The sequence below is a fragment of the Pseudarthrobacter sp. PvP004 genome, assembly GCF_017876035.1.
Taxonomy (GTDB): Bacteria; Actinomycetota; Actinomycetes; order Actinomycetales; family Micrococcaceae; genus Arthrobacter; species Arthrobacter aurescens_A.
This window is the reverse complement of record NZ_JAGINL010000001.1, coordinates 860285-916836: the sequence shown is the minus strand read 5'-3', so window position 1 is coordinate 916836 and position 56552 is coordinate 860285. Positions and strand designations below refer to the sequence as shown.

At 62.7% G+C, this 56552-nt stretch carries 51 protein-coding genes and 3 tRNA genes (1 of these 54 cut by a window edge); 26 read left to right on the top strand and 28 right to left on the bottom strand.

What is annotated here, in order from left to right; genetic code table 11:
• Nucleotides 1–99: 99 nt before the first annotated feature.
• Nucleotides 100–1821 carry a dihydroxy-acid dehydratase gene (gene ilvD / locus J3A64_RS04170; protein WP_011775176.1) on the bottom strand — a complete coding sequence of 574 codons (1722 nt, stop codon included), beginning with the start codon at nt 1819–1821 and terminating at the stop codon, nt 100–102.
• Nucleotides 1822–1944: 123 nt separating this feature from the next.
• The gene (locus J3A64_RS04165; protein WP_014922113.1) at nt 1945–2877 is read right to left on the bottom strand and encodes a LysR family transcriptional regulator; all 933 of its coding nucleotides are present in this window, start codon (nt 2875–2877) and stop codon (nt 1945–1947) included.
• A gap of 181 nt (nt 2878–3058) precedes the next feature.
• Here J3A64_RS04165 and J3A64_RS04160 point away from each other — a divergent pair, with 181 nt between their 5' ends.
• The 4 genes from J3A64_RS04160 (at nt 3059) to J3A64_RS04145 (ending at nt 5736) form a co-directional block, all read left to right on the top strand.
• Nucleotides 3059–4072 (top strand): hypothetical protein, encoded by a 1014-nt coding sequence (locus J3A64_RS04160; RefSeq protein ID WP_286176159.1) that lies wholly within the window; start codon nt 3059–3061, stop codon nt 4070–4072.
• An 18-nt stretch (nt 4073–4090) separates the two neighbouring features.
• Nucleotides 4091–5272: a sorbosone dehydrogenase family protein gene (locus J3A64_RS04155; RefSeq protein WP_210063681.1), complete on the top strand. Its 1182-nt coding sequence runs from the start codon at nt 4091–4093 to the stop codon at nt 5270–5272.
• 117 nt (nt 5273–5389) lie between these two features.
• A tRNA-Lys gene (locus tag J3A64_RS04150) sits at nt 5390–5465 on the top strand.
• A 195-nt stretch (nt 5466–5660) separates the two neighbouring features.
• Nucleotides 5661–5736, top strand: a tRNA-Lys gene (locus J3A64_RS04145).
• Nucleotides 5737–5829: 93 nt separating this feature from the next.
• On the opposite strand, the gene J3A64_RS04140 is transcribed toward J3A64_RS04145, so the two are convergent.
• Nucleotides 5830–6297 carry a MarR family winged helix-turn-helix transcriptional regulator gene (locus tag J3A64_RS04140; protein ID WP_011775180.1) on the bottom strand — a complete coding sequence of 156 codons (468 nt, stop codon included), beginning with the start codon at nt 6295–6297 and terminating at the stop codon, nt 5830–5832.
• Between the two features lie 84 nt (nt 6298–6381).
• Between J3A64_RS04140 and bcp the strand changes: the two genes are divergently transcribed.
• The 7 genes from bcp to J3A64_RS04105 all read left to right on the top strand — a co-directional run bounded on the left by bcp (nt 6382) and on the right by J3A64_RS04105 (nt 15446).
• Nucleotides 6382–6855: a thioredoxin-dependent thiol peroxidase gene (gene bcp / locus J3A64_RS04135; RefSeq protein WP_014922117.1), complete on the top strand. Its 474-nt coding sequence runs from the start codon at nt 6382–6384 to the stop codon at nt 6853–6855.
• 61 nt (nt 6856–6916) lie between these two features.
• Nucleotides 6917–6998, top strand: a tRNA-Leu gene (locus tag J3A64_RS04130).
• Nucleotides 6999–7166: 168 nt separating this feature from the next.
• A complete protein-coding gene (locus J3A64_RS04125) occupies nt 7167–8834 on the top strand; it encodes an ABC transporter substrate-binding protein (protein ID WP_014922118.1) in 1668 nt (555 codons plus the stop codon).
• Nucleotides 8835–8913: 79 nt separating this feature from the next.
• Nucleotides 8914–10419 carry a malate:quinone oxidoreductase gene (locus J3A64_RS04120; protein WP_081589143.1) on the top strand — a complete coding sequence of 502 codons (1506 nt, stop codon included), beginning with the start codon at nt 8914–8916 and terminating at the stop codon, nt 10417–10419.
• Between the two features lie 67 nt (nt 10420–10486).
• Complete coding sequence (locus J3A64_RS04115; RefSeq protein WP_014922119.1) at nt 10487–13711, top strand: efflux RND transporter permease subunit; 3225 nt, start codon at nt 10487–10489, stop codon at nt 13709–13711.
• A gap of 149 nt (nt 13712–13860) precedes the next feature.
• A complete protein-coding gene (locus J3A64_RS04110; protein WP_014922120.1) occupies nt 13861–14985 on the top strand; it encodes an LLM class flavin-dependent oxidoreductase in 1125 nt (374 codons plus the stop codon).
• On the top strand, nt 14985–15446 hold the full coding sequence (locus J3A64_RS04105; RefSeq protein WP_011775186.1) for a MarR family winged helix-turn-helix transcriptional regulator: 462 nt from the start codon (nt 14985–14987) through the stop codon (nt 15444–15446). Before J3A64_RS04110 ends, J3A64_RS04105 begins: the two co-directional genes overlap by 1 nt.
• A gap of 15 nt (nt 15447–15461) precedes the next feature.
• On the opposite strand, the gene J3A64_RS04100 is transcribed toward J3A64_RS04105, so the two are convergent.
• Together J3A64_RS04100 and J3A64_RS04095 are read right to left on the bottom strand one after the other, a co-directional pair.
• Nucleotides 15462–16268, bottom strand: a complete 807-nt coding sequence (locus tag J3A64_RS04100; RefSeq protein ID WP_014922121.1) for a transglutaminase family protein — start codon at nt 16266–16268, stop codon at nt 15462–15464.
• Nucleotides 16269–16338: 70 nt separating this feature from the next.
• On the bottom strand, nt 16339–17241 hold the full coding sequence (locus tag J3A64_RS04095; RefSeq protein ID WP_210063680.1) for a hypothetical protein: 903 nt from the start codon (nt 17239–17241) through the stop codon (nt 16339–16341).
• Nucleotides 17242–17295: 54 nt separating this feature from the next.
• Between J3A64_RS04095 and J3A64_RS04090 the strand changes: the two genes are divergently transcribed.
• On the top strand, nt 17296–17964 hold the full coding sequence (locus J3A64_RS04090) for a DUF1684 domain-containing protein (RefSeq protein WP_011775189.1): 669 nt from the start codon (nt 17296–17298) through the stop codon (nt 17962–17964).
• On the opposite strand, the gene J3A64_RS04085 is transcribed toward J3A64_RS04090, so the two are convergent.
• On the bottom strand, nt 17961–19157 hold the full coding sequence (locus J3A64_RS04085) for an SLC13 family permease (RefSeq protein WP_210063679.1): 1197 nt from the start codon (nt 19155–19157) through the stop codon (nt 17961–17963). The two genes, J3A64_RS04090 and J3A64_RS04085, sit on opposite strands and share 4 nt — an antisense overlap.
• A 116-nt stretch (nt 19158–19273) precedes the next feature.
• On the opposite strand from J3A64_RS04085, the gene J3A64_RS04080 reads away from it, so the two are divergent.
• The 3 genes from J3A64_RS04080 (at nt 19274) to J3A64_RS04070 (ending at nt 21408) form a co-directional block, all read left to right on the top strand.
• The gene (locus tag J3A64_RS04080) at nt 19274–19909 is read left to right on the top strand and encodes a DM13 domain-containing protein (protein ID WP_011775191.1); all 636 of its coding nucleotides are present in this window, start codon (nt 19274–19276) and stop codon (nt 19907–19909) included.
• A gap of 101 nt (nt 19910–20010) precedes the next feature.
• Nucleotides 20011–20904: a fumarylacetoacetate hydrolase family protein gene (locus tag J3A64_RS04075; protein WP_210063678.1), complete on the top strand. Its 894-nt coding sequence runs from the start codon at nt 20011–20013 to the stop codon at nt 20902–20904.
• Nucleotides 20905–20922: 18 nt separating this feature from the next.
• Nucleotides 20923–21408: a GtrA family protein gene (locus tag J3A64_RS04070; protein ID WP_011775193.1), complete on the top strand. Its 486-nt coding sequence runs from the start codon at nt 20923–20925 to the stop codon at nt 21406–21408.
• On the opposite strand, the gene J3A64_RS04065 is transcribed toward J3A64_RS04070, so the two are convergent.
• The 6 genes from J3A64_RS04065 to J3A64_RS04040 form a co-directional block, all read right to left on the bottom strand.
• Nucleotides 21409–22575 (bottom strand): cysteine desulfurase family protein, encoded by a 1167-nt coding sequence (locus J3A64_RS04065; RefSeq protein WP_011775194.1) that lies wholly within the window; start codon nt 22573–22575, stop codon nt 21409–21411. It lies immediately after the preceding gene.
• Between the two features lie 13 nt (nt 22576–22588).
• Nucleotides 22589–23467 (bottom strand): carboxylating nicotinate-nucleotide diphosphorylase, encoded by an 879-nt coding sequence (nadC, locus tag J3A64_RS04060; protein ID WP_014922127.1) that lies wholly within the window; start codon nt 23465–23467, stop codon nt 22589–22591.
• On the bottom strand, nt 23460–25316 hold the full coding sequence (locus J3A64_RS04055; RefSeq protein WP_210063677.1) for an L-aspartate oxidase: 1857 nt from the start codon (nt 25314–25316) through the stop codon (nt 23460–23462). Before J3A64_RS04055 ends, nadC begins: the two co-directional genes overlap by 8 nt.
• A gap of 43 nt (nt 25317–25359) precedes the next feature.
• On the bottom strand, nt 25360–26667 hold the full coding sequence (gene nadA / locus J3A64_RS04050; protein WP_014922129.1) for a quinolinate synthase NadA: 1308 nt from the start codon (nt 26665–26667) through the stop codon (nt 25360–25362).
• On the bottom strand, nt 26664–27383 hold the full coding sequence (locus J3A64_RS04045) for an NUDIX domain-containing protein (RefSeq protein WP_011775198.1): 720 nt from the start codon (nt 27381–27383) through the stop codon (nt 26664–26666). The genes nadA and J3A64_RS04045 overlap by 4 nt, the downstream gene beginning before the upstream one ends.
• 101 nt (nt 27384–27484) lie before the next feature.
• A complete protein-coding gene (locus J3A64_RS04040) occupies nt 27485–27958 on the bottom strand; it encodes an Lrp/AsnC family transcriptional regulator (RefSeq protein ID WP_014922130.1) in 474 nt (157 codons plus the stop codon).
• A 174-nt stretch (nt 27959–28132) separates the two neighbouring features.
• Here J3A64_RS04040 and J3A64_RS04035 point away from each other — a divergent pair, with 174 nt between their 5' ends.
• The 5 genes from J3A64_RS04035 (at nt 28133) to J3A64_RS04015 (ending at nt 32941) form a co-directional block, all read left to right on the top strand.
• A complete protein-coding gene (locus J3A64_RS04035) occupies nt 28133–29518 on the top strand; it encodes an amino acid permease (protein ID WP_011775200.1) in 1386 nt (461 codons plus the stop codon).
• A gap of 138 nt (nt 29519–29656) precedes the next feature.
• The gene (locus tag J3A64_RS04030; RefSeq protein WP_043806163.1) at nt 29657–30709 is read left to right on the top strand and encodes a thiamine pyrophosphate-dependent enzyme; all 1053 of its coding nucleotides are present in this window, start codon (nt 29657–29659) and stop codon (nt 30707–30709) included.
• A complete protein-coding gene (locus J3A64_RS04025) occupies nt 30702–31787 on the top strand; it encodes an alpha-ketoacid dehydrogenase subunit beta (protein ID WP_210063676.1) in 1086 nt (361 codons plus the stop codon). Before J3A64_RS04030 ends, J3A64_RS04025 begins: the two co-directional genes overlap by 8 nt.
• On the top strand, nt 31780–32109 hold the full coding sequence (locus J3A64_RS04020; protein WP_014922133.1) for a biotin/lipoyl-containing protein: 330 nt from the start codon (nt 31780–31782) through the stop codon (nt 32107–32109). Before J3A64_RS04025 ends, J3A64_RS04020 begins: the two co-directional genes overlap by 8 nt.
• Nucleotide 32110: 1 nt before the next feature.
• A complete protein-coding gene (locus J3A64_RS04015) occupies nt 32111–32941 on the top strand; it encodes an alpha/beta fold hydrolase (RefSeq protein ID WP_083773641.1) in 831 nt (276 codons plus the stop codon).
• 57 nt (nt 32942–32998) lie between these two features.
• Here J3A64_RS04015 and J3A64_RS04010 read toward each other — a convergent pair whose 3' ends face one another.
• Nucleotides 32999–33412: a MarR family transcriptional regulator gene (locus J3A64_RS04010; RefSeq protein ID WP_011775205.1), complete on the bottom strand. Its 414-nt coding sequence runs from the start codon at nt 33410–33412 to the stop codon at nt 32999–33001.
• 86 nt (nt 33413–33498) lie between these two features.
• On the opposite strand from J3A64_RS04010, the gene J3A64_RS04005 reads away from it, so the two are divergent.
• The gene (locus J3A64_RS04005) at nt 33499–34167 is read left to right on the top strand and encodes a phosphoribosyltransferase (RefSeq protein WP_238324649.1); all 669 of its coding nucleotides are present in this window, start codon (nt 33499–33501) and stop codon (nt 34165–34167) included.
• 76 nt (nt 34168–34243) lie between these two features.
• Here J3A64_RS04005 and J3A64_RS04000 read toward each other — a convergent pair whose 3' ends face one another.
• Nucleotides 34244–35578: an MFS transporter gene (locus J3A64_RS04000; RefSeq protein WP_011775207.1), complete on the bottom strand. Its 1335-nt coding sequence runs from the start codon at nt 35576–35578 to the stop codon at nt 34244–34246.
• Nucleotides 35579–35707: 129 nt separating this feature from the next.
• Here J3A64_RS04000 and J3A64_RS03995 point away from each other — a divergent pair, with 129 nt between their 5' ends.
• Together J3A64_RS03995 and J3A64_RS03990 are read left to right on the top strand one after the other, a co-directional pair.
• Nucleotides 35708–36454 (top strand): IclR family transcriptional regulator, encoded by a 747-nt coding sequence (locus J3A64_RS03995; protein WP_014922136.1) that lies wholly within the window; start codon nt 35708–35710, stop codon nt 36452–36454.
• 121 nt (nt 36455–36575) lie between these two features.
• A complete protein-coding gene (locus J3A64_RS03990; RefSeq protein ID WP_286176158.1) occupies nt 36576–37376 on the top strand; it encodes a MoaF C-terminal domain-containing protein in 801 nt (266 codons plus the stop codon).
• 74 nt (nt 37377–37450) lie between these two features.
• Here J3A64_RS03990 and J3A64_RS03985 read toward each other — a convergent pair whose 3' ends face one another.
• Nucleotides 37451–38926, bottom strand: coding sequence for an APC family permease (locus J3A64_RS03985; protein WP_210063674.1), 1476 nt, complete (start codon nt 38924–38926; stop codon nt 37451–37453).
• Between the two features lie 234 nt (nt 38927–39160).
• On the opposite strand from J3A64_RS03985, the gene J3A64_RS03980 reads away from it, so the two are divergent.
• Complete coding sequence (locus tag J3A64_RS03980; protein ID WP_014922139.1) at nt 39161–40135, top strand: helix-turn-helix domain-containing protein; 975 nt, start codon at nt 39161–39163, stop codon at nt 40133–40135.
• Between the two features lie 46 nt (nt 40136–40181).
• On the opposite strand, the gene J3A64_RS03975 is transcribed toward J3A64_RS03980, so the two are convergent.
• Genes J3A64_RS03975 through J3A64_RS03950 form a run of 6 tightly spaced genes read right to left on the bottom strand, consistent with a single transcriptional unit; the run spans nt 40182 to nt 46968 of the window.
• Nucleotides 40182–41792, bottom strand: a complete 1611-nt coding sequence (locus J3A64_RS03975) for a sulfatase-like hydrolase/transferase (RefSeq protein WP_210063673.1) — start codon at nt 41790–41792, stop codon at nt 40182–40184.
• Entirely contained in the window at nt 41789–42643 is an 855-nt protein-coding gene (locus J3A64_RS03970) for an ABC transporter ATP-binding protein (RefSeq protein ID WP_210063672.1), read from the bottom strand. Before J3A64_RS03970 ends, J3A64_RS03975 begins: the two co-directional genes overlap by 4 nt.
• On the bottom strand, nt 42640–43419 hold the full coding sequence (locus tag J3A64_RS03965) for an ABC transporter permease (RefSeq protein ID WP_011775214.1): 780 nt from the start codon (nt 43417–43419) through the stop codon (nt 42640–42642). The genes J3A64_RS03970 and J3A64_RS03965 overlap by 4 nt, the downstream gene beginning before the upstream one ends.
• Nucleotides 43419–44192: an ABC transporter permease gene (locus tag J3A64_RS03960; RefSeq protein ID WP_011775215.1), complete on the bottom strand. Its 774-nt coding sequence runs from the start codon at nt 44190–44192 to the stop codon at nt 43419–43421. The genes J3A64_RS03965 and J3A64_RS03960 overlap by 1 nt, the downstream gene beginning before the upstream one ends.
• Before the next feature lie 26 nt (nt 44193–44218).
• A complete protein-coding gene (locus J3A64_RS03955; protein WP_210063671.1) occupies nt 44219–45211 on the bottom strand; it encodes an ABC transporter substrate-binding protein in 993 nt (330 codons plus the stop codon).
• Nucleotides 45212–45270: 59 nt separating this feature from the next.
• Nucleotides 45271–46968 carry an amidohydrolase gene (locus J3A64_RS03950; RefSeq protein ID WP_210063670.1) on the bottom strand — a complete coding sequence of 566 codons (1698 nt, stop codon included), beginning with the start codon at nt 46966–46968 and terminating at the stop codon, nt 45271–45273.
• 206 nt (nt 46969–47174) lie between these two features.
• Here J3A64_RS03950 and J3A64_RS03945 point away from each other — a divergent pair, with 206 nt between their 5' ends.
• Nucleotides 47175–47786 carry a TetR/AcrR family transcriptional regulator gene (locus J3A64_RS03945; protein ID WP_011775218.1) on the top strand — a complete coding sequence of 204 codons (612 nt, stop codon included), beginning with the start codon at nt 47175–47177 and terminating at the stop codon, nt 47784–47786.
• Here J3A64_RS03945 and J3A64_RS03940 read toward each other — a convergent pair.
• The 6 genes from J3A64_RS03940 to J3A64_RS03915 form a co-directional block, all read right to left on the bottom strand.
• The gene (locus J3A64_RS03940; protein WP_210063669.1) at nt 47777–49156 is read right to left on the bottom strand and encodes an MFS transporter; all 1380 of its coding nucleotides are present in this window, start codon (nt 49154–49156) and stop codon (nt 47777–47779) included. The genes J3A64_RS03945 and J3A64_RS03940 overlap by 10 nt on opposite strands.
• Nucleotides 49157–49242: 86 nt before the next feature.
• Nucleotides 49243–52257: an AAA family ATPase gene (locus J3A64_RS03935; protein WP_210063668.1), complete on the bottom strand. Its 3015-nt coding sequence runs from the start codon at nt 52255–52257 to the stop codon at nt 49243–49245.
• A complete protein-coding gene (locus J3A64_RS03930; protein WP_210063667.1) occupies nt 52254–53444 on the bottom strand; it encodes an exonuclease SbcCD subunit D in 1191 nt (396 codons plus the stop codon). Before J3A64_RS03930 ends, J3A64_RS03935 begins: the two co-directional genes overlap by 4 nt.
• Nucleotides 53445–53513: 69 nt before the next feature.
• On the bottom strand, nt 53514–54449 hold the full coding sequence (locus J3A64_RS03925) for an aquaporin (protein ID WP_011775222.1): 936 nt from the start codon (nt 54447–54449) through the stop codon (nt 53514–53516).
• Between the two features lie 161 nt (nt 54450–54610).
• Nucleotides 54611–54955 carry a DUF202 domain-containing protein gene (locus J3A64_RS03920; RefSeq protein ID WP_210063666.1) on the bottom strand — a complete coding sequence of 115 codons (345 nt, stop codon included), beginning with the start codon at nt 54953–54955 and terminating at the stop codon, nt 54611–54613.
• 2 nt (nt 54956–54957) lie between these two features.
• Nucleotides 54958–55314, bottom strand: a complete 357-nt coding sequence (locus J3A64_RS03915; protein ID WP_175538584.1) for a YidH family protein — start codon at nt 55312–55314, stop codon at nt 54958–54960.
• A gap of 81 nt (nt 55315–55395) precedes the next feature.
• Between J3A64_RS03915 and J3A64_RS03910 the strand changes: the two genes are divergently transcribed.
• Nucleotides 55396–56466: an ADP-ribosylglycohydrolase family protein gene (locus J3A64_RS03910; RefSeq protein WP_210063665.1), complete on the top strand. Its 1071-nt coding sequence runs from the start codon at nt 55396–55398 to the stop codon at nt 56464–56466.
• Nucleotides 56467–56473: 7 nt separating this feature from the next.
• Here J3A64_RS03910 and J3A64_RS23935 read toward each other — a convergent pair whose 3' ends face one another.
• On the bottom strand, nt 56474–56552 hold the final stretch of the coding sequence (locus tag J3A64_RS23935) for a DUF4395 family protein (protein WP_307807161.1). The gene runs 128 nt beyond the window's last position; 79 of the gene's 207 nt are visible here — the last part of the coding sequence; its start codon lies off the right edge, out of view; its stop codon occupies nt 56474–56476.

The following is a 56552-nucleotide window of genomic DNA, read 5'->3' as shown; positions in this document are numbered from 1 at the left end:
TACGTGTCAATTGACCACTATCGTATCTCACTATTTGGACAGCTATGTCCGCCTGCCGGACTCCGGCTGTCTCATGACAGCCGGAGCCCCGTGCAGGAATTATCCGCAGTACGCTCCGGTGGAGGCGCTGTGGACAAGCTTGGCGTACTTGGCAAGAACACCCTTGGTGAACTTGGCGGGCAGTGGCTTCCAGCCCTCTTTGCGGGCTTCGAGCTCGGCTTCGTCCACCAGGAGGTCGAAGGAGCGAGCGGCGATGTCTACACGGATGCGGTCACCGTCCTTCACGAACGCGATGGGGCCACCATCCACGGCTTCAGGCGCAACGTGGCCGATGCACAGACCGGTTGTGCCACCCGAGAACCGGCCATCCGTGAGAAGGAGGACATCCTTGCCGAGTCCCGCTCCCTTGATGGCGCCGGTGATGGCCAACATTTCCCGCATGCCGGGACCGCCCTTGGGGCCTTCATAGCGGATGACCACTACGTCTCCCTTGTTGATTTCGCCGTTGTCCAACGCGCTGAGGGCGCCCTGCTCGCGTTCGAAAACGCGTGCAGTTCCTTCAAAGACGTCAGCATCAAAACCGGCACTCTTCACTACCGCTCCTTCCGGAGCCATGGAGCCGTGGAGGATGGTGATGCCACCGGTCTTGTGGATCGGGTTGTCCAGCGCACGGAGGATTTTGCCGTCAAGGTCCGGCGGGTTGATCGAGGCGAGGTTTTCCGCGAGCGTCTTGCCGGTAACGGTGAGGCAGTCGCCGTGCAGTAGTCCGGCGTCGAGCAGTGCCTTCATGATGACCGGCACGCCGCCGATCTTGTCAACGTCGGTCATCACATAACGGCCGAAGGGCTTGAGGTCCCCAAGGTGCGGAATTTTGTCGCCGATGCGATTGAAGTCGTCCAGCGTCAGCTCTACTTCGGCTTCCCGGGCGATCGCGAGCAAGTGCAGCACGGCGTTGGTGGAACCGCCGAAGGCCATGGTGACGGCAATGGCATTCTCGAACGCCTTTTTGGTCATGATGTCACGGGCCGTGATGCCCAGGCGCAGCAGGTTTACTACGGCTTCGCCGGACTTGCGTGCGAAATCATCACGACGGCGGTCTGCCGACGGCGGGGCGGCTGAACCCGGGAGGGACATGCCCAAGGCCTCGCCGATGCACGCCATGGTGTTGGCCGTGTACATACCGCCGCAGGCGCCTTCGCCGGGACAGATGGCCTTTTCGATCCTTGTGAGGTCTTCCATGCTCATTTTGCCGGCGGCGCAGGCACCCACGGCCTCGAAGGCATCAATGAGGGTGACTTCCTTCTCCGAGCCGTCCTCCAGCTTGACCCAGCCCGGCATGATGGAGCCGGCGTAAAGGAAGACGGATGCGAGGTCCAAGCGGGCAGCAGCCATGAGCATGCCCGGAAGGGACTTGTCACAGCCGGCCAGGAGCACCGAGCCGTCAATGCGCTCGGCCTGCATCACTGTTTCCACAGAGTCGGCGATGACTTCGCGGGAGACCAGGGAGAAGTGCATGCCCTCATGGCCCATGGAAATACCATCCGAAACGGAGATCGTGCCGAACTGCATCGGGAAGCCACCGCCGGCATGGACGCCTTCCTTGGCGCCTTGTGCGAGGCGATTCAGGGAAAGATTGCAAGGGGTAATTTCATTCCACGAGCTGGCAACACCGATTTGGGGTTTGGCAAAGTCGTCGTCGCCCATGCCCACCGCACGGAACATGCCGCGGGCAGGCGCCGCGTGAATGCCGTCTGTCACCACCCGGCTGCGGGGTTTAATGTCCGGCGTGCTGTCTGTCGCAATCTGGGTGGTGTCGCTCATGGTCCAAAGTCTATGTCTACCGGGCGACTGCCGACGCTGTTGCACACCGGGTTAAGCCCAAACCTTCGAATATTGCGGGCGTCCTGCCCGCTAACCAAGGCCAGGGACTCAGATCGTCCGGGTCTAAGTGCCGGGATGTGACTCGTTGAGTTCCTTGGCAATGGCCGCAGCCTCACTTTTGAGCATGTCCAAAACGATGCCAATGGTTGCCCGTGCGGCAACCTCCTGCCGGGACAGGGCCACAATGCTTCTGCTCGCCTTCACGTCCGTGAGCGGGCGAAGGACCAGCCCCCGACGCGCGCTTGCCCGGGCCGTGTAGCGGGGAAGAAGGCAAATGCCGTGCCCGGCGCCCACCAAAGCCTCAAGCACCCTGAGATCCGGATATCGCTGTCCCCTCAGAGCGGGCCTGCCTGCATGGAGTTCGATCTGGCGAAGCACGGTATCGAAAGGGAATCCCTCCGGGACGCCGATCCACGGGTAATCAACAACGTCCTGGGGGCTTAACCGGACCTTGGCTGCCAAGGGATGACCGGCAGGCATCGCAACATCCAGCGCTTCCTCCAAAAGCGGCACTACCGCCAGGCCCCTCCTGGCGAAAACTTCCGGCCCATCCACGCTGTGTGCCAGCACGATATCGTAGTCCGCCACCAAGGGAGCGAAGTGGGCGGTTCCCGGATCTTCGAAATGGGCGTCGAAAGTCAGTCCGGCCACCGCGGAAACCCGATGCAGCACTCCTGGAAGCAGCATTTCCGCTGCGCTGGGAAAGAAAGCTGCGGAAACGCGCGTCTGCCAACCCTTGCGGTAACTGTCAATGGTGGACTCCGCCCTGGCCATGGCCGTGGCGATGTCCGACGCCGCTGCCGCCATGGCCAGTCCTGCTTCAGTCAACTGAACGCCCCGGCCCACCTTCTCCACCAGCACAACGCCGATCTCAGCCTGCAGCGTTTTCAGCTGCTGCGAGACTGCCGAGGCTGTGACGTTCATGGCCTCGGCAGTAGCGCCAACACTTTGTCGGTCTGCCAATTCGCGCAGAATCTGCAGCCTTTTGAAATCCATGGAGCCAGACTAAGCGACCCCGGGAAATTCCCCGTTCATGATCTATTTTCAACCTCAAGGCAGTAAGTAAACTGATCATTTTCGGGTGAATCAGCAGGTCAAACGCTGGACAGCCCATTAGCAGCCACGTAACGTCAGGATTACCACGAGCTTCACCCCAGTGAGCAGAAGGGCCTCAACCATGGACTGGTTAATTTGGGTCATTGTCATTGTTTTGGTCGTAGCCATTATTTGGTGGCTCATGAACCGCAACAAGACAGGGAGTACTTCCTCAAGCCAAGCGCCCGCTGATGATCGCGCTGCAGGGACATCCGGGGCTGCTCCCCCTGCAGCGACGGCGCCGAGCAATACAGCGTCCCTGCCGGACGCCGGCGTAGCCGCAGCAGGCGTGGCAGGTTTGGCGGGGGTGACCAATCTCGGAAAGGCTGCCGCCGAGGGCAGCGGCCCTACCGTCGACGAACCCGGCCCAACAGAACCCGGCACTTCCGAACCCGATCCCTCAGAACCCTCCCCTTCAAACGAAACGCAGGGGCCCTCCCCCGCCCCAGATGAGCTGCACGCCGCGCCGCGTACCGCCGTCGACGATTCACCGGCAGTGATCGCCTCCGACATTCAGCCCGCCGCAACACCGGGCTTGACCGTAGCGGAACCGGTCATCGCAACTCCCGCAGTGGCCGAACCCGTGGTTGAAGAACCAGTGGTCAACGAACCGGTGGTGGACACGGACGCGAAGGTCCATTCGGCCGACGCCGGCGACGTTGACGACTGGGACGCGGGTTCTCCTGCGGTCGCTTCCGGAGCAACGACAATCGGGGCGACTGACGCAGCAGTACCAACAGGCACCGACGAAGCAGCAGACAAGGCCGAGTGGGAATCTTCCTGGACAGATGAGAGCGGAAGCCCGGTCCACCACCACGAGTACACGGACGCGCACTCCCCAACCCTGCCTGGCGCCGAGTCCGCCGCGGCCGAAGATTCGGGGAGCTCCGGCCACCTGGCCGTGGAACACCCCTACGGCACGGGCTCTTCCAGCGCACCCGGGGATGCGTATCCCGTCAAGGCCAGCGCATCAGACATGACCTACCACGACGAAGACACGGCCGGGTATGACGACGCTGCTGCCGACGTATGGTTCGAATCCTCCGCGCACGCCGAAGCTGCCGGTTTCCGCCCACCCCGGCGCAGCAGGCACTGAACCCAGGCAGGCAAGAACATGGGCAGGCACTCTTCGGACCGACGCGAGCGTCTGGTGCCTGCCGCTGCGCTTGCAGTGATCCTGGCGCTGACGGGATGCACAGGCAGTCCGTCGTCGCCGGGCACCGCGGCAACACCCAACCCATCCAACACCTCCGGCAGTTCGCCTACACAGGGCGGGGCAACCTCTTCTGCAACTACGCCCCCAGGAAGCAGCCAGGCGACGGGCGCATCGCCACAGCTCCCCGAGGTGGTTCAGAAGCTCGACGTCGGACTGCAGCTGCCATGGTCGGTGGTCTTCCTGCCGGACGGTACAGCTGTGGTGTCCGAGCGCGACTCCGCTCAAGTTAAGAGCATCCGAGACGGCCAGGCCACCACCGTTGGCGAGGTACCCGGCGTCGACCCCGGCGGGGAGGGCGGGCTGTTGGGCTTGGCTCTCTCACCTGACTTCGCAACGGACCGTTGGCTGTACGCCTACTTCACTTCGCCAAGCGACAACCGCATCGCTCGGATCAAGCTGACCGGGGAACCCGGTGGTCAGTTGGCCCTGGGCGAGACTGAGGTGATTTTCTCCGGAATGTCCAAGGCCTCAACCCACAATGGTGGCCGGATCCGCTTTGGCCCGGATGGGTTCCTCTACGTCGGCACGGGTGACTCGCAGCGGCGGGAACAACCGCAGGACACCAACGCCTTGGGCGGCAAGATCCTGCGGCTCACGCCCGAGGGGCGCCCGGCGCCGGGAAATCCCTTCGGCGACAACCCGGTCTACAGCTACGGGCACCGGAACGTTCAGGGCTTGGCCTGGGACAGTGACGGACGCCTCTGGGCCAGTGAGTTCGGCCCGGACGTGGATGACGAACTGAACCTGATTACCCCGGGCGGCAACTACGGTTGGCCTACAGTGACCGGTGCACCCGGCCGCAGCGGCCTGATCGATGCCAAGGTGGTCTGGCCTTCAACGTCCGACGCCTCACCAAGCGGGCTCGAAATCGTGGACGGTATTGCCTACACGGGGGCGCTTCGCGGCCAAAGGCTGTGGGCAGTTCCACTCAGCGGTGAGACCGCCGGCACCCCTGTGGCCTATTTCACAGGAGAATACGGGCGCCTGAGGGACGTGGCCCGCGCTCCCGACGGCACCTTGTGGGTCCTCAGCAACAACAGAAACCCTGATTTTGCGCTGATTCTGAGGGCTGGGCCGTGAAGCCGCAGGCGGCAAACAGCCGATTTCACTCTTCGGCGGAAGTCGTGTAGAGTTACATGTCGTTGCGGAGATCGCCGGGGAAAGAAAAGCTCCCTGGCTTGATCAAAATCAACAGCTGCACCTCTAGCTCAACTGGCAGAGCAATTGACTCTTAATCAATGGGTTCCGGGTTCGAGTCCCGGGGGGTGCACCAAGCAAAAGGCCTTGGAGTGAATATCACTCCAAGGCCTTTTTCGTTGTTCAACGCCTTATTTCGGGGGCAAGAAAATGGCGTGCATCACGCATTGCACTTTGTGGTCTGCAGCAGCCAAAATGTGGTGTAGAGTTATTTGTCGTTGCGGAGGTCAACGGGGAATGCGAATTCCTCCACTAAGCCGAAACAATAGCTGCACCTCTAGCTCAACTGGCAGAGCAATTGACTCTTAATCAATGGGTTCCGGGTTCGAGTCCCGGGGGGTGCACCATAAGGAAAGGCTCCGGATCGTTTCTACGATCCGGAGCCTTTTTGTGTGTCCCTGCATGGGCTCCCACCGGGAAGCCCAGGTCACAGGCTTTGCTCAGGCTTGAGGCAGGTCGGTGTCAATATCGCGGGATTCCTCCTCCGGCGCCGGCAACCCGGCCAGACCCCGGACAACGATCCTTAGTTCTTCGCGGAGGCGGGCCGTGTCCACCGCCACGGGTGACAAGACATCCTGCTCAAGCTTTACTGCTTCCGCAAGAGCTGCAATGCCAGCGTCGGTAAGGGTTACCACGTGGCTTCGGCGGTCGGAATCACTGCGTTGCCGGGTGACATGCCCGTGCAGCTCAAGCCTCGCAAGAGTGGTTCCCATGGTCTGGGCCTTGACCCGTGCTACTTCGGCCAAGGCCGCCTGCGTAATGGCCCCCTTGGCAGCCAGCACCTGCATGGCAATGACACCGGCGTGCGTAAGGCCGATGGACTTCAATTTTTCGTTCCACGAGATTTCCACCAGGCGCGCAGCTGTTGAAAGCAATCGGGTGGTGGGCCATCTCTCCATATCTGGCATGCCGACAGTATATGCGCGGATGGGGTGAGGACGCGGCTTCTCCTACTAAACTGGGAAATCGCGATCACTGGCAAGGAGCACATTTTGGCTGAACGACTTATCCCTGGGGACAACGCCCCGGACTTCACACTTCAGGATGAAACCGGCAAAAGCATGAGCTTGTCCGACCTCCGCGGACGGAAAACCATCCTCTATTTCTACCCCGCCGCCTCCACTCCCGGATGTACCAAGGAAGCCTGCGATTTCCGCGACACCCTCGGTTCCCTTCAGGCTGCAGGCTACGAGGTTGTTGGCGTCTCCCCCGACCCCGTCAAAGCACTTGCCAAGTTCAGCGAGGAGGAACAGCTGACCTTCCGCCTGCTCTCGGACGAAGACCACACCGTAGCCGAGGCGTATGGAGCCTGGGGCGAGAAAAAGAATTACGGCCGCAGCTACATGGGATTGATCCGATCCACTTTTGTGGTTGATCCTGACGGGAAGGTTTCCCTGGCGCAGTACAACGTGCGTGCCACAGGGCACGTTGCCAAACTCCGGCGGGATCTCAAGCTGGACAAGTAGCGGGTACACTGGAGGCCGGTATTGCAGCGGCCGTCCTGTAAGACGGACCGATTGTCAGCCAGCGCGAGTGGTGAAATTGGCAGACACGCAGGATTTAGGTTCCTGTGCCTTCGGGCGTGGGGGTTCAAGTCCCCCCTTGCGCACAGTTATACGAATACCCCCGGTTGCAGAACCGGGGGTATTTCTGTCCTCAAGCAGCCGGGGGCTACCTGGAGTTGCGCTGGGAACCGCACTCAGGACGTTCAACTAGACTGGAATGCGGTCTGGCCGAAGCCGGCCAAAGCACTTCCAACCGGCTTGAGGGGACAAGAGTGGCAAGCAGCAAAACGCGGCGCCTGAGCATGCAGATCGGGGCTGCCGTACTGGCGTTGGGGCTGGCAGGGTGCACGGGCACACCGGGCCCCGCACCGTCGTCGTCCGCCGGCAATTCCGTCGCCGCTGAGCCCTCGGAAACTTTCAACTTCGGCACAGCGTCCATGCCCTTGGGCCTTGATCCTGCGATGACCGCGGATTCCGAGTCCTACCGTGTCACCCGCCAGGTCCTCGAAGGACTCGTGGGCGTAGATGGCGAAACAGGGCAGACAACTCCCCTTCTCGCCACGGAGTGGAAGGACAGCAACAAAGGGCTGAGCTACGACTTCACGCTCCGCTCCGGCGTGACCTTCCACGACGGCACTCCTCTGGACGCCGCAGCTGTTTGCGCCAACTTCAACCGCTGGTTCACCTTCCCCGAGGACCTCCGAAAACAAGCGCCCGGAATTTCCTTCCAGAGCGTTTTCAAGGCTTACTCGGACCAGCCGGTGTTCTCCATCTTCAAAGACTGCACAGTGGTCTCGGCCAGCAACGTCCAGATAAACCTGACACGCCCCTTCACCGGATTCCTTCAGGCCCTGACGCTCCCGGCCTTCGCCATTTCATCCCCGGCAGCCCTGAACGCGCAGAAGGCCAACGTCCTTGACCAGGTCCGGAACGGCCAGGCGATGTCCAGCTACGCCGGCCATCCCGTGGGCACGGGCCCGTATGTGTTCACCGGGTGGGACGACCATAAGCTCACCCTGTCCAGCTACAAGAACTATTGGGGCGACCGGGGCCAGATAGCAACCATCAACTTCATTCCTTACGATCGCGCGGAAACGCGCCAGCAAGCTTTGTTGGACGGCAAGATCGATGCCTACGACCTCGTGACGTCCGGAACCTTTGACCAATTGGTCAAAAAGGGTGTCCAGATCATCCAGCGTGACCCGTTCTCAGTGATGTACCTGGGGATCAACCAGGCCGTTGCACCGTTGGAAAAGCCGGAGGTCCGGCAAGCGATCGAAATGGCGATCGACAAGGAATCGTTGATCCGCAAGTTCTTCATCGACAACACGTCGCAGGCCTCGCAGTTCGTGCCGCCCAAGCTCAGCGGCTTCAACAACAACGCCCCGGCCTTGGGGTACAACCCGGAGAAGGCTAAAGAGCTTTTGAAGAAGGCCGGGTACAAGGGCGAGGAGCTGAAGTTCTACTATCCGCTCAACGCCACGCGGGCCTACATGCCCACCCCGGAAAAGATCTACGCCGAGCTGAGCCGCCAACTCGTCGCCGTCGGCTTCAACATCAAACCAGTTCCCATCGACTGGGAAGACGGCTACCTCCAAAGGGTCCAGTCTGCCGGAGACCGCGGACTGCACCTGCTTGGCTGGAACGGCTCCTACGCGGATGCCGACAACTTCCTGGGACCCCTCTTCGGCGAAACCCGCGCCGAGTTCGGATACGCCGACTCGGAAGTCTTCCACAAGATAGAACGCGCACGGGCCATGCCCGAGGGCGATGACCGCAACGCCCAGTATCAGTCCATCAACGCAGAGATCGCGGCGTCGGTACCGGCTGTGCCCATCGCCTTCCCCATCTCGGCGCTGGCGTTGTCCAACAAGGTGGAGAGCTACCCGGCTTCCCCCGTCCTCAACGAAGTTTTCACAAACGTCCGGCTAAAGCCTTGACGATTCCCCGTAATTTCAGTATTGAGTCTGCGCGGGGATATTCTGTGACAGCCAGTGCCGCCGCTAACGGAGATTGATCGTGACCTTCATTTCCAAGACTCAACATGCCGACGTCGTCCTTATTGGCGGTGGAATCATGAGTGCCACCCTTGGTGCGTTCATCAAGCAACTTGAACCCACCTGGACCATCTCCCTGTTCGAGAGACTCGACGAAGCAGGGCTCGAAAGTTCCGGACCGTGGAACAATGCCGGCACCGGCCATGCTGCCCTGTGTGAGCTTAACTACTCCCCCGCAGCAAAAGACGGCTCCGTAGACCCGTCCAAGGCCTTGCACATCAATGAACAGTTCCAGCTTTCCCGCCAGTTCTGGTCCCACTTGGTGGACAGCAACGTCATCGGGTCCCCCAAGGGTTTCATCAACACCGTCCCGCACATGAGCTTCGTCATCGGCGATGACCACTCGAACTTCCTCAAGAACCGGTACGAGGCACTCAAGCCCAACACGCTGTTCCGCAGCATGGAGTACACCGAGGACCAGGACCAGATCGCCAAGTGGGCCCCGTTGATCGTCAAGGGCCGCGACCGCAAGCAGCGCGTTGCCGCCACCCGCGCGGCTGAAGGCACCGACGTCGACTTTGGCGCCCTGACGCGCGAACTGACGGGCTACCTGCAAAGCAGCGGCGCCGAGGTCAACTACGGCCACGACGTCACCAACATCCACCGTGCAGCAGGCGGCGGCTGGGACCTGTCCATCAAGCACCCCAAATCCGGCGAGCATGGCCGAATCCACGCGAAGTTTGTCTTTGTCGGAGCCGGCGGCGGCGCGCTCCACCTGCTCCAAGCATCCGGCATCCCTGAAAGCAAGGGCTACGGCGGCTTCCCCGTCTCCGGCCAGTTCTTCCGCTGCACGGACGACGCCATCACCTCACAGCACAGCGCAAAGGTATACGGTCAGGCGTCCGTCGGCGCGCCGCCCATGTCCGTCCCCCACCTGGATACCCGCTATGTGGACGGCAAGCGCTCCCTCCTCTTCGGCCCGTACGCCGGCTTCTCCACCAACTTCCTGAAGACCTCCAGCTACCTGGACCTTCCGCTGTCCATCCGTCCCGGAAACATCATCCCCATGCTGGCCGTGGCCAAGGACAACATGGACCTCACCGCTTACCTCATCAAGGAGGTTGCCAAGCGGCACGAGGCCAAGGTTGAGGCCCTGCGCGAGTACTACCCGGAAGCAGCCGGGGGCAATTGGGAACTGATTACCGCAGGCCAGCGTGTACAGATCATTAAGAAGCACCCCCAAAAGGGTGGCGTCCTGCAGTTTGGCACCGAGGTCATTGCCTCCCGCGATGGTTCCATTGGCGCTCTGCTGGGCGCTTCTCCTGGTGCTTCCACCGCCGTGCCCATCATGATCGAACTGTTGCAGAAGTCCTTCCCCAAGAATTTCAAGGGGTGGCAGTCCAAACTCAAGGACATGATGCCGGGCTACGGCGTCAAGCTCAACGAGAATCCGGACTTGGCCGCCGAACTGGAAGCAAGCACCGCCAGGTCCCTGCAATTGGAAGTGGCCAACGCCATCCAAGGCTAGGCCACACCCGGGGCTGCGGCCGGTTCCCGTCAGCCGAATCGTTACGTAGACCGCAGGAGTCAATGCAATGTTCCGCTTGGCCAAACTGTCCCTGGGAAACCGGGCCCTGATCGCGCTGATCACCGTCTTTGCGGCGGTGTTCGGCGTGATCACCATGGGATCGCTCAAGCAGGAACTCATTCCCTCCATCGAGTTTCCGCAGATCACCGTTGTGACCTCCATGCCGGGCGCCTCTCCTGAGGTTGTGGACAAGCAGCTGAGCCAGCCGCTGGAAACAGCACTGAACAGCGTTGAGGGGCTTGAGTCCACCACGTCGACGTCCCGCAACGGCGTTTCGCAGATCACCATGGTGTTCACGTACGGCTCCAACCTGGACCGGGCGCGCAACCAGATTGACCGGGCCATTTCCAACGCCAAGCGTGTTCTGCCGGCGGACGTTGAGCCCCAGTCCATCGCCGGCAACATCAGCGACTTCCCCATCGTCTATTTGGCAGTGTCCTCGGACAAACCACTGAGCGAGCTCAACGCTGATCTCCTGCGACTCAGCGTTCCCCGATTGCAGAAGATCGACGGCGTCCGCGGCGCCGATGTGACTGGCGGTTCCAGCCAACACATCCTGATCCAGCCCCGCCCCGCGGACCTTGCAACTACAGGGGCCTCCGTCCAGTCCATCAGCAATGCGCTGAAGAACAACGGCACCCTGGTCCCTGTCGGCACCATCGAGGATCAGGGCAAGACCCTGTCCCTCCAGCTCGGCAGCCCCGTGGATTCCCTGGACATCATCAAGGGGCTTCCCTTGGCCGGTGCGAAAGGTGCTGCAACCATCGGGGCGGTTGCCGACGTCAGCATCGAGGACGACGCCCCTACTTCCATCACGCGTACCAACGGCAAGCCCACTCTGGCTCTGTCCGTCACCAAGAAGCCAGAGGGCGATACGGTAGCGATTTCGCATGCTGTGCGGGACGCCGTCGGACCCATGCAAGAGGAGCTCGGCAACAACGCGACCTTCACGCCGGTCTTCGACCAAGCGCCCTTCATTGAGAAGTCCATCAAGGACCTCACCACGGAAGGACTCCTAGGGCTGGGCTTCGCGGTGGCGGTCATTCTGGTTTTCCTGATGTCCGTGCGCTCCACGTTGGTCACCGCCGTCTCCATCCCGCTGTCCCTGCTCATCACTTTCATCGGCATCTCGGCAACGGGTTACTCGCTGAACATCCTTACTTTGGGTGCCCTCACCATTGCCATCGGGCGTGTAGTTGACGATTCCATCGTGGTGATCGAGAACATCAAGCGGCACCTCAGCTACGGCGAACACAAGCTGACAGCCATCCTGACGTCCATCAGGGAGGTTGCCGGGGCCATCACGGCTTCGACGCTGACCACTGTGGCCGTGTTCCTTCCAATAGCGTTTGTGGGGGACCTCGCCGGAGAGCTGTTCCGTCCCTTCGCCTTGACAGTGACCATCGCACTGTTGTCTTCGCTGTTGGTTTCCCTGACGATCGTTCCGGTCCTTGCCTACTGGTTCCTGTCCTCCCCCGGAAAGGGCGCTGAGGCACAAGCATCTGCCAAAGAGGCGGCCGCGAAGGCCCGCGAGGCGGAACAGCGGAGCCGTCTCCAGCGCGGTTACCTTCCAATCCTGGCTAAGACGCAGAAACACCCTGTCATCACGTTGTCCGCGGCAGCACTGGTGCTGGTGGCCACTATCGCCGTCTCGCCGCTGCTGGCCACTGATCTGTTGGGCCGCTCCGGTGAGAACAGCATGACGGTGCGCCAAGTCCTTCCTGCCGGCACCAGCCTGCAGGCCACCAGCGATGAAGCCTCCAAGATTGAGGATTCCCTGAAGGGCATTGAGGGCATCAAGGACGTGCAGGTCACCTCCGGAAATGCCCAGACCGGCTTCGCCGCACTCACGTCAACCGGTTCATCCAACTCGACGTTCACCATTGTCACCGACGAGAAAGTGAACCAAACCAAACTTCAAGACGAGGTTCGCGCCAAACTGGAGGGTGCCTCCGGGAAGGTCACGGTGGGATCCCAGCAGGGCGGGTTCGGCACGTCGTCCACGGTGGACATCACTATCAGGGCCGCGAACTCCGCTGACCTGCAAACAGCGAGCGATGCCATGGTGAAGGCCATGGAAGGCGTCCCGGGCAGCTCAGAAGTAGCCACGAACCTTGCTTCCACGCAGGCGGTGGTTCAGGTCCGCGTTGACCGGGCCAAGGCTGTGGCGGCCGGATTGACAGAAGAGCAGGTTGGCGCCTTCCTCGCCAGCACGGTCAGCCCCGTTCCCGCCGGTACGGTCCGAATCGAGACCAACGACTACCCCGTGCAAATCGGCGAGGGGACCCGCTTCACCAGCATTGCCGCAGTCCGTGCGCTGCAGCTCCCCACAGCCCGCGGTGGCGTGGCACTTGAGACAATTGCCGCCGTCGAGCAGGTGGACACCCCTGTGTCCATCACCAGCAGCAACGGGCAGCGGACCGCAAGGGTGACTGTGACGCCTTCCGGCTCCAACCTGGGCAGCGTCAGCACTGCCGTGCAAGAGCGGTTGGCAGCCGTGGAGCTGCCCGCCGGGGTCACGGCCACGATCGGCGGTGCCACTACACAGCAGGCGGAGTCCTTCCGGCAGCTTGGCTTGGCTCTGCTGGCAGCCATCGCGATCGTCTACGTGATTATGGTGGCCGCGTTCAAGTCACTCGTGCAGCCGCTCATCCTGCTGATCTCTGTTCCGTTCGCGGCAACCGGAGCCGTGGGCCTGCTGTTGGTGACGGGCGTTCCGTTGGGGCTGCCGTCCTTGATCGGCATGCTGATGCTGGTGGGCATCGTGGTCACCAACGCCATTGTGCTGATCGATCTCATCAACCAGTACCGTAAACCGCACGATGGCAGTCCGGGCATGAACGTTGCCGATGCCATTACGCACGGTGCGCGCCAGCGCCTGCGCCCCATCCTCATGACGGCACTGGCTACCGTGTTTGCCCTGACTCCCATGGCGTTGGGCCTCACCGGTGGCGGCGGGTTCATTTCCCAGCCACTGGCAATCGTTGTGATCGGTGGGCTGGTGTCTTCCACTGCGCTGACGCTGGTCCTGGTTCCGGTCCTCTACAAACTGGTGGAGGGGCGCCGGGAGAAGAAGGATCTGCGCAGAGCCCTCCAGGACAAGCCGACGGCGGCACCCGGCGACGGCCCTGGCGGCAGCGGCGGCAGCGGATCGGACGAGTTCCAGGACTGGACCACTGGAATGATTCCCCGCGTTACAGGCCGTCGCGCGGCCCACAATCCCGGAGAATAGCGGACTCCCAACAGACATATCCTTCATGGATAGGGCCGGGAACAATTCCCGGCCCTGTCCTGTTACAGGTATCGATACATGCAAATGCATCTAGTTTGAGGTACACTGTTTACAGAGCCCGGGACCTCGGGCAGGGAGAAAGGCACATCATGCAGATCGGCGTATTCAGCGTCAGCGACATCACCACTGACCCCACCACGGGCCGCACGCCCACGGAAAACGAACGCATCAAAGCGTCCGTTGCCATCGCCAAGAAGGTCGAAGAAATCGGCATGGATGTCTACGCCCTTGGCGAGCACCACAACCGGCCGTTCTTCTCTTCCTCCCCCACCACCACACTGGCCTACATCGCAGCCCAGACCGAACGCATCACGTTGTCCACGGCCACCACCCTGATCACCACCAATGACCCGGTCAAGATCGCCGAAGACTTCGCCATGCTCCAGCACCTCTCCGACGGCCGCGTCGATCTGGTCCTCGGCCGGGGCAACACGGCACCGGTGTACCCCTGGTTCGGCAAGAACATCCAGGACGGCATTGAACTCGCCATCGAGAACTACAGCCTGCTCCGCAAGCTGTGGGACGAGGACACGGTCAACTGGTCCGGCAAGTTCCGCACGCCCCTGCAGAACTTCACCTCCACGCCGCGGCCGCTCGACGACGTCGCCCCCTTCGTGTGGCACGGCTCCATCCGCACACCGCAGATCGCAGAAGTTGCCGCCTACTACGGCGATGGCTTCTTCGCCAACAACATCTTCTGGCCCAAGGAGCACTACCAGCAGCTGATCGGCCTGTACCGTGAGCGCTACGAGCACTACGGACACGGCAAAGCAGACCAGGCAATTGTTGGCCTTGGTGGTCAGTTCTTCATGAGGAAGAACTCCCAGGATGCCGTGAAGGAATTCCGCCCGTACTTCGACAACGCACCGGTCTACGGGCACGGACCGTCCCTGGAGGACTTCACCTCGCAGACTCCCCTTACCGTGGGCAGCCCGCAGGAAGTTATCGAGAAGACGCTGACCTTCCGCGAGGCATTCGGTGACTACCAGCGCCAGCTGTTCCTGATCGACCACGCCGGACTGCCCCTGAAGACCGTCCTGGAGCAGTTGGATCTCTTCGGCGAAGAAGTCCTTCCGGTCCTGCGCAAGGAATACGCTGCCATGAAGCCTGCGCACGTGCCCGACGCACCGACGCACGCCTCACGCGTTGCCGAAGCGCTGGAAGCCAAGGTTAGCGAATCCGCTACTGCCGGTACTGCGGGGCAGGACGCCTGATGTCCAGCCCCTCGGCGTCCTCCGCCGTTCGTCTAGCCGCCGAAACCTGGGAGTCGTTGTTCCGCTCCCAGGTGGCGGTGATGCGGAAGCTCCAGTCAGGACCGGCGTTCAAGACCCTCCCCGTCAAGGAATACGACGTCCTCTTCACGCTGTCCACATGCCCATCGGGCCAGCTTCGGCTCAATGAAATCAATGACAAAGTCCTGCTGAGCCAGTCCAGCCTGAGCCGGTTGGTGGACCGCTTGGAAAAGCGAGGTTTGGTGGAACGAACAACAGCGCCCGACGACGGCCGCGGAGTCCTGCTCTCACTCACCGAAGCGGGCAGCGAGCTACAAAAAACCATCGGCCGCGAACATGTTCGGGACATCGCCCACCTGGTGGCGCCTGCGCTCACAGCCGAGGAGCAACGGGAGCTTCTGCGCCTGACGGAGAAACTCCGCGCATCGGTCGCGGGACACTAACCCGAAGTCCGGACACTAACGCAGGCTGACGAGCTCCCGGGGGTCCTCCACCGGGAGCTCGCCGTTAACCGACGCACTGACCTTCAGTGTCTTCAAGGTCAAGCTGCCACCCACGGTGGACAGAAATGCCGTATCCGAAGAATCGCGCCCGGCAGTAATCCGAAGCATGGATTCGCGGGGGGCCAGCCCGGTGGGGTCGATAATGTGCCAGGCACCGTTTATGTAGGCCTCGGCAACGGCATGGAAATCCATGGGGCTCAGCCCGGGAGCGTACACTGCCGCCAGCCGCGCAGGTACGTCCTTGGACCTCAAGAGGGCGATGGCGAGGTGGGCGAAGTCCCGGCACACGCCTTTCCGGTGAAGCAATGTTTCCACGGCTCCGTCAGTTCCCCGCGACGAACCGCTGACATACCGGAGTTCCCCATTCACCCAGTTGCGCACCGCATGGAGCAGCTCGGCACCTTGCAGGCTGCCGAACTCGGCATAGGAAGTGGGCAGCAGCCGGTCTGACTCCGCATATCGGCTGGGCCGAACGTACCTGATGAGTTCCATCGGACTGGAGGCATCAGGCTCTCCCAAACCATGAACGGTTGCGCGGTAGTCCACCGACACCTCACTCGGCTCGGTGAACTCCAGATAGTGGAAGCGGCCACCATGGTGGTCGCTGAGTTCAGAAAAAGGAACATCAGCACCATCGATAGTGATGGACAGGGTTTCCTCCACTGCGTCATACCCCTGGTTGTTGGCCACGGCTATGGCCATGGCCACCTTGGTGTTGGCTGCAGTCTTGAAAACGAGCGAGGCAGCAACGTTGCGTTCCATTGATCTCCGGGGTGGGTTGCGGCGGGCAGCCCCCATCGCCGCCGTATGTATGAGTCAGCCAATCACAGGACTACAGATTGACCTTCAGAGACAGTAGCATCCGCTGGACATTGGCGAATTCAGAACCGTGGACCGCATACTTCGCAGCCAGGTCCAGAGTGTCAAAAGCTTTGGCTGGAGCCACCTTCTCATCAGCGGCAAAGGCGTGGATCGCCGGGACATCCCCAAAGGAGATGTCGCCCTTGCCTGCAGGGCCCTGAACCCGGTTCCTCAGTTCGCAGGACTGTCCGTCCACTCCCGCCACCATGTTGGTGATGCCGTAGGAGCCGAAGAACTTGTAGCCCTGGACCACACGGAAGACCACTCGCGGATCAATGGTGTCCGGGCCATCGGAATGCGAAACGTCCAAGGGCACGCTGCTGATCACCACATAGGGGCGCGCCTGCCCGGCGGGGCAGGAAACAGCTGCGACTGGGGGAAGGCCTGTTTGGAGCGTGGCGATATAGCGCCCTTCGCCATCCTTGACCTCCACCTTCACGGCATGGGCCAACGAACCGGCCTCCGGCGTCCCCGACTGCGCAATCCACTCCTGCGGCAGCTCGAAGCTCACTGTTTTGGCTGGGTCCGTGTATGTCTTCCAGGACACCGCCGTTGCCGCCGGGCTTGGCCCGGTGCTGGCCGAAGCGCTCGCGCCGGCTGTAGGGCTAGCGCCGGTGTTTTCGCCGGAGCCTGTTGTTTCCCCTGGGCCGGGTATTGCGGACGGCGAACCGGCCGCGGAACCCGTTGCCGGCGTCGTGCTTTCCGCAGTGCCGGTCCCCGATTCCGAACTGTTCGGCTGAGAGCCCGTGGTTGAGGTGACTTGCGGGCCTTTGTTTTCGGTGGAACAGGATGTTGTGGCGGCGAGCATGGAACCCGCCAGTACCACGGCGGCGAGCCGCATCGGAATACAGCGCAGGTTCAGGGAGCCCTTCATGACCACAGCTTATCGGCGGCCGTCCTACGACACGCACAGGGCTAGGCTGAGGGTATGGCTCCCGATCAAAAGGACTATTTCGAGGACGACATTCCCACCCTGTCAGCGGTTGATATAGCCGACTGGCGCCTGCGGACGTTCGCTCTCTACGACAAGGTGCGTCAACTGGCAGCCACCAATCCCTTTGACGCCCACGTTTTCTGGCGCCAAGAACGTGATCTGATGTTCGCCACCCATCCTGCTTCAGCGCTGACCGCGGAGATGAAAGCCTCATTTTCAGGGCTGCGAACCGCTGACTACGATCCCTCCTTCCGGATATACGCCGCCTTGTCACCCGAAGGAACCGGCCAGGAGATGAACGTCGAAACGGGGACTGACGGCGTGGTGCCCTTCACCAGGATCGGTACGTTTGAGCTGCCCGGGCTCGGCTCCTTGGCGGCCTGGCGGTTACGGAGCTATGGAGGCGGCATCTTTGTGCCCTTCCGGGATTCAACGGCCGGCAAGGACGGCGGAAGCTACGGAGCAGGAAGATACCTGCTGGACACGGTCAAGGGCTCGTTCCATGGGACGCGCGGAACGGGCGCTGATCAAGAGTTCGTGTTGGACTTCAACTTCGCGTACAACCCGTCGTGTGCCTACAACGAGGCCTGGGCATGCCCGTTGGCCGGACCAGCCAACCGCCTGGCTGCAGACGTGCCCGTGGGAGAGCTTTATCTGGGCTAGCCGAGCAGTCCGCCGGGGCCAAAGACTGCGAGCGCCGCGATGGCCGCGAGTATTGTCAGGGGCGCCACGATCAGGCCGAAGACCGCGTATCCCTTCCACTTGACCAGCACGTTCATCCGCACCAGCCTGTCGTGCCACAACAGGGTGGCCAGTGATGCCCACGGCGTGATCAAGGGACCCGCGTTGACTCCCACCAAGAGCGCGGCCATCCTCTGCGGGGTTCCTGCCAGTGGCTCGACCAGCAGGTAAGCGGGAAGGTTGTTGACGATGTTGGAGCCCAGGGCGCCCGTCATGGCCAACCTCAGCAGTTCAAGGAATCCGTTCCCCTGCCCCGCCACCTGGCCCAGCAGAATGGACGCTCCAAGGTATTGGGTTGCCTCAACCACCAGGAAAAGGCCGCAGGTGAACAGCAGCAGGGACCATGGAATCAAGGTCACTGTGAGCACCTTGGGCCTCCGGACGGCGAACGCCACTGCAAGGGTGGCCGCAGCTACAGCGGCGGGGATCCAGATGGGGACTCCGGATACCAGCGCCGGCAACAGCAACAGCAGCACCACGGCACTGACCAGCAGCAGGACCTTGTCAGTGGTTGCTGACGACGAAGGTCCTTGTGCTGGCCGGGTGGAATCGCGCGCATACGCCTTGCCCAATTCGCGGCGAAAGACTATTGATATGAACACCAACGGGACCAGGACGGCGGCCAACGACGGCGCCCACATCAGCTGGGCGAACTGTGCCGGACTGATTCCGCCCAAGTTGTGCTGCGCCAAGAGGTTGGTCAGGTTTGAGATGGGAAGCAGCAAGCTGGCGGTGTTCGCCAGCCACACTGTGGTCAGGGCGAAGGGCAAAACCGGGAGGCCCGCTTGGCGGGCAACGGTGACCACCACCGGGGTGAGGAGCACCGCCGTCGTATCCAGCGATAGGAAGACAGTGCTGAGCGTGGCAAACAACGCCAAAAGCAACCACAGCAGGACACTGCGTCCACGCCCCCAACCTCGCAGATGACGGGCGATCCATTGGAAGGCGCCGGCTTCACTGACGAGCTCGGTAACTACTGTCATGGCAACCACAAAACCCAGGATGGGCGCCACCCGGTCAACCAAGACCGCCACTTCCGGCCATGGCAGGACACCCGTGGCAACGGTAATCCCACCAGCCACAAGAAGGGCCAACCCGATGATCGCCAGACGCATGGAACGGATTCTAAGCCTGGCTCCTGTGTTCTTCCTCCGCGGCACGGGAATAACGCGTCATCGTACTGTAAGCAATGGGGCCCCCACAGCGCGGCGTCGAAGCCTAGCCTTGAAGCATGAACAAACTGCGGGGCATGAACGGACTCCGGAGACAGATCCGGGCCCACAAGACGCTCACCGCTGTGGCAGGGGTGGTTGTCTTGGCAGCCGTAGTGATCGGGGCGGCCCTGTTCCAGCCGTGGCGGCTCTTCACCAGCAGCAGCCTCAATGAGGCCCTTCCTGTTGTCCCATACTCAGCGACCCCGTCGCCGGAAGCTAAGTCGCCAGAAGCTAAGTCGCCAGAGGTTGGGTCGCCAGAGGTCAGGGAGGCTGCGGTTGACACCCCCACTCCTGCAGCGCCGGCGCCTGGCGGACCCGTTGTCGTCGGATCGGGCGCCTTCCTGTCCCAGGAACATGAGACCACCGGCACTGCCCGGTTGCTGAAGCTCCCTGATGGAAGCCATCTGCTCCGCCTGGAGAACCTGGCAAGCAGCGACGGCCCCGACGTCAAGGTGTGGCTGAGTAGCTTGGAAGCTGGCGGCGACTGGTTCAAATACCGTTCAGGACGCTACGTGGATCTTGGCGCGATCAAAGCCACGCACGGTAATCACAACTACGTGATCCCGGCCGGGACCGATGTCGCCGGACTGACGTCAGTAGTCCTGTGGTGTGACCGGTTCAGCGTTTCCTTCGGATCGGCCCCTCTTAGCTGACGTCGTGGCTGACGCGCTGTGAGGCCTGCTCTGCGCGCCAAGAATGTGTCTTCAGGCGTAAAGCAGGCCTCGCAACGCATGGGAGGACGTAGGATGTCATCATGACTTCGCCCCTTCCCCGTCGTATCGCCCGCGTCCGGCCCGCTCCACCCCGCTCGATGACCAGCCAGTCGTTCACCGGTCTGCCGGTCACCAGTAAAGCACCGGACGAGCAATTCTTCGTGGCCAACGACGCCGCGGTGTTCGATTCGCCCGCAGGGACCCGGTGGACCGTGGTGGACTCCCCTTTCGGGGCCTCGAGGGCCAACGCCAACAGTCCTGCCAGGGAGGGCTGGGAGCTTGGTGATGTGGTCAGCCAAGACGCGTTCACCTTCCTGGCCCCTTCAGTACCTGCCAACGTCTTTGGCATGGCCCATAACACCGGGCAACCTGGCCGCGACTTGCCGCCACAGGCTTTCCACAAGGCGGCGTCGAGCGTCATCGGCCCCGGCGAGGCGATCCAACTCAGCTCCACCGTCGGTTACGTGGACCCGGAAGCTGAACTGACCGTCGTCGTCGGCCGTGCCGCACGAGGCTTGACCCTTGAAACGGCGAGCTCGGCAATTCTTGGTTACACCATCGGCAACGACGTCTCAGCCCGCGACCTCCAGAAGACCGACGAGCTCTGGATCAGCGCCAAAAGCCAGGACACCTTCACTCCCGCAGGTCCGTGGATAGTCACCAACCTGGATGACTCAAACCTGGAGATCGGGATCGTGCACAACGGCAAGGAGCTGCAGACTGCTAGTTCCGCGGACCTTGGCTGGAAAGTGGACGAGATCATGGTCTATCTGACCTCCTTCATGACCCTCCAACCCGGCGACCTTGTGCTCACAGGGTTCCCCGCAGAGTGCGCTCGAATCCAGCCCGGAGACACCGTTGTGTGCCGGGTGGAAGGAATCGGCGAACTTCACAACCCCGTCACCAGCGCCGCCTGGGAGGAACTGCCAGCGTAGTGTGTCAGGCTTAATGGCATGGAGACAGCCGCGGACGCCACTGAGCTGCGCCCGTCTCCCTCCCCGAAGCTCCCCCGCAAACGGCACCGTGGGGTGCTCAAGTATCCCGTTGTCCGGCAATTGCTGCGTTTCACGGGGGTCGGTGTGGTGTGCACAGCAAGTTCGCTGGCGATCTATGCCTTGCTGCGTCCTTGGATCGATCCCCAACTGGCCAACGCTGTGGCCCTCATTGTGACGTCTCTGATGAACACGGCCCTTAATCGCCGTTTGACGTTCAAGATCACGGGCCGCAAGAAGCGGACCCAAGATCACCTGAGCGGGGTGATCGTCATTGTCATAGCCTTGATCATTACCGGCGGCAGCCTCGGCGTACTGCATCTCTTCCGTCCGGAAGCCACAGTCACCGAGGAGCTGTGGACCACTACCCTGGCCGGGTTCCTTGCCACGGCTGTCCGGTTCACCCTGCTGCGCCACTGGATTTTCCGGCGCGCCCGGCACATGTAGCTAGCCGGCCTGCGGGGACGCCAGGTTCCGGACACGCCCGACGGCGGTCTCCACGGCAGCGGCTGCCTGCTCCAGCTCCGCGTCGGTGATAGTTGAGGTGAAACTGAAGCGCACCGCCGTCTGGGCCGTTTCGGGCGCTATGCCAAGGGCCACCAGCACCGGCGAGGGCGCGTCGGATCCTGCCGCGCAAGCCGAGCCACTGGAACACACCACGCCGAGCCGCTCAAGTTCAAGCAGCACCGACTCGCCGCTGGTGCCCGGGAAGCAGAAGGAAGCAACTGAAGGAAGGCGCTGCTTACGGTGACCCGTGAGCAACGCGTCAGGTACGGTGGCGAGGATCCTGCCGATGAACTGATTCCTCAGCTCCGAAACACGCGCCGCCTGTTCTGGCTGCTCGGCGTGGGACAGCCTGAGCGCTGTGGACAGCGCCACGGCTCCGGCCACGTTCTCTGTCCCCGAGCGCTTTGCCCTTTCCTGGCCCCCACCGTGAACCAGGGGTTCCACCCGCAGACGACCCCTGGTGAACAGAACACCGGACCCTTTGGGCGCACCAAGTTTGTGTCCGGAAATACTCAAGGCGTCCACACCAAGTGCTCTAACGTCCAGCGTCAGCCATCCGGCAGCTTGCACCGCGTCCGTGTGGAAGGGGACGCCGTGTTCCCGAGCCACTGCCGCCAAGGCAGCAATGGGCTGGACCGTTCCGATCTCGTTGTTCGCGTACATGATGCTCACCATCGCAGTTTTGGGCCCTATGACTGCCCGCAGGGCCTCAACGGAGACCATGCCGTCTCCATCGACCGGAAGCACGTCCACGGCGAACCCGTGCACTCGCTCAAGGTAGCGGGCCGACTCTTCCACTGCGGGATGCTCGATGGCGCTGATCACGATCCGGTTCAGCGAGGGGGCTGCCGCCTGCCGGGCCAGCGCGATGCCTTTGACGGCGAGATTGTCCGCTTCCGTGCCTCCGGAGGTGAAGGTCACCTCCCCGGCACGGCAGTTCAGGACCTTCGCGACGCCGGAACGGGCCTCTGCGAGTGCAGCTGCTGCCGCTTCGCCGAGGCTGTGATGACTGGAAGGGTTGCCGAACTCGCCGCTGAGGTACGGCCACATGGCTTCAAGGGCCTCACGGCGAACCGGTGTGGTGGCGGCGGCGTCGAGGAAGATCATGGCGGTTACGCCTTCAGTTCTGTGTGGGTTTAAGTTCGATGTCGAGGCCGAGATCGAGCGCGCTCACGCTGTGGGTCAGGCCTCCGACGGAGATAACGTCCACGCCCGCCGAGGCAATTTCGGTGACGGTGTTGATGTTCACGTTGCCGCTGGCTTCCACGATGGCGCGCCCGTCGACTTGCTTAACCCCTGCCCGGAGCTCTTCAAGGGAGAAGTTGTCCAGCATGATGGTGTCCACACCGGCAGCCAGCACGGGTTCGATCTGCTCGGCCCGGTCCACTTCGACTTCGAAGTGGGTGGTGTGGCCAAGCTGGGCTTTTGCTGCAATCAGCAGCTCGGTCAGCTTGCTGGAATCACCCCCGGTCATGACTGCCAAGTGGTTGTCCTTGGCCAGCACGGCGTCGGAGAGGCTGTAGCGGTGGTTGGCTCCCCCACCGCAGCGCACCGCGTAGCGCTCCAGGACACGAAGTCCGGGTGTGGTCTTGCGGGTGTCCGTGATCCGGGCGCGCGTCCCTTCCACAAGCCGGACAAACTCCGCCGTCTTAGTGGCGATGGCGCTCATCCGCTGCACCAGGTTCAAACCGACCCTTTCGGCGAGGAGCACCGAACGGGCTCTGCCACTGACCCGCGCGAGGTGTGTTCCGGCGTCGAAGGCTTCACCGTCGGCGAGCAGGATTTCCACCTCGGTGTCCGGGTCCACAAGCTTCATGGCGTCACGGAACACAGTGCCGCCGCTGAAGACGCCGGGGACGCGCGCGTTCAGCACGGCTGTTGCCCGGGCTTCGGCGGGAATCAGGAGCTGCGAGGTGATGTCGCCGCTGGGTGCGTCCTCCGCTAATGCCCGTTCCAGGATCTCCCGGACGGGGGCTGCGGGGAGGGTCAGGTTAGTCATGGACGAGGCTCGCTTTCCGGCTCATGGTGTAACGCTTGTCAAAATCGTCGACGGCGGCTGGTTCCGTCACGCTGTCGCTGCGGTAATGCGCTCCCAAAGACTCCCGCCGCTCCTGTGCCGCATGGACGAGCAACTGAGCTGCCAGGAGCAGGTTGGAATCCTCATGCTCCCGGACGTCGAGGGAATCAGGAATATTCAGAGGCAGAACGTCCTCCGCCCAAGCAGCCAAGCCGGTCCCGGCCTCACGAAGCAGACCACCGGTCCGCAAAACCCCGGCCTTCGCAGTCATCAATCGCCGTAAAGCCCCCCGCGAAAACACCCCCGCCTTCGCAAAAGAAACCTCCCGAGCCCCCGGCCCAGGCAAAGACTCAAACTCCCAGGAAACAGGAGCAGGGAACGGATCCAACGCCAACGCCCAACCGCCCGGACTAGTCGACAAGTCCTCTTCCAGCGGCGCCGGAGGCCCCGACAGCGCCGTTGTCGCGTGAGGGCCCGTATCGGCCACCGAGCTAGCGAGGCGATCGCCGGTACGAGGCGCGAGCGCAGGCGCCAAGGGGCCTGTGGCGCCGCGGTCACCGTAGAGGAACGCTTCCACGGCTCTCCGCCCGAACACCAGGCCTTCGAGCAGGGAGTTGCTCGCCAAGCGGTTGGCACCCTGCACCCCGGTGCAGGCCACTTCGCCGGCAGCCAAGAGCCCGGGAACGGAGGTCCGGCCGTAGAGATCGGTCACCACGCCACCCATCCAGTAGTGGGCGGCGGGTGCCACGGGAACGAGTTCCCTGGTCCAGTCGACTCCAGCTTGGCGTGTTCGTTTGCTGAGGGTGGGGAAGCGCTTGTCGAGGAAGCCTTTTCCTCGGCTTTCCTCAATCACGGTGGCATCCAGGAACACGTGGCCGTTGGGGTCGCCGAGCTTTGTGAGGTGCAGGGCGATGCTGCGGGATACGACGTCGCGGGGGGCGAGTTCCGCGTCAGGGTGGTATGCGGGCATGAAGCGGTGCCCGTTGGCGTCCAGGAGGATGGCACCTTCGCCCCGCACCGCCTCGGAGATCAGCAGGGGGTCGTTGTTGCCTTCTGCTTCCCGCGCCTCAGCCGGGAGCACCATGCACGTCGGGTGGAATTGGAAGAACTCGAGGTCTGCAACCGCGGCTCCAACACGCCATGCGAGCGCCAAACCATCGGCTGTGGCAACCGCCGGGTTGGTGGTTTGGGCAAAAAGCTGCCCGGCCCCGCCCGTGGCGAGGAGGACGGAGTCGCCGTGGACGCCGAGGTGGCGTCCGTCATGGAGGAAATTTGCTCCCACCACACGGCCACCCTGCGGTCCGCCCAACGAGAGCGAGGTGACCTGGGCGTGCCCGATGACGTGGATTCTGCCCGCGGCTTGGAAATCCAGGACTGTCCGGATCAGTGCGGCCGCCACCCCGGCACCGGTGGCGTCGCCGCCGGCGTGCAGGATGCGCGGAGCCGAGTGGGCGGCTTCGAGACCCAAGGCGGGGTCGCCGTCGTCGTCGAGGTCGAACTGCACGCCGAACCGTCCCAGCCCTGCGATGTCCAAGCGCGCTTCCGTGCACAACACCTGTACTGCTTCTTCGTTGCAGTGGCCTGCCCCTGCTTTGAGGGTGTCAGCGATGTGTGCAGCCACTGTGTCACCGGGGGCCGGCTCGTCCAGTACAGCGGAAATCCCACCTTGGGCGTAGTAGGTGTTGCTGTCCGCGAGCGCACCCTTGGTCAGCAGTACCACTTCCGCGCCGGCTTCCGCGGCCAGCAGCGCGGAGTACAGCCCTGCTATTCCGCTTCCGACGACGATCAGCCGTTTGGGGGCAGGCCCTTGAGCAACGCTCGCTGCAGTCATGTGAGGCTCGATTCGGCTAGTGCGGTGTGATGTGCCTGCTGGCTTAGGCCGGTTTGGCAGCCAGCATGCGCTCCAGCGCAATCTTGGCGTTGTCCTGCACGGAGTCGTCCACCGTGATCCGGTTGACAATGCGTCCTTCCACGAGCTCCTCAAGGACCCAGGCGAGGTAGCCGGGGTGGATGCGGTACATGGTGGAGCACGGGCAGATGACGGGATCGAGGCAGAAGATGGTGTGCTGCGGGTTTTCGGCGGCGAGCCGGTTCACCATGTTGATTTCGGTTCCGATGGCGAACGTGGTGGGCTCGGTTGCGGCAGCGATGGCCTTCTTGATGAAGTCGGTGGAACCGGCGGAGTCGGCGGCGTCCACTACCTCCATGGGGCACTCGGGGTGGACGATCACGTTGACGCCGGGGAAGTCCAGCCGGGCTTTTTCGATCTGGCCTACGTTGAAGCGCTTGTGGACTGAGCAGAAGCCGTGCCAGAGGATGACGCGGGAGTCCAGCAGCGCATGTTCGTCGTTGCCGCCGAATTCCTTGCGCGGGTTCCACATGGGCATCTGTTCCAGCGGGACGCCCAGTGCCTTGGCGGTGTTGCGACCCAAGTGCTGATCGGGGAAGAACAGGACCCGCTGGCCGCGCTCGAAGGCCCATTCCAGGACCACTTTGGCGTTGGACGAGGTGCAGACGATTCCACCGTTGCGCCCACAGAACGCCTTCAGTGCAGCGGAAGAGTTCATGTATGTTACGGGGATGACGGGTACCCGGCCGGACGCGTCAGGCTCCGTGCCGAAGATTTCTTCCAGCTGCTCCCAGCATTCCTCTACAGAGTCTTCGTCTGCCATGTCGGCCATGGAGCAACCGGCGGCGAGGTTGGGCAGAATGACTGCCTGCTGGGGCGTGGAGAGGATGTCCGCTGTCTCGGCCATGAAGTGGACCCCGCAGAAGATGATTGCTTCGGCGTCCGGCTTGGTCAGTGCTGCGTTGGCGAGCTGGAACGAGTCGCCTACGAAGTCTGCGTACTGGATGACTTCGTCTCGCTGGTAGAAGTGGCCCAGGATGACGGCGCGGTCCCCCAGCGTCGCTTTGGCGGCCCGGATACGAACGTCAAGTTCGGCGTCGGTGGCTTTCTTGTACTCTTCCGGAAGCTGGCCTTGGCGCGGCGTGGCTTTGGGCGCAACGTCGTCACTTGAGGCGCCCGGGCCATAGGCGGGCTCACCGGCGAGGGACTCGGCAAGGTCATACTCCCATGGGCCCCTGGCCAAGGCCGGGCTGCACGTGGACCCTGCGCGGGAGAGGCCCTTCTCGGCTTCTTCGCGAGTGATCAGCTGGACGGCAGTGTTGACGCTGCTCATGGTGTACTCCTGTTGTCTGGCCCGAGGCCGGGCGTGCCGGTGAAGCGGTAGAGGCGGGGTGGGCGGTGTTTTCCGCCTTGGAGGTATTCACCGGTTTCTTCGATTTCCGGTGTTGCCTTGACGTGCCTGCGGAAGTTTGCGGGATCGAGCTGGCGGTCCAGCACGGCCTCGTAGACTTCGCGGACTTGGGCGAGGGTGAAGAACTCTCCCAGCAGGTGGTAGGCGATGGACCCGTAGGCCATCTTGTTGCGGAGCCGCCATAACGCGTAGTCCACGATTGCGTTGTGATCGAAGGCCAGTTCTCCGAGCCGGTCCGCCCGGAACCAGCGCACGTTTTCTGATTCGTCAGCAAGGGCAGCTTCAGTGGGTTGCACCAGTGCCCAGTACACGATGGAGACAACCCTCTGGGTGGGCGATCTGTGGAGGCCGCCAAAAGCGTAGAGCTGCTCGAGGTAGTGGGGCGCCAGGCCGGTGGTTTCGCGGAGGTTCCGCGAGGCAGCATCCTGCAGGGATTCGTCATGGGCCAACGGTCCACCCGGGAGCGCCCACATGTCTTTGTAGGGTTCACGAATGCGGCGGACCAGCGGCAGCCACAGGGTGGGGCGCCCGGACTTTTCGCTGGGGCGGAGGGCGAAAATCACCGTTGAAATAGCCAACGACGGCGGTGCGAGACGCCTCTCGGCGACGTTCGCTGAGTTGGTGTTCACGGCGTTCACCTCGCTTCATCGCCGTCCGGTCCAGACCGGATCATTAGTTAAAGTCATGTTGACTAGAACTAATGGTACGACTCGATGTGCGCGTAGCAAAATGCTTTACGTCACACTGGCTTCGCAGCCGCTTCCATCAGCGGCAGCGTGCGGCCCTGGATGTGGCTGTTCAGGACGATGACCGACGAGCAGCGGACCACGGACTTGGTGGCAATCATGGCATCAAGGACGCGCTGCATATCCGGGTTGGACCGCGCCGCGATCCTCACCATAAGGTCCGAGTTTCCCGTGACTGTGTGGACCTCAATAATCTCCGGGATGGCACTCAGGCTTTCAATGATCGCGTCATGGCCGATCTCCTGGGTGATGGTGACCGAACAGAAGGCCACCACCGGGAATCCGAAATTGGCCGGATCGGGCTGCGGAACCCATGAACCGATGACCCCGTTCTCGATCATGCGATCGATCCGGGACTGCACCGTGGCCCTGGCAACCCTGAGCACGCGGGAGGCCTCCAGCACCGAAGATCGTGGTGAATCCGTGAAGAAACGTACAATTTTTGCATCAAGCGCATCGACCAGCATCAAAGTTCCTGTCCCCGGGGATCCATACCCATCACATCGCTACAGCAAAAAGTGATGTATCTTACAAACTGCGAGAATTATTCCACGGCTCTTGCTGCGTCGTCGACGCCCGCGTGCCAAACCCATGAGGCCAGCACGCCAAACCAGCATGTAATCCATAGAAGGTAGACACGTATGACAACGAAGTCCATCGCGGCTCCTGCGCCAACATCCGGCCTCGGCCATTCGCTCAAGCCGCGCCAGCTCACCATGATGGGGCTCGGCAGCGCGATCGGCGCGGGCCTCTTCCTCGGCTCGGGGGCAGGCGTTCAGGCGGCCGGTCCGGCAGTCCTCATTTCCTACCTCGTCGCCGGCACCCTGATCATCCTGGTCATGTGGGCCCTCGGCGAGATGGCCGCCGCCAACCCGAACAGCGGCGCGTTCTCCGTGTACGCAGAGAAAGCCATGGGCAAAACCGCCGGCGGAACCATCGGCTGGCTGTGGTGGCTCCAGCTGGTGGTGGTCATTGCCGCCGAAGCCATCGGCGCAGCCGGGCTACTGTTCTCCATCTGGCCCGTCATCCCCGTATGGGTCCTTGCGCTGGTCTTCATGGTGGTCTTCACGGGAATTAACCTGGTGGGCGTCCGCAACTTCGGTGAGTTCGAGTTCTGGTTCGCCATCCTCAAGGTGGCCGCAATCGTCATCTTCCTGCTGATCGGCGCAGCCCTGCTGTTCGGTTGGCTGCCAAACGTCCCCTCCCCCGGATTCTCAGCGTTCGGCGACTTTGCCCCCAACGGCATCGGTGGCATCGCCGCCGCCTTGTTCGTGGTGATCTTCGCGTTCGGTGGAACCGAGATCGTCAGCGTTGCTGCTGCCGAAACCGAGAACCCTGCCCACAGCGTAGGCAAGGCCATCCGCACGGTGGTCTGGCGCATCCTGGTCTTCTACATCGGCTCCGTGTTTGTCATCGCAGCCGTTCTTCCCGTGGGATCGGAAGGACTGAAGTCCCCGTTCGCCGGCGTGCTGGACCTTGCGGGGATCCCCGGCGCCGGAGCGGCCATCACCTTGGTAGCCGTCGTCGCCCTGTTGTCCGCCCTCAACGCCAACCTCTACGGCGCCTCCCGCATGATTTTCTCCCTCTCAGAGCGCGGGGAAGCTCCCGGCTTCCTGTCCCGCCTCAGCGGCTCAAAGGTTCCCGTTGCCGCCGTCGGAATTTCGGTTGCCTTCGGCTTCATCGCCACGGTCCTCGAGTTGCTGTTCCCGGAGAAGATCCTGCCGGCCCTGCTGAACCTTGTCGGATCCACGTGCCTTGTAGTGTGGGGCACCGCACTGGTCTCGCAGTTCATCCTGCGCCGCAGGGCTGACCGGGACGGCACAGAGCTGCCGCTGCGCATGAAGGGATTCCCCTTCCTCACCATCGTGGGCCTCGTCCTGCTGGGCCTCATCCTGGTGGTGGGCTTCGCCAACCCGGAAAGTGCCGGGCAGCTGATCGGAACCTTCATCCTGATCCTGGTCATCGCCGCCGGCTGCTTCCTCAACGCCAAGGCCAAGGCTGCCAAACACTCCACATCCGTCGAGTAACCAGCTGCTCATTGCCATCAAGAAGCCCTGCACAGTTTGTACCGTGCAGGGCTTCTTTGTGTGCCCAAATTGTACAAAGTGTTTCATTTGAACTGAGCTGATTGCGCACAGCTTCATTGGGTGACTAGGGTCACAGCCATGACTACACATCCTGTGCTGGCCGCCGTCGATGATGACTCGGCCCCGCTCACCCACCATCAACTCCGTGAGCTGTACACCCTGATGGCAGCCGTCCGGCACCTGGACACCTCTGCTGTCGCCTGGCAGCGCCAAGGCATCATCCCGGGCTATGCGCCGGAGCTCGGCCAGGAGGCCGCACAAGTGGGCAGCGGCTACGCCGTTGACCGGACCCGTGACTTCGTCTTCCCCACCTACCGTGAGATGGGCGTTGCCCGGGCAATGGGCCTGGACATGGTGGGGTACATGTCCACCCACAAGGCCACGTGGCACGGTGGCATGTACAACCCTTTGGAGTCCAGGTTCGCACCCATTCAGGCCGTGGTTGCGGGGTCTGTCCTGCACGCTGTCGGCTGGGCCCACGGCCAAACCCTCTCCGGCCACGCCGCGGGTGAAACGGGCGTTGCCATGACGTACTTCGGTGACGGCGCCTCCTCGCAGGGCGACGTCCACGAAGCCATGAACTTCGCCGCAGTCATGAAAGCCCCCGTCGTCTTCTTCATCCAGAACAACGGGTGGGCCATCTCGGTCCCCACGGAACGCCAAGTTGCCGGCGGCTCCGTCGCGGCGCGCGCTGCCGGGTACGGAATCCCGGCCCTGCAGGTGGACGGCAATGACGTCGTAGCTGTTTTCGAAGCCACTCGTTCCGCTTTCGCGCACTGCCGCGCCGGCAACGGACCCGTGGTGATCGAAGCCATGACCTACCGCCGCGGGCCGCACTCCACCGCCGACGATCCCGGCCGCTACCGCACGCTGGATGAAGAACGGCTGGACGCCGGAGAGGATCCACTGGAGCGTTTCAAGCAGCGGCTGCTCGCCGAAGGGATTGCAGACGAGGCCTTCTTCACCGAAGCGCAGCGGAAGGCCGAAGAAGAAGAGGAAGCCATCCGTACCGGCATCGAAGACCTGGGCCCCCGCCCCGGCGCCGAAATGTTCGGCCTGGTTTTCCAGGAACCAACGCCCGCCCTTCAATCCCAAGCCACCGCGTGGCGCGAGGAGTCCGAACATGTCTGAGACCATCACCGATCCGCGCAGTACTGAGAGCAGCACGGCCACCGATGCCGGGTCCGTTCAGCAACTGTCCATGCAGCAAGCACTCAACCGTGCCCTCGACGAGATCCTGGCCGAGAACCCCAAGACGGTCATCTTCGGCGAGGACTGCGGCCGACTGGGCGGCGTCTTTCGCATCACCGACGGTCTCCAGGCGAAGCACGGCGAGGACCGCGTCTTCGACACCCCGCTGGCAGAGTCCGGCATCCTCGGAATGTCCGTGGGCCTGGCCATGGCAGGCTTCCATCCCATCCCCGAGGTCCAGTTCGATGGCTTCGCCTACCCGGCCATCAACCAGATCGTTTGCCAGATCGCCCGGATGAACTACCGCAGCCGAGGCACCCTGCCCATGCCCATCACGCTGCGTGTGCCCAGCTTCGGCGGCATCCGCGCACCCGAGCACCACGGCGAGTCCTTAGAGGCGCTCTTTGCCCACGTACCGGGACTCAAAGTGGTCTCACCGTCCACCCCGCACGACGCCTACCACCTGCTCAAGTACGCCGCGACCCGCGCGGACCCGGTCATCTTCATGGAGCCCAAGTCCCGCTATTGGCAGAAGGGACCGGTGGACGTCGCCTCCGCAGTTCCGGGTCTGGCAACACACGACGACGGCACGGACGACGCTGCCGGTCTCAGCGGCGCCCGCGTGGCCAGGGAAGGCCGCCACCTTACCCTCGTGGCGTGGGGTGCCATGGTCTCCCGCTGCCTGCAGGTTGCCGAGTTGGCTGCCGAGGACGGGATTGACATCGAGGTCCTGGACCTGCGCTGGCTGAAACCGATCGATGCCGAAGCTTTGGCGAGGTCTGTTGGCAAGACGCGCCGCGCCGTCGTCGTCCATGAAGCGCCGCTGACCTCAGGTTTGGGGGCCGAAGTCGCCCAACTCATCACGCAGAGCTGTTTCGCGACGCTCAAGGCGCCGGTGGAACGTGTGACCGGCTTCGACGTGCCCTATCCGTCCGGAGACCTGGAGGACGAATACATTCCCAACATCGACCGCATCCTCTTTGGGATCCAACGCGTACTGGAGTACCGCCGTGGCTGAAATTTCCTTCCCGCTCCCCGACCTCGGTGAGGGCCTCATTGAGGCAACCGTGCTGGACTGGCTCGTGGAGCCCGGTCAGCAGGTGGAACGCAACCAAGCGATCGTGGAGCTGGAGACCACTAAGTCGGCCCTCGAATTGCCCAGCCCGCAGGCGGGTAAAGTGGTGCGTATTCACGGTGCGCCCGGTGACACAATCAACGTTGGCGAGCCGCTGATCGTGTTCGAGGTCCCGGATGACACCGCCGGGATCGTGGGCACTGTTCCGAAGGACGAAGCACCCAAGCGCCGGGTCCGCCTGAGCGCCGTACTCGATGAGGACTGACATGATGACCGGCAGGCACACCATGGAACAGCACAGGCACACGGTAGAGGGCACGGATCCCGGGCTGTTCGTGGAAGTCCACGAGCCGGCCACCGACGCCGGCCTGCGCCCCGTCCTGCTTATCCACGGCTTCTCTTCCTCCACGAAACTGAACTGGGTGGACAGCGGCTGGATCACCACCCTTCAGGACGCAGGCCGCCGGGTCATCACCGTGGACCTGCCTGGTCATGGCCGGAGCCACTCCCCTGAGGATTTGGATTCGTACACGCCCAGCCGCATTCGTGCTGACCTTCTCCAGATAGTCAACGACGCCGGGGCGCGGCCCCTGCGCGACGGCGACCCGTCCACGGGACTCGACGTCATTGGCTACTCGCTCGGTTCCAGGCTGGCGTGGGAGTTCGGCGCCACCCAGCCGGACCTCGTTCACCGCATCGTTCTGGGCGGGCCGAGCTCGGCGGACCCGTTGGCAGCTTTCGACCTCGTGGCCGCACAGCGGCATCTGGCCGACGGCACACCCATTGAGGACGGGTCCACGGCAGGCCTGCTGAAGATGGCGCAAATGCTTCCAAGCAACAACCTGTTTGCCATGTTGTCGCTCATCGAGGCCATCAAGGGCGAACCTTTCGATCCTGCGGAGGCCGCCCCTCACATGCCACTGTTGCTCGTGGCCGGGGAGAAAGACGAACGGGCAGCCACCATGCCGGAGCTGGCCTCCATTGCGGGCAAACGTGGCGGCATGGTGGAGACCTTGGTGATCCCGGGACGCACCCATACCAACGTCATAACAAGCCGGGCGTTCAAGGAAGCTGCCGTCGGGTTCCTCGGCGTGTAGGAGCCCGGCGTATAGAACGGAGATAGCTTTGCGGGCGGCTGGTACTCCTGACTGACGTCAGCGGGCCAGCCGCTCGGCGTTCAGGCTCATGCGCTCCAACACACTCAGGGCCATCGCGTACTCGTCGATGCCTATGCCCATGGACAAGTCCTGACGCGCATCTTCCACCAAGCGTTGGGCCTCGTGGTATTTTTCCCTTCCACGTTCGCTCAGCGCCAGCCTGTCGTCGATCATGGTGATCATTCCCCGCCCCACCAAGGCCGCAAGTTCGCGTTCGCGTAGCCGGGCATCGCCGCCCCACAGCGGCTGCAGGATGTCCTCCAGTCGATCAGGCCGCATGGCCCCCTCCGACAGCGTGCCCAAGGTGTGCCATTGGCGCCGGGTGAGTTTGATCCGGGCCAGGGTGGCGTCCAGCTGGATTTCCAATGCGGCGTCCAACCTCTTGATCCAATATCCGATGGGCTTGTTCACAAGGCCATGCTTTCAGTGGGGGCGCCACCGGGCAAGGTGTGGACTGTAGGCTGGGGAGTGCAACGAATTACGTGGAAGTGGAGCAGATGGGCATGCGTTTCAAGGACCGTGCGGAAGCCGGTCGACGCCTGGCTGAAGGACTCCCCCAACTGAGGGAGCGGCCGGACACCATCGTCCTGGGCCTGGCCCGTGGCGGAGTCCCGGTAGCCGCAGCCGCGGCCGCGGAACTGTACCTGCCGTTTGGCGCCGTGCTGGTCCGCAAACTGGGCATTCCGGGGCGTGACGAGACCGCTTTCGGGGCCCTGGCGTGGTCGCAGGGCGATGTCCTTCGGATCGTTAACAGGCCCTTGAAGGAGCTCGTCCTGGCCCACGGAATTTCCCAGTCAGCCTTGGACGCCGTGGAAGCCCATGAACGGGCCGAGTTGATCCGCCGCGCCAACCGCTACCCGGGCATCGGCCACGATCTCCGCGGAAAGACAGTGGTGCTGGCCGACGACGGACTCGCTACAGGAGCCACCATGCGGGCAGCCGTGGAAGCCGTCCGGTCCGGCGGTGCCAGCACCGTCATCGCCGCAGTGCCGGTTGCCTCCCTTGAGGCCTCGACGTCGCTGGCCCGGGTCTGCGACTTTGTGATGGCATTGCACACGCCCGGCAAGTTCCATGCAGTTGGCGCGTTCTACGACCGCTTCGAGCAGTTGTCCGACGCCGACGTCGTAGGCCAGCTTGAAGGCGCCGGGGCCAGCGGCCGTAAGTAGCCGCCGTCGTGATCTAAACGCAAAGACGGGCGCGGTCCCTTGGGACCGCACCCGTCTTTTATGCTTTTTGCAGCTTCTAGTGGTGGACGCTATATCCCAGCGGACGGCCACGGGTTTCCTTGGCCAAGATCACGCCAATTGCGGAGATGACACACAGAACCATGATGTAGATGCCCACTGATCCGGACCACTTGGTGGTATCCAGGAGAGCTTGGGCAATGAGCGGAGCGAAAGCGCCGCCCAGGATTGCACCCAGCGCATATCCGATGGAAATTCCCGAGTATCGGACTTGGGCAGGGAACATCTCGGCGTACATGGCGGACATAGGACCGTAGGACAGACCCAATCCGATAGTGAGGACAAACAGTGCGGTTCCATAGAGCAGGATGTCCTTGGAATCGATCAGCACGAACATGGGAATCATCCACGCGAAGACCAAGCCGTAACCGATCAGGAACGTCTTGACGCGACCAATCTTGTCTGACAACCAACCGCCCACCATGGTGAAGATGAGCCAGCCGAAGGACGCAATGGTGGTGGCCAGCAAGACCTGCGGCGTAGGCATCTTCAACGTACGTGTGGCGTAGGAGATGAAGAAGGCGATCAGCAGGTAACCGGCCGCGTTATTGGCGATGAAGATCAAGGCAGCAAGAACAACTTCCTTCTTGTTCTTGCGGAACAGTTCACCCAGGGGTGCCTTGCTTTCGGCCTTGCGCTGGGCGATCTCCTTGAAGACAGGGCTCTCACCAACGGCGCGTCGAATCAGGTATCCCACCACGATGAGGACCACGGACAGCAGGAACGGCACGCGCCATCCCCAAGACGCGAAGTCTTCCTTGGACATCCCCGACTGCAGCAGGAACAACAGACCGGTGGCCAGGATCATGCCGATCGGAACACCGATCTGCGGGTAGGCGCCGAAAAGTCCGCGCTTCTTAAGCGGCGCATGCTCCACAGCCATGAGTGCAGCACCGCCCCACTCGCCACCGGCCGAGAACCCCTGGACCACGCGCAGCGTGATGAGCAGGATAGGCGCCCATACGCCGATGGTTGCGTAGGTGGGCAGCAAGCCGATCAGCGCAGTGGCAGCACCCATCATGACCAGTGTCATGACAAGCACGGCCTTGCGGCCCATCCTGTCGCCGAGGTGTCCGGCGACAAAGGCCCCGAGAGGACGGAACAGGAAACTGATGCCGATCGTGGCGAACGACAGGAGCTGGGCCACTCCCGGGTTGGACTTCTCCAAGGGAGAAAGGAACAACGGCGCCAACAGGGTGGCGGTGAGCTGGGCGAAAATGAAGAAGTCGTACCACTCAATGGTGGTGCCCACCAACGTCCCGGCCAGTACCCTGCGCTCCTCGCGCTTGCTGCTGGGTCCTGACGGAGAGTCGACAGTGGAAGTTGCGGTCATTGGAACTCCATGGGGTGAGAGTGACTGGTCGGCGCTTGACTTGCATTAACCGACAGAACGGTCAGTTAGGAAAGAATACTACATCCTGTGACCCAAAGCACAGACCCCTGGGCTTTGGGCCACCATAGAATGGTTCGCATGAATCCCCGCAGCGACGTCAAGGGTCCACCGGAAGCAGCAACGCAGGTTCCGCCGTCGCAAACGCTCTCACGCGGTATCCGCGCGTTGGAGATTCTCGCCGCAGCCGAACGCCCCCTCAGCATTGCCGAACTCACCGAGGCCCTGGGCGTCCACCGGTCCGTGGCCTATCGAATCCTGCGGACGCTGGAGGATCACTCGTTGCTGGTGCGCGACGACTCCGGACGCGTTCAACCAGGCCCCGGACTGTCGGTCCTTGCCCGCGGAGTGTCACGAAACCTTCAAACGGCCGCACTGCCCGAGCTCACGCAACTGGCGAACACGCTGCACATGACCGCTTTCGTCGCAGTGTGGGACCACCAGGAATGCGTCAACCTGGTGACCGTTGAACCACGGCACTCCGGGGCCGCCCTCGCCCAACACCCCGGGAACCGCCACCCGATCGCCACCGGCGCCCCGGGGATAGCCATCCAATCAACCATGACGGAAGAACGCTGGCAGCAGGTAGGAGCCGGGAACCCCTACCGGGCCGAAGCCCACGAGGCCCGCCGCCTGGGCTACGCAACCAGCCATGACGAAGTGATCGCCGGGCTCTCCTCCATCGCTGCCCCCATCCGGGTTCCCGGCGGACGGCCGGCAGCGATCGCCGTCGTCTATATCCGCCTGGACCAGGACGCCGACGCCGTGGGCAAGGCGCTGGCCGCCAGCGCAGCCCGGATCGAGAGCCAGCTGGCCTGAGCCCTTCTTCGCAGGTCAAGTGACGTGCCCCACAGCACAAGACGGCAGCCGTGGCAAAGCGAATACTCGAAGAAGGACCGGACACACCGTCCGGCCTTCTTTCGAGCACGAGAAGGAACCCATGAGCCTGAATCTCCTTGATACCTCCAACTGGCTGCCACTGGATGGCCTGGCCCCCGGCTTCGACGCCAACAAGGCCCCCACCGTGCAAGACCTGGCAGGAAAACAGTTCTCCGTCCGCAACGACGGAGGACCCATGACGTTCAGCTTCGACGACGAAGAAGTTCAATGGGCTGCCGCCGGTCATTCAGGAACCGCCCCCTATGAGGCCTTCTTGGTAGCCGAGGGACTGTACTACGCCCAGTGGCAGAGTCAGACGGATCCCGAAATCGCAGTTTCCCTGGTCCTGGACCTGCTGCACGGCAGGGCCCTCTACATTGGCGCGGCGCTCGGCAGGGCATCAGCCTCCAGCGTCGCCGTCCACCACGATTTCCGCCCCGGCACGCTCGATGGTCACCACAGCACGGGGGCGGAAATTTCAGAAAGTCACGCACTTATTGGCCGCCGCGTTGAATGGGTCTACAGCGAATCGCACGCATATGAGCACATCTACCTCAGCCCCACCTGGTACACATGGCAGTGCCTCGCCGGTCCGGAGCGCGGACTGGCGGACACGGACTCGAACACCGTTTTTCAGGTCCGGCCCGGAATCTTCGTGTTCACCTGGCGCGAAAAAGTCATACCGTGCGGCTCAGTCACCATCGCCGACCACCGGGATCCCCACGCCATCAGGTCCCACGGCAGCCTCTTCGGCTGGGACGAGGCAGGCACGGAACCCGTGCACTTCACCTTCGGAGCCCACGGCCGCCTGATCAGCATCAGCCGGCACAGCCCGGAACTTGATCCGGCCAAGGGGATGTAGCCCTAGGGGAAGACAACAAGAAAGCCCCGGTGAGCGTTACGCTCGCCGGGGCTTCCTTTGCTAGTGGCTGGGTATCAGCTTTCAGCCCCATGGCCGATCCGGGCGTACAGTGCCGGCTGCGAGCGCCGCAGACGCAAACCCCAGATGACACCAACCACTCCGGGCAACAGGACCAGCATCGGCAAGACAAAGGTGACAGCCGTCGATTCGGTCTGTCCCAGCAAGACGTTGAAGTTGGCCATGATGAGCACAAAGACGATGGCCAAAAGCACAAAGCCCAGGCCCGGAGCGATCACCCTGACCCACAGGCTTGCCCCATGCTGCTGCCGGCGGAAGAACCCGATCACCGCCACCGATACCACAGTCATCAGCAACACCAGGCCCATGGCCCCGCTGTTGGTCAGCCAGGTGAACATGGTCAGCACGGGGTACAGTTCGCCGAGCTCGGAACCGGATCCCGCAACGGCGAAGGCCAAGGTCACGACGACGGCAATCACCGTCTGCGCCAACGAACCGGCGAAGGGTGCCCCGCTGCCCACCCGGACTTTGGCCAGCGTTGACGGCAGGACGCGCTCGCGGCCGAGAGAGAAGAAGTAGCGGGCTACTGCGTTGTGGAAGCTGACCAGAGCGGCGAAAAGGCTGGTCACAAAGAGGATCTGGGCGATGTCGCTGATCAGCACACCGCCGTGAGTGCCCAGGAAGGCAAAAATCATGTCGGGGCCGCTGGTGGTGGCCGCCTCAATCACAGCGGACGGCCCCGCCCCCACGGTCATGGCCCAGGCAGAGACTGCATAGAAGACTGCAATGATCCCAACGGCAGCGAAGGTGGCCCGGGCTACCGTGCGCTTGGGGTCCTTGGATTCCTCACCATAAATAGCGGCCGATTCGAAGCCCATAAAGGCGGCGATGCCGAACGAGAGAACGGCTCCGATGCCGGGAACGAACAGGCTTTCGGGGCTGAAGGTTGCTGCACTGATGCCCTCCGGAGCTACGGCGAGGCTGATGACGTCATACACGATGACCACCAGGAACTCGAGGGCCACCAGGATGCCGAGCACCTTGGCGGACAGGTCCACCCTGTTCACGCCCAGCCACCCGACGATTGCGATGCACACCAGCACGGGAATCCACCAAGGAACGCTCACACCAAGCCGTGCGGACAGCAGCGAGGAGACGGTGAAGCCAAACAACCCGTAAATGCCCACTTGCATCAGGTTGTAGGCCATGAGGGCAATCAGCGACGCGCCCACGCCTGCCGGCCGTGAGATGCCTTGTGCGATGTACGCGTAGAACGCTCCTGCGTTGGTGACGTAACGGCTCATGGCCGCGTAGCCCACAGCGAACAGCGCCAAAATTGCACCCAGGATCAGAAATGACAGCGGCACGCCGGTGACACCGGTGACCGCAAAAGTGGTGGTGACACCGCCCGCCAGCACGGTCAGCGGCGCCGAGGCCGCGATAATCATGAAGGTTACTGCCGGTACGCCCAGCCGCCTCTTGGTGCCTACGGCTCCGGCCGCCCTGCCCTTGACGGGGTTGTCCACGCTCATAGTGTGCTCCTGCCTCGGTGCCGCGGGAAATTGCGCGGCACGGTGTCTGTCATTCCGCAATCTTCCACCGCAGGGCCGCGGCGTGACTTGTCTCACACGGCAGGGTGTTTGTCGCTGCACGCAAGCACGGACGTTGGCAGGCCCCGGTGTAGAATCGTGGGCAAGCTCACGTCCGCGCCTTTGGCATTCCCGCCCTTGTGGCAGCGGCGCCGGGGGCCATGGAAAAGGAGTTTGATGACCGTCGCGGCTGATACGGGCCCCGCAACCGTGGACACCATCGTGGCGGAGTCGTTCCAAGAGTGGAGCAAGGCGATCTCCAGCTCTTTCGTACCCCTGTTGGCTACGGGCCCAGGCAGTTCATCCTTCCAAGGTGCCACCTTCCACGGCATCATGCGCGCGCGCGTACTGGGGCAGATCTCAGTGGTGGAAATTACGGCCGGGCCCCACACCGTCCTGCGCACACCGGAGCTGATTGCCAAGTCCACGGGGCGCTTCTTCAAGCTCAGCATCCAGCTCGCAGGATCGGGCCGCCTCATTCAGGACGAACGCGAGGCGGTGCTCCGCCCCGGTGATCTTTCCATCTACGACACCTCCCGCCCGTATCAACTCACGTTCGACGACGACTTCCGTACTTTGGTGCTCATGTTCCCGCATGTCTTGTTGGACTTGCCGGCCGAAGCCATGGGACATGTGACCGCTTTGCGGATTCCGGGCGATGAGGGCCTGGGCGAACTCATCAGCCCCTTCCTGGTGAAACTGGCCGACAACCTCGAGGCCCTTTCCGGCACCAATGGGCTGCGGTTGGTCCACAACGCGTTGGACCTGGTCACCACACTTTTCAACGGTGAACTCGATCAATTGATCGAGACAGGCCGGGATCCACATCTATTACTGCTGGGCCGCATCCACGACTACATTGAGGCCAACCTCGGCGATCCCGAACTCTCCCCCGGAACAATAGCCGCTGCACACTACATCTCCACGCGGCATCTGCACGACCTCTTTCAGGAAATCGGGACCACGGTGGCCTCCTCCATTCGTCAACGCCGACTCGAACGGTGCCGGCGGGACCTCAGGGATCCTGTGCTGGCAGATCGACCTGTGACGGCCATCGCGGCGCGGTGGGGGTTCACCGATGCCGCCCATTTCAGCCGTATTTTCCGCGCGGCTTTTGGAAACTCCCCCACCGGCTACCGCAACAGCCACTGACGGCGCGCTGGACCAACAAACCCAGCGGCCGTCATCGAGCTGATGGCTACGCCGCCGCCGTCGGAGCCGTGCCCTGATCCGCAAGGGCTGCCATCTCTTCGAGCATGGTCCGCAACAGCCTGTCTTCCAATCCGGCGTAAGCAGGATCTCCCGCACGGTTGACCAGCTCCCCGGGGTCTTCGCCATGATCGTACAGTTCCGTGATCCCGGTGCCGAAGTAGCGGGTCAGCCTGCCCTCAAAGGTGATGACCGTACGCATACGGACAGGTCCTGGCAGTCCATCCAAGCCAAATGGTTGCTCTTCCTCCACCAGGAGCGAGTCTCGATGATGCTCGGTGTCCCCCTGAAGGAGCGGCACAAGGGAGCGTCCCTGAATTCCCCTATACCCCTTGGAGCCGGCGAGCTCAAGAAGGGTCGGGGCCAGGTCCGCACTGGAAACCAAGGCTTTAGCGCGCCGGGGTGGGGTGCCCGGAAGGTGCACCACCAACGGAACATTGGTCACGGCGCGGTAGTGGACAAAATGCTTGAGCATGAGGCCGTGGTCCCCAAAGAGATCGCCATGATCGCTGGTGAACACCACAATGGTGTCGTCGGCCAGTCCTTGGCGGTCCAGCTCGTCCAGTATCCGACCAATGTGCTCGTCCATCATGGTGATCAGGCCGTACTGGGCGGCCGCCGCGAACCTGTACTGTTCCTCCGTAGCCGCCCATGTCATGGTTGGGTCCATATTCGGCTCACCGCGGTGCTCCATCATGTTCCTGACATGCTCCGGCGAGCCGGAATGGTCCTGCTCGAAGCCCAGCGGGAGCGGCAGATCCTTTGGGTTGTAAAGGTCTGAATAGCCTACCGGTGGCGAGAACGGGTGATGCGGGTCAGGGAAGGACACGAACATGAAGAACGGCTGGTCCTGGCCGGCAGCATCCTTCAAGTGCTCGATCGCCTTCTCGCTCACATAGCTGGTGGGGTGCACATCAGCCGGGATAGCCGTCTGATACACCTGATCCCACCCCCCGTACGTGCTGGACGAATTTCCCGGACCTCCCAGCGTTTCGGGGTCAACGCCGCGTTCCCGGGCCCAGTGCACGTAGTGTCCTCCCGGCCGGTCCCCGTGGCCAATCACGAGGTCCACATGCTGGTAGCCGTAGTAGTCTGCCGGGAGTGGAATGAAACGGGCATCGTGGGCGTCGCGGTTCTCCCATTGATCCCACCCCGGGGAAAGACCCTGACGGCGGGCGTCGCTGATCACGGCGTCCAGCAACAGGGGATCTGTTGCCCGGATCTCCTCGGCCTGGTGCGGCTCGAACTCCCAGCCCATGTTTTGATGGTGCAGCTTTCCCACACCCACCGTCCGGTAACCACCCGCCCCAAGGGATCCGGGAACTGTCCGGGTCAGCGGGTCAAGGGTGATGCCGTTGCAGCGGGTCCCGTGCGCGGAGGGCCACCTACCGGTCATCAGGCTGGCCCGGTTAGGCATGCACGTGGGGTTGGCCACCGTCGCATTCTCGAAAACAACGCTCTTGGCTGCGAGCGCGTCCAGGTTTGGCGTCTTGACAGTGGCGTTGCCGGCAAAACCCAGGTGGTCGGCCCGGAGCTGGTCCGCGATGATGAACAGGACATTGGGCCGGCGGTTGGCGGCTGTCCGTCGCTGCCCCGTCATGCGGGCCTCTTGATGAGCGACAGCACTTCGGTTCGCTGCCGGGCGAACTCCGGCAAGGAGCGAGTAGTGATTTGATCGCGTGGTGCCGGCAATTCCACGTCCACCACCTTGAGGACGCGGGCGGGCCGGGACCCGAGGACCACTACGCGGTCCGCAAGGTAGACAGCCTCGTCGATGTCGTGGGTGACCACCAAAATAGTCATGTTGAAGTCATTCCGGATCTTCAAGCACAGGTCCTCCAGGTCAAACCTGGTCTGTGCGTCTACTGAAGCGAACGGCTCGTCCATGATGAGGATCTCGGGCCGGTACGCCAGCGCCCGGGCGATCGCCACGCGTTGCTGCATGCCGCCGGACAACTGCCACGGATATTGGTTGTCGGCATGGGAAAGTCCGACGGCGGCCAGCGCACTATCGCAGCGCACCTTCAGTTCCGCTGGGGGCAACTTGAGGTGCCGCAAGGGGAGGACCAGGTTCTTCCGCACGGTGAGCCATGGCATGAGCGAGCGGTTGTAGTCCTGGAACACCAGCGCCATCTCCGGTGGCGGACCGCTGATGGTTCGCCCGTCAATTGCTGCACGTCCGCTGCTTGCCGGATGAAGCCCGGCCAGGCATTTCAGGAGTGTCGTCTTTCCAACCCCTGATGGGCCGACGATGCAGACAACCTCGCCGGCATCCACGGTGAAGGTGAGGTCTTCGATGACTGTGCGTGATTTGTCGCCGCTGCCGTAGGTCTTGGCGAGGTGCGCCACGTCCAGCCGCGGTGTGGTCGCACTGATGCGGGTTTCTGGTTGCTGTGCCATGGTGGACTTTCTGTTTCGGGTGGGAAGAACCGGGACCTGCCGGGCGCTCATGCTGCACGCGCCATGCGACGGGATCCGATGTACCAGGACAAAACCTTGCGCTTGAGAAGGCTGAACAGGATGTTGACCAGGAATCCGATGACACCCAGGAGCAGGATGCCGGCCCACATGTCAGCGGTCATGAAGCTCTGTTGTGCCAGCAAGGTCATGGCTCCGATGCCCTGCGAACTGCCGAGCATTTCGCTGGCAATCATCACGATGAAGGCCACTTGAAGGCTCACCTGCAGACCGGAGAAGATCTGGGGCATCGCCGCTGGCAGGAGGACATTGAGCACCCGTTCCTTTCGGCTGAGCCGGTAAACCCTTGCGACGTCCATGAGATCGTTGCTGACACTCCGGATGCCGTCCACTGTGGCGATCATGGTGGGGAACAACGCAGCCAGGGCAATGCTGGTTACGCGCATTTGCGTACCGAAGCCGATGAGGGAGATGAAGATCGGCACTAAGGCCACGGGAGGTATACCGCGCAGGAAGTGGATCAACGGATCGATCATCCACCGGGCCGGAGGGACCAGCGCCGTGACGAACCCGACCCCGATGCCGGCCACCGCTGCGATGGCGAAGCCCAGGAACAGGTTTCCCAAGCTGAGAAGGACATCGGACTGGAAGTGGTCGAACAGCCACAGTTCCTGAAAACGGATGAGGATGGTTTCCAGCGGAGGAAAGAAAGGATCGGCGGAGTTGGCGGATAGGAACCACCATGCCGCAAGCAGCAGCACCGGAGTGCCTGCGCCGATCACCCAGTTTCGTATTGCGACGTTTCTCATCAGGGCACCACTTCCCGGTAGGACTCATGCCAGTGCAGAACCCGGCGCTCGGCCAACCGGGTAGCACCTTGGAACAACAGACCCAGAACACCGAGGACAATTACCAATCCGTAAAGACTGGCGTAGTCACCTGCCGCTTGTGCCTGGTAAATGCTTTGGCCCAGGCCCGGGCCACCGCCGAGGAGGCCTGCCACCACCGTGACCACCAAGGCGGCAGGAGCTGCCACCCGCATAGCCGTACCGATGTAGGGCATGGCACTGGGCAAAACCACCCGTGCCAGAATTTCTCCTTCGCCCATGCCGTAGGAGCGGGCAGTATCGCGTGCCACGGGGTCGGTGCCCTGCACGCCGTCAACGGTTTGCATGATGATGGGGAGCAAGCACCCGAACACCACCAGGAAAAGCGCCATCTCAGCAGTAGGACCAAGCACCAGCACCGCTAGGGGGAGGATAACGATCGGCGGGACTGGTTTCAGGAATTCCAACACGGCCAAGGTGGCGTACCGGACGGATTCGAAGCTGCCTATCAGCAATCCGAGGACTACTCCCGCCAAGGCCGCCAAAGCCAACGCGAGCAATGCGATGCCAATGGTGGCGCCAAGGGCGGACCAGAAAGTGCCTGTACCCAGAATGGTCGCGAGGGTGGTGAACACTGTTGTGGCCAGTGGGAGCGCGTTTCCTGCCACGTTGGCCGTCGCCAGGACCTGCCAGATGACAAGGGCTCCGGCGATGCCCAAGGCGCTGAACGCATAGGGGCGGATGGATGCTTTCATGATGAATCTCCCATGTCGCTTACGGCCTACTTGCCGAAAATTACGTCAGCCGGCAGCTTCACAGGTGCACTCAGGAAGCCGAGCTCAGCGAGGTTTTTGTTGGCGCGTTCGATGTCCTCGAGGCGTACCTCTTCGGGCCAGTAGTTCACGGCACCGGATTTCACGACCTCCAGCGGAGTCTTGGTGATTTCGGCGCTGAGCTGCTGTGCTTCATCGATGTGGCCGTTGGCGTATGCGTTCGCCTTGTAGATGGCCGCCTTGAACCCCTCCAACGCCTTCTCCTTGGACTTCACCGTGTTCGCCCCTGACACCCAGAGGCCAATCGCGCCCTGTTCAAAGAACTCGACGCCGGGCGAGGCCAGAAGCCTGTTGCCTTCTGACGCGGCCTTGGACGTGAATGGGGCAACCAGGGATGCCGCATCGACTCGTCCGGAGTTCAACGATTGGAGTGCCGATGACGGATCGAGGACCATCCAATTCACCTTGGCGGGGTCCCCGCCGTCGTCCTTGACGAGCTTGCTGACTGTAACCTCCAGCTGTGCCTTGCGGGCTGGAACACTGACGCTCTTTCCTTCCAGGTCCTTCGGCCGGTTGATGGTGGACCCCTGCTGCACCAGGAGGCCGGTGTCATCCACGCGGTTGAGGTCCGCCCCCTCACTAGCCCCGTCCTTGTAGCCATCGGCTGCGGCGATGATCTTGAGCGGTACGTTCTGGCTCAATGCATTCAAAAGCGGGATGGAGGGAGTGTAGGTGAGATCAATCTGACCGCTCTGGGCAGCTGCAATACCGGCAGGCGGGTTGGCAATGACAGAAATCTCGACGTTGAGACCCTGTTCCTTGAAATAGCCTTTGTCAGCCGCGAGGCGGATACCGGCGTCCGAACCTATACCGATGGTTCCCACCTTGAGGGTGGTGGTCCCGTCCGCAGCGGGGGCGGTGGCTGGGCCGGAACCGCCACCGCAGGCGGCCAACGTCATGGACAAAACTGCGGCCAGGGCCAAGGGAATGGTGCGTCGCATGGTGCTCCTTGAATCACGAATGGTTGGAAGGGAAATGTTCTGTCTGGTTGATTGGTGGCCTACGCTGATCGGTGGACTACGCGGCCACCGCTCAGGGTGAGCCTGACCTCAGTGTCGAGGAGCTTTTCAATGTCCTCGTCCACCGGCCAAGGGTTGGAGAGCAAGCACAAATCTGCTGTCATCCCGGGTGTCAAAGCACCCTTGAAGTGCTCCGCGTGGTCTTGCCAGGCAGCGTTGGTGGTCATGGCAGCCAACGCCTGCAAGCCAGTAATCCGCTCCGGATCCTGCGGACTGCCTGGCTGGGAACGAGTGGCTCGGCGGACGGCTGCCACCACGGTTCGCCGCCAATCGGTACTGGTGACGGGAGCATCCGAGGCAAGGTTGACACGAACTCCGGCTCCCAGTGCTGACTTCAGGGGCTGGTGCCGGGAGAAACGATCCTCACCGAGGACCTGGCGCATGATGTCACCGGCCTCTTGGCGGATGAGGGGGTTGGTGCTGTAACCAATGCCGTGGGAAGCCATGGAGTGAAGTGTCCCGAGATCATCGAAGGCCCCATGGATGATGTAGTGGCGATTCCCTGATGACATTGAATGCGCCGCGGCTCCGACAGCTGCTGCGATGATCGCTTCAACGGCGGCTGCGGCGGCTGCGTCCCCTGTGGCGTGGACCCCTGCTTGCAACCCGGCGTCGTTGATGAGCCCCAGTATTTTGTGCAGCTCCGCAACCCGCTCGGCGTCAGTGGCCCCCTGGATCACCAGGCTGCCGTGCGTGCATGCCTTGCCATACGGTTCACTCATCCACGAGGTGCCGCTGCGGGGGATACCATCGGCGAAGATTTTGACACCCGCGATCCGCAGCTGCTCAGGATTGATACCGCGGTTCAGGTAGGTAGCGGCAAGTCCGCTGCGCAGGCCTGCCTCAACCGCCCTGGCATTGGCTCCCCCGGTTCCCGCGAAGAGCATCAGGACGTTGATCCTCAGCGTCAGTTGGTTCGCCTCGGCGAGATCGCCCAGCAACTCCAGTGCCGCCGTCGAACCTGCACCATCCATGAGTCCGGCGCTTGCCGGACCCAGGCCAGGATCGGTGAGGGAGGTGATACCGAGTGCATGCAGCTGCTCCTGCAAGGCAAGCAGAGCCGGCCGCAAGGTGGATTCGGGAACCGGCGGCATTGCCCGCGAGAGAAGTTCCATAGCTCCGTCCTGGAGCAGGCCGGATGGGCTGCCGTCGGAAGTCCTCGCCACCACGCCGCCGTGAACATCCGGCGTCGCGGCGTCAACGCCTGCCCTTCTCAGCGCTTCCCGGTTGGCCAGCAACTGGTGCCCTGTACTGTCGAACGCCACTACGGGGGTTTCCGGCCTGACTTCGAGCAGGAATCCTTGGGCCGGGCCCAGCAGGGCTTCGTCCCAGCCATGGGCACGTACCCAGCCGTCCTCACCCGCAGGCGCTGCCTCCAGGACGTCGACGACGGCCGCCCAATCAGGCGCCACGGCCGGATCCAGTCGGGTATAGCCGTAGGCGGCCATGGCCGCGGAGACGAAATGCAGGTGAGCATCGTTGATGCCGGGGATGACCGCCCCGCCGGCGGCGTCGATAACCTGCGTGTCGGGGCCAATCGACGGGCTCACCGCGTGGTGGCCCAGCGCCGCAACGCGGCCGCCCTTGACAGCGACGGCATCGCTCACGTGATGTGGTGCCGCCGGGTCCATGGTGTGGACCGAGGCATTCACGATCACCAGATCAGCGAAATCTTCCATCGGTTCTCCTCAGGTCACAGCATCCAAAATGTGATGCAGACAACGTTCCTGAAAGAAGTATGTCGCTTGACTGGGTCACTTGACTAGGTTTTGACGTAAAATTTCTTTCGGAGGACTTTTCCACCTCCCCGGCACGGCCGAAACGACGCCACGGCGGATAGCGCCTACGATCGATGAGACCGCCTGAAAGAGAAGAAGGTGCATGAATGGCCAGGGTTCCCGCGGAGGAAAGGCGGCTGCAGTTCGTCGAGGCCGCAGCAAGGGTGATCGCCCAGGACGGCCTCGCCTCTGCAACCACACGACGAATCGCCAGTGAAGCCGAAGCCCCGCTTGCGGCACTGCACTACTGTTTCCGGAGCAAGGACGAGCTCCTTGAAGAGGTCTATAACTTCCTCAGCAGGGACTACGCCAAGGCCCTGGAGCCTGTGGCTGATCCTGGAATGGGATTGCGCCACATGGTGGGTGTTCATGCCAGACGCATCTGGAGCCGTATGCTGGAAAACCCCCATGAGCAGGTCACAACTTTCGAACTGCTGCTTCGGCGCTTCCGCGTAGAGGCCGAAGACCAGCCGCAGGCCTTGCTCATGAACCGCTCCATGTACGACGGCTGGGTCAACTCAACGCTGGAGCTGTTCCGTGCAGCCGCGGAAGCCGCCGGCGAACCTGTCCCCGCCAATCTGGAGGACATCACGCGCATGTTCATTTCCGGGATCGACGGCATCAGCATGCAGCATTTGGCCGACCCCGACGACGAACGGTCACTCCGGTTGGTGGAACTCATGGCCTCGTCCCTCGCCGGAGCGCTCCACTACGACTGAGACTGGCGCTTCATCACCAAGGACGTGACTACGCCCAGCAGCAAAAGGCCGGCGGCCGCCGCCATGGAGACGACAAACGCCGCACCCGGGCCTTGCGTTTCAGCCAATTGCCCGGCCAGGTAAGAGCCCAGCGCAGTTCCTGCCACGATTCCGCTGGCGAGGGCTGTCATCACCGTTGCCATGCGCCCTGCCGGTGCTACCACGCCGCCGATGCTGAAAACGGTCACCATCACGGGCCCCACGGGAATGCCCAGTATCAGCAGGACAAAGATCATGGGCCAGATACCCGCCGGGAGAAGCAGCAAGAGCGACAGAACGGACATCGCCAAGGCTGCGGCAACCCAGCGGGAAGCCAAGCTGAACCGTTGCGGCCAGAATGCCACCGAAAGCGCTGCCACGGCTGAGCTGAGGCCCATCACTGCATACAGGAGTCCAGCGATCTCGGCAGTAGCGTACTGGGCGGAAAAGGCACTCAGGGCGTTCTGCGTTGCACCGAAAAAGGTACCCATGCACACCATCGCGACAACCGGCACGGCCACCACGGCTCCGGCCCAACGGCTACGCCGCTGCGGAGCCACCGGAGAGGATTGTTCGCTGTAAGGCCCCTGTCCACTGGGAGTGACGACGCCGGCCCGAGGCTTCCGAGGCGCGGGCACCACCGCATGCTGGCTTGGATGGACCGCAAAGGCAGGAACCAAGGTGATGGTCATGACGGCAGCCAACGCGAGCGGCAACCACGGCGCCACCATGCTGGCCAGAACACCTACCAAGGCAGGGCCCAGAACGAAGGTGATCTCGTCCGCGGTGCCTTCATAAGACAGGGCGGTGTCCAGGTCAGCCCGGTTGGCTGCGACGCTCCTGCCCCCGCTGCCGGCAGAGGAAGATAAATTGCGGGTGGTCAACGCCATCCAGCGGACACGGGCCATGGGACCCACCTGCGGGCAGCTGGCTCCCGCGAGGAAGGCTGCGATGAGGACACCGACTGCATCGCCCACCGAACCGTAGCCGGTGGTGAGGTATGCCGCGGCGAGGAGCCCCGCAACGGCAAGCGTATTCACCACCGCTGCCACGAGGAGGACGATCCGTTGTCCGGCCCGGTCGGCCAATGAGCCGAGCACCGGTGCACCCAACGCCGAGCCAATGCCAACCGCTCCGGCCGCCATACCGCCGATCGCGTAGGAGTTGCTGACGGCGGTGACCAACGTCAGGGTGCCGACCGTCAACATGGCAAGTGGGAGCCGGGCAAAAAGGCCCAAAGGCAGGAAACCAGGTCCCGCTAATTCCGGCAGCCGCGCAAAGCGCCCCGGCAGGCGTGAGGGGCGTGAAGGAGCCGGTGACAAAGGCTGTGAAACTACTGAAGATTTTTCCATTAATCCGGGTTCGCTAAAGTGTGCGCATCGTCCCTCCTCCCGATGCGCGCGACCCGGTGTAACGGGTTAAGTCTATCGGATCCGTCTCAGACCGGACCCGCTTCGGCAATCCGCACGCTTGAACCGTGCCTGCCCTTAACCACCTGCAGCTGATTGGTGATGCGTTGCTTCATCTCCCCCACGTGACTCACAAGGCCAACTACCCTGCCGCCGTCGCGCAATCCCTCCAAGGCATCCATCACTTGTTCCAGGGCCTGGTCATCGAGGCTGCCGAAGCCTTCGTCAACAAACAGGGTCTCGATATCCACGCCGCCGGCCTCCTGCTGGACCACATCGGCGAGGCCAAGAGCCAAGGATAACGACGCCATGAAGGATTCACCGCCCGACAACGTGGACGTGTCCCGCCGCTGCCCCGTCCACTCGTCCACAACTTCAAGCCCAAGCCCGGACTTTGCGCCTCTGGCAGCCTTAGCGTCCGTGTGCTGCAACGTATACCGGCCATCGCTCATGGCTACAAGGCGCTCGGAGGCCGCGGTGGCCACCTGTTCAAGGCGTGCCGCCAAGACGTAGGCGTTCAGGCTCATCCGGTAGCTGTTGTCGCCCGATCCCCTCACGGTATCGGCCAGCTCAGCCAGCATCTGCGCCCGGTTCCGCGGCTCCCTTCCGGCTTGCGCCAAGCTTTGGTACTCCGTCCGAAAACGGGCAACAGCGGCCGCCGATTTTCCAGCAAGCCCGGCCGACAAAGCCTTGGCCCGTGCATCGTCCGCGGCATTCGCAGCATGAAGCTTCGATTCGGCAAGTTCGGCTTCTCCCAAAGGATGTTCTCCAATGCTCGCTTCCTTGGCAGCGAGGACGAGGTCCTCACTGCCAAACAACTCATCCAGACGGGATGACTCAGCATCGAAATCGGCCAGGTCCTTTTCCAGGCCCACAACATCGGCGGGAGAGAGGATCTCCCGGCGGGCGTCGTCGGCCGAGGCGAACCCGGATTTCGACAAAGCTTTGTCAAGGGATGCGGCAGCGTCTTGCCTCGCTTGTTCGGCTCGTTCCAGTTCGCGGTCTGCATCCACAGCTGCCTGCAGGAGGCCGCGTTCAGCCTCGAGTGCTTCCAAACGATCGCGCAAGCTCGAAAAGTCGCCCCTCAAGCCAGCAAGATCCGTTTCGAGGGCAACACATTGCTCTTGGAGTACGTGGACAGCCGCCGACGCCTGCGCCGCTGCTCCCACGGATGCATCGTGCTCTTCCTGCGCGAGTACGATGCGCTTAATGAGGGCCTCGTGCCGGACACGAAGTTTCTCCAATGAGGCTTCCGCCGTACGTGCGGCCAAGGCCGCGGCCTGGGCATCTGCAAGCGTGGACTCTGCGGCGGCAGCATCGGCTGAACCACCCTGTGCCACCAGTCCGGCGAGCACCTGCGCTGCCGAGGAAACTTGCTCGGCGAGGAGCCCCAGGGCTCTTTCGCTCGCCTCAAACCGTTCCCTGGCCTCTTCCTCTTCCTGGGCCAGGGAAAGTGCTGTTCGCACGGCTTGGGCGGGGTTGGGGTGTTCTTCGCTTCCGCAAACAGCACATGGCTTACCGCTCTCCAACGCGGCGGCCAGTTCCCCCGCTGCGTTGGCTAAACGCAGTTCGCGGACGTCAAGCCACTTCTGCCGGAGATCCTGCGATGCGGACCGGGCGTGCAGATGCTTCCCGGTGATCACATCCAATTCGCTGGCAGCAGTTGCGTGGCGGGCCACAATTCCCACCAACTCGGCCGCAGCCGTAGCCTCCCGTTCACGTTCGGCCAGTTGGTCAGCCAAAGGTTCGAGCGGCTGGATCTCCAGCTCCACGGCGGACACTTCTTCGCGCAGCTGGTCCACCACGGTGGCCGCAGCTTCCGCAGCGGATAGATGTTCCGCCAGTTCACCACGCCTGGCCGCCAGGCGGACTGTGATCCCTTCCAAGCGCTGTTCTTCTGGCAGCCTGGCCTCAAGGACTGCGCAACTCGCCTTGACGGTTTCCAGGGCAATGGTGGGCTTTGCTGCATCCAGGCCCGCGGCATCAAGCTTCTCGCGAAGACCGGCAGCCCGCGCAGACGCCGTGTGGAGTTTGCGCGCTGCGGAGTCAACTGCTTCCAGTTGGCCGCTGAGAACAGCGGCGCGTCGGTGCTTCCCCAGCATTTCCTTGTTCTCCAAGGCACGGGGCGCTGCAAGTTCAAGCAGGACCCGCCGCTGCATCGCGGCACCGAGACGCCCATGCCGCTGGGACTTCTCCTGGGCCTCCTGGAAATGCTCCATAAGGCGGGAAGACAGGGATTCTGCCTCGGCGGCCTCGTTCTGCCGCCGCTTCCATTCAGCTTCTACTTCTGCCTCTACCCCGGCAAGCCAGGCCTCAGGCCCCTGTCCTGGTTCCGTCCCTGCGGCCGAAGTGTCAGCGGCGGGAAGGCCCAGCTGGTCCTGTTCCGATGCAACGCGGTCCAGCAGTAGCTTGAGCTCTGACGCGTTCTCCTGCACGGCACGGGCGGCCTCGGCAGCCTGGTGAACGAGCTGGCGTTCAACCGCTTCAAATCGTTGTGTGCCGAACAATTTTTGGAGGAGTTCCAGCCGGTCATTGGCCTTGGACCTCAGGAATGCGGCGAAGTCTCCCTGTGGCAGCATCACTACCCGGGTGAACTGCTCCCGGTCCATTCCGAGGACGTCCGAAAGTTCGGCCCCAACCTCGTCATTCCTGGAAGATTTCTCCTCCCAGCTCCCGGCGACGCGCTCCCTGAGGAGGGTCTTGGCTTGTTGGGTAGTGAATCCATTGCGTCCGCGGGCGCTGGGCCGGTCCCAAGCGGGCGACCGCGTCACTTCAAAACGGCGACCCCGCGCGGAGAACTCACAGACCACGCGAGGCTCCGCACCTGGCGCCGCATGATCGCTTCGTAGCCGTTTCCCTTCCTGGCGGGCGCCGGGAACGGACCCGTACAGGGCGAAGCAGATGGCATCCAGAATGCTGGTCTTTCCGGCCCCTGTGGCGCCGTTGAGGAGGAAAAGTCCTTGGGCGCTCAAATGGTCGAAGTCAATATGCTGGGGCGTTGCAAACGGACCGAAGGCTTCGATGTCCAAACGATGAATTCTCACAGTTCGGCCTCCTGCAGGCGGACAGCTTCAAGGGCTTCGCGCAGTGCAGCTTCTTCTGCATCGCTGGCGTCGCGGTCCCTGACGTGGTCCAGAAAACCACAGCAGACGCCAAGGTCGTCTTCTGCCTCGGCGAGCCGATTGCTGTAGCTGGTTGAGGTCCGCGCCGCAGCACCCTGGGGATCGAAAGAGAGCACCAAAGTGTCAGGGAAACGGGTGCGCACCCTCTCCATGGCCTGTGCCGGCCGTTGCGTATCGGTCAACGTGATCTGGCAGTAAGCATTCTCTGCCCACGCGTGCTCTTCGGCGCCCAGCAGGTCGTCCAGCGTCCCGCGCAAGGTGGCGAGGGCTTTGGGGGCTTCCCACAGAACTTCCTCAACAGCGATCACGCCGCCGGCGTCGAGGTCTACCAGCCAGGCACCCTTGTGGTGCTTGGCTTCCGAGAACGAATAGGCCAAGGGAGAGCCGGAGTACCGGACATGTGGAGCCAGCTCCTGCCGCCCATGGAGGTGACCCAATGCTGTGTAGGCGAAGTCATCAAAGAGATCCAGTGGAACCGCGCCCAAGCCGCCGATGCTCAGATCCCGTTCGCTTTCCGAGGTAATGCCCCCACTGGCAAAGGTATGCGCGAGGACCACCGGATACACGGGTCCTGATGCACGGCGCGCCTCAACATCACGCCGGATCCTTTCCACTGCGGCCAGGGTCACATCAAAATGGTTGGCGTTCTCAGCACCCAACCGTTCAGCCACGAGCCGGGGCTCAAGATAGGGGATTCCGTAGACGGCGACTTGGCCGTTCGGTGTGCTGTTCTTGGCATTCTCATCGCCTCCGAGGGGGAAGAGGACTGGTACATCAATGTCCTCCACCTTGGTCCTCAGGTGCACTCCCCCGCGTTCCAGCAGACGGGATGCAAAGCCCAACCTGATGGCGGAGTCGTGATTGCCGCTGGTCAGGACGACGCCGGCCCCTGCCTGGGTGATGCGCACGAGGGCGTCATCAAGCAGTTTCACCACGTCCAGGCCAGGCAAGGCGCGATCGTAGACATCCCCTGCAATCAGCACGACGTCAACGGACTTGGATTCCACCAGCGACACCAACTGGTCCACGAAGTTGCGTTGGGCATCAAGCATGCCAACGCCGTGGAATGACCGGCCAAGGTGCCAATCAGAAGTGTGAAGTAACCGCATATTCTCAAGTTAACCGGGGGCACCGACAATAAAGCGCAGGCGAGCCGTCCGCCGTCGATACCTTAAGGTTTATTTGCCCTTTTTACCGTCGAAAAAATCACGGGCGTCATCGGTGACCGGCACGGTCGGTACAGCCCGGGAAGGGGCAATGTCAGCTTTTGCAGCGGCTTCTTCCTTGACCTCTGAGTCTTCAGCAGGCTCATCATCAGCATCGAAGGCGTCGTTAATGCCGTCGGTGCCGCCGTGGAAGTGGTCAGTGTCAGCGACGGCGGCCTGTGACAAGCCTTGGAAACCTCGGAAGGCGAGACCGGCAAGTGCGGCACCCATCAGCGGGGCCACCCAGAAGAGCCAAAGGCCCTCAATCGCCCAGGGTGAGCTGAAGAATGCCTGCGCTGTTGCCCGCGCAGGGTTGAAGGGAAGGTTCCCCAGGACCTGTCCGAGTTGCAGCAAAACAGCCATGGCAAGGCCTACGGCGAAGGGAGCCATCGCGGGAAGAGCCCGGCGACCGGCGGTCGCGCCAAGGAACACTGCCACAAGCAGGGCAGACCCCAAGACTTCAACCAGCAGGACTCCTGCCATCTGTGTTTGCGCAGAAGCATGGTCGCCAAAACCCGGCGCAACAACGTCAAACGCGGCGCGGGCATCCGTGAGGACCGGCACGGTGGTTACCACGAAGTACATCAGGGCAGCACCAACCACGCTGCCGATGATTTGCGCCGCCACATATGCAACGGCCGCCACGGCACGGATTCGGCCGGCAATCAGATTGCCCAAGGTGATAGCCGGGTTGAAGTGTCCTCCGGAGACATAACCGAACGCCAGCATTGCCGCTGTCACCGTGAGGCCGGTCGCTAGAGCTGCCGGCAAGGGCGCAGCACCAGGATTTGAAAAAATCCCGACTCCCACTGCCGCGACCACAACGAACATCGATCCCAAAGCTTCAGCCGACAACCGGGCAACAAGTCCCGGCTGGGGTTCGGGTGTGGCCTGTACAGGAGAGGTCATGTCGTGTGAGTCCTTACGGTTGATCCGGGATGCCGGTAGGACCGGCTTCGTCTAGGGGGACGCTGGTGTTTGGCGCTGGTGCTGCGGGGGCATTGAATGCTCAAGGCCATTGAGTATCTTGCCAGCCGAGTCTGGGCGGTTGCTGAATCCCGCCATTGAGCTTATCCGCCCAAGGCGATGGCGGCGATGGCACTGGCCCCGAGACCCATCACTGCCAGCGTGCTGACCAAGACCAGCCTTGCTGATGCCGCCGAGTTTCCGACGTGGAGTTGGCGTGAGCGAACCCACACCACGGAGGCCAGCACGATGGTGGCCGCGGCTGCCACGAGTGCACAGATCCCTTGGTAATCAAGTCCGGGAAGGCCTGCGACAACGTTCCCGTTGGAAGGTTCGGATGTCAGCCAACTCCGCCAGATAAACAGGTCCACCACCACAAGGGAGATCAGAGTCCTGCGCCAGGCCAAAGTGGTGCGCTCGGGCTGCAACCCGGGGTCGCGGACTTCCATACCTACCGCGCCACCAGGATCAGCACCGCAAAGGCGAACGCCGCAACGGCCACCACGATGGTCATGAACAGCATGACCCGGGAAAACGGGAGCGCCTGATCGTTGCGCATCGCGGCTTCCATCTGTCCCCATCGGCGGTAAGAAAGTGCGGCCAGCCCCGCCCCGACCAAGGCAAGCAAGACACAAAGGACCAGCCGGACGGGCGTCGGGGCGATGTTCGGAGCCAGCTGGTCAACGGCAACGGCGCCGGCAAGCAAGGCAAGCGACGTGCGGATCCACGCGAGGAAGGTACGTTCATTGGCAAGGGAAAACCTGTAGTCGGGTGTCTTGCCTGTCCGTCGCCAAGCAGGTTCACGCAAAATGTCTCTCCAAGTTTTGTCAGTGCCGGGCAGCTTCCCCACCATATCAGCGGCGGTTCACGGGCACGGTAAGTTACTGGCATGAGTGTTGAGCGTACGTCCCCCGTTGTTCCTTCCTTCGAGTCCCGCGTCCACGGGTCACTTTTGGGAGGGGCACTGGGTGATTCCCTTGGTTATGCGGTGGAGTTCGACTCCCTTGCCGCAATTCGCGCCCGCTATGGTTCCGCCGGCCTGACGACGTTCGGGCAACTCGACGGCGCCAGCCACTTCTCGGACGACACGCAAATGACGTTGTATACCGTGGACGGCCTTGTGGAAGCCCTCGAATGGGCCAACGACGGCGTTGCGGCGGACGAAATTGCCTGCCTGTGGCTGGCTTACCTGCGCTGGCTCGCCACCCAGGACGTCGCCGTTGCCTCCTCCGCCCCAGTGCCGCAACCGCGGTGGATCGACACCCAGGAGGTCCTGCGTCACCGCCGTGCGCCCGGAAATGCCTGTCTCAGTGGTTTGGCAACGGGCGAGATGGGGACAGTGGCGCGTCCGGTCAATGCCGACTCCAAGGGTTGCGGCACGGTGATGCGTTCGGCCCCGTTCGGACTCATCCCCCACATTTCCCGGGAGGCTGTGTACAAGCTCAGTTCCGACGCCGCGTCGTTGACTCACGGGCACCCTTCCGCGCGGCTCAGCGCCGCAGCCTTCGGCCTCCTGATCCACAACATCGTGGCCGGAAGCGACATCCGCACCGCCGCTACGGAGGCCCTCGCCTACGTCAATGGCGTCCCTACCAAGGCACCGGAGCTGGCGGAGCGGCTGGAAGCGGCCCTCCAGTTGTCGCTGCAGCCAACCCATCTGGACCCCGACGAACTGACCGCAGCGTTGGGCGAGGGATGGATCGCCGAGGAGGCACTCGCCGTCGGGCTTTATGCTGTGTTGGCCACCAGCGGCAGCACGCCGGCAGAACACTTTCGGATCGCAATAGCCGTGGCAATCAATCACAGTGGCGACAGCGACTCCACAGGGTCCATCGCCGGGAACATCCTGGGCGCGTACTACGGCGAAGACTGCCTGCCGGCCGATTGGCTCGAGGCCGTGGAAGCCCCGGAGGTCATCCGCGGCATGGCGGACAGGTTGCTTGCCGTAACCACCGGCTGACTCACCGCTACGTCCGGCGAAGCGTGACGTTGTTGCGGGCCTCGCACACGGCTTCATGGATAAGGCCGCTGCGCTGCAGAAAGCCA

What these genes read in the sequence shown, in the direction of transcription:
- J3A64_RS04165 (WP_014922113.1), bottom strand. Translation starts at nt 2,877, where the DNA reads ATGGATTTCAAAAGGCTGCAGATTCTGCGCGAATTGGCAGACCGACAA.
- J3A64_RS03940 (WP_210063669.1), bottom strand. Translation starts at nt 49,156, where the DNA reads ATGGAAAAATCTTCAGTAGTTTCACAGCCTTTGTCACCGGCTCCTTCA.
- J3A64_RS03995 (WP_014922136.1), top strand. Translation starts at nt 35,708, where the DNA reads ATGGTTCGCATGAATCCCCGCAGCGACGTCAAGGGTCCACCGGAAGCA.
- J3A64_RS04015 (WP_083773641.1), top strand. Translation starts at nt 32,111, where the DNA reads ATGATGACCGGCAGGCACACCATGGAACAGCACAGGCACACGGTAGAG.
- J3A64_RS04030 (WP_043806163.1), top strand. Translation starts at nt 29,657, where the DNA reads ATGACTACACATCCTGTGCTGGCCGCCGTCGATGATGACTCGGCCCCG.
- J3A64_RS03910 (WP_210063665.1), top strand. Translation starts at nt 55,396, where the DNA reads ATGAGTGTTGAGCGTACGTCCCCCGTTGTTCCTTCCTTCGAGTCCCGC.
- J3A64_RS04065 (WP_011775194.1), bottom strand. Translation starts at nt 22,575, where the DNA reads ATGATCTTCCTCGACGCCGCCGCCACCACACCGGTTCGCCGTGAGGCC.
- J3A64_RS04110 (WP_014922120.1), top strand. Translation starts at nt 13,861, where the DNA reads ATGCAGATCGGCGTATTCAGCGTCAGCGACATCACCACTGACCCCACC.
- J3A64_RS04155 (WP_210063681.1), top strand. Translation starts at nt 4,091, where the DNA reads ATGGGCAGGCACTCTTCGGACCGACGCGAGCGTCTGGTGCCTGCCGCT.
- J3A64_RS03960 (WP_011775215.1), bottom strand. Translation starts at nt 44,192, where the DNA reads ATGAAAGCATCCATCCGCCCCTATGCGTTCAGCGCCTTGGGCATCGCC.
- J3A64_RS03985 (WP_210063674.1), bottom strand. Translation starts at nt 38,926, where the DNA reads ATGAGCGTGGACAACCCCGTCAAGGGCAGGGCGGCCGGAGCCGTAGGC.
- J3A64_RS03955 (WP_210063671.1), bottom strand. Translation starts at nt 45,211, where the DNA reads ATGCGACGCACCATTCCCTTGGCCCTGGCCGCAGTTTTGTCCATGACG.
- J3A64_RS03930 (WP_210063667.1), bottom strand. Translation starts at nt 53,444, where the DNA reads ATGCGGTTACTTCACACTTCTGATTGGCACCTTGGCCGGTCATTCCAC.
- J3A64_RS04055 (WP_210063677.1), bottom strand. Translation starts at nt 25,316, where the DNA reads ATGACTGCAGCGAGCGTTGCTCAAGGGCCTGCCCCCAAACGGCTGATC.
- J3A64_RS04035 (WP_011775200.1), top strand. Translation starts at nt 28,133, where the DNA reads ATGACAACGAAGTCCATCGCGGCTCCTGCGCCAACATCCGGCCTCGGC.
- J3A64_RS03945 (WP_011775218.1), top strand. Translation starts at nt 47,175, where the DNA reads ATGGCCAGGGTTCCCGCGGAGGAAAGGCGGCTGCAGTTCGTCGAGGCC.
- J3A64_RS03990 (WP_286176158.1), top strand. Translation starts at nt 36,576, where the DNA reads ATGAGCCTGAATCTCCTTGATACCTCCAACTGGCTGCCACTGGATGGC.
- J3A64_RS04005 (WP_238324649.1), top strand. Translation starts at nt 33,499, where the DNA reads ATGGGCATGCGTTTCAAGGACCGTGCGGAAGCCGGTCGACGCCTGGCT.
- J3A64_RS04105 (WP_011775186.1), top strand. Translation starts at nt 14,985, where the DNA reads ATGTCCAGCCCCTCGGCGTCCTCCGCCGTTCGTCTAGCCGCCGAAACC.
- J3A64_RS04085 (WP_210063679.1), bottom strand. Translation starts at nt 19,157, where the DNA reads ATGCGTCTGGCGATCATCGGGTTGGCCCTTCTTGTGGCTGGTGGGATT.
- J3A64_RS04040 (WP_014922130.1), bottom strand. Translation starts at nt 27,958, where the DNA reads ATGCTGGTCGATGCGCTTGATGCAAAAATTGTACGTTTCTTCACGGAT.
- J3A64_RS04115 (WP_014922119.1), top strand. Translation starts at nt 10,487, where the DNA reads ATGTTCCGCTTGGCCAAACTGTCCCTGGGAAACCGGGCCCTGATCGCG.
- J3A64_RS04140 (WP_011775180.1), bottom strand. Translation starts at nt 6,297, where the DNA reads ATGCCAGATATGGAGAGATGGCCCACCACCCGATTGCTTTCAACAGCT.
- J3A64_RS03970 (WP_210063672.1), bottom strand. Translation starts at nt 42,643, where the DNA reads ATGAGCGCCCGGCAGGTCCCGGTTCTTCCCACCCGAAACAGAAAGTCC.
- nadA (WP_014922129.1), bottom strand. Translation starts at nt 26,667, where the DNA reads ATGAGCAGCGTCAACACTGCCGTCCAGCTGATCACTCGCGAAGAAGCC.
- J3A64_RS04000 (WP_011775207.1), bottom strand. Translation starts at nt 35,578, where the DNA reads ATGACCGCAACTTCCACTGTCGACTCTCCGTCAGGACCCAGCAGCAAG.
- J3A64_RS03975 (WP_210063673.1), bottom strand. Translation starts at nt 41,792, where the DNA reads ATGACGGGGCAGCGACGGACAGCCGCCAACCGCCGGCCCAATGTCCTG.
- J3A64_RS03920 (WP_210063666.1), bottom strand. Translation starts at nt 54,955, where the DNA reads ATGGAAGTCCGCGACCCCGGGTTGCAGCCCGAGCGCACCACTTTGGCC.
- J3A64_RS04070 (WP_011775193.1), top strand. Translation starts at nt 20,923, where the DNA reads ATGGAGACAGCCGCGGACGCCACTGAGCTGCGCCCGTCTCCCTCCCCG.
- J3A64_RS03950 (WP_210063670.1), bottom strand. Translation starts at nt 46,968, where the DNA reads ATGGAAGATTTCGCTGATCTGGTGATCGTGAATGCCTCGGTCCACACC.
- J3A64_RS04100 (WP_014922121.1), bottom strand. Translation starts at nt 16,268, where the DNA reads ATGGAACGCAACGTTGCTGCCTCGCTCGTTTTCAAGACTGCAGCCAAC.
- J3A64_RS04090 (WP_011775189.1), top strand. Translation starts at nt 17,296, where the DNA reads ATGGCTCCCGATCAAAAGGACTATTTCGAGGACGACATTCCCACCCTG.
- J3A64_RS04080 (WP_011775191.1), top strand. Translation starts at nt 19,274, where the DNA reads ATGAACAAACTGCGGGGCATGAACGGACTCCGGAGACAGATCCGGGCC.
- J3A64_RS04095 (WP_210063680.1), bottom strand. Translation starts at nt 17,241, where the DNA reads ATGAAGGGCTCCCTGAACCTGCGCTGTATTCCGATGCGGCTCGCCGCC.
- ilvD (WP_011775176.1), bottom strand. Translation starts at nt 1,821, where the DNA reads ATGAGCGACACCACCCAGATTGCGACAGACAGCACGCCGGACATTAAA.
- J3A64_RS04160 (WP_286176159.1), top strand. Translation starts at nt 3,059, where the DNA reads ATGGACTGGTTAATTTGGGTCATTGTCATTGTTTTGGTCGTAGCCATT.
- J3A64_RS03965 (WP_011775214.1), bottom strand. Translation starts at nt 43,419, where the DNA reads ATGAGAAACGTCGCAATACGAAACTGGGTGATCGGCGCAGGCACTCCG.
- J3A64_RS03925 (WP_011775222.1), bottom strand. Translation starts at nt 54,449, where the DNA reads ATGACCTCTCCTGTACAGGCCACACCCGAACCCCAGCCGGGACTTGTT.
- nadC (WP_014922127.1), bottom strand. Translation starts at nt 23,467, where the DNA reads ATGACTAACCTGACCCTCCCCGCAGCCCCCGTCCGGGAGATCCTGGAA.
- J3A64_RS03980 (WP_014922139.1), top strand. Translation starts at nt 39,161, where the DNA reads ATGACCGTCGCGGCTGATACGGGCCCCGCAACCGTGGACACCATCGTG.
- J3A64_RS04025 (WP_210063676.1), top strand. Translation starts at nt 30,702, where the DNA reads ATGTCTGAGACCATCACCGATCCGCGCAGTACTGAGAGCAGCACGGCC.
- J3A64_RS04075 (WP_210063678.1), top strand. Translation starts at nt 20,011, where the DNA reads ATGACTTCGCCCCTTCCCCGTCGTATCGCCCGCGTCCGGCCCGCTCCA.